Here is a 57,671-nt window from a genome sequence, read left to right on the forward strand (position 1 = left end):
TTCTGCGAGGACCCGCAGTGCGAGGACGGCCGGCTGATCCACACCGACACCGCGTGCCCGCGGTGCGCACTGGCGCCGCACCGGTTCGTGCCCGCCCAGGCGGACCGCAGGGCGACCTCGGAGCGGGCCAGGAGCACGGCCGCCGAGATCCGGCGCGAGCTGCTCGACCGCCGGACCGGCGCGCGGCGCGGAGCCGGCGGGCAGCGCCGGGGCGGCGGGGGATCCGGCAACATTGCACGGCCGTGAAGCGTCGATGAAACACGGCGCATTTCCATGGACACCTCAAGGACCTCGCCCTAGCGTCGGGCGGCGGCGCGACCCCCGTCCCGACCGAGGAGTCCGATGTCCCCGCTGTTCCCGTTGTCCAGAAGTGGGCCGGCCCGTGCGCTGGCCCTGACACTTGCCCTCTGCGCCACCGCGCTCATGGTCGCGGGCTCACCGGCCACGGCGGGTGAGATCCCCCGCGCACCCGGGCACCGCCTGGTGAGCGACTACACGGGCGCGCCCGCCACGGCTTCGCCCGTCCCCGGGCAGGCTCCGCCGCAGCACCCCTTCCTCGCCCCGAACGGCCGCAGCGGCATGCACGCCGACGCGGCGGGCAGCGGCACCCACCCGTACTCGGGGCCGCTCGGCCGCGATCCCCGGGTCAGCAGCGAACAGATCGCACCGCTGGGCGGCGAATGCGCCACCGCCACCTTCGACTCGGCGGGCCGGCTGATCACGGTGTGCGGGACGTTCACCGGGTTCCTGCTCAAACTGCTCGACCCGCGCACGCTCGACACCCTCGCCGAGTACACGCTGCCGCAGCGGTCCTCGACCGTCGAGGCCATCACCCGGCTCGACTTCTCGAAGATCTTCAAGGACACCTCAGGCGGCGCCTACTTCTACCTCGACAACCAGGACCGGGTGGTCCTCGCCGACTCCCGCCAGCACATCCAGCGCATCGCCCACGAACAGGCCCCCGACGGCAGTTGGCGCTTCGTCGTGGACGACGACTGGGACCTCACCGGACAGGTACCGCACGACTGTGTCAGCTGGACCAACCTCTACCCCGGCGGAACGTGCGATCCCGTCACCTCCGTCATGCCCGACTGGCAGGGCCGCATCTGGTGGGTGACCCGGCTCGGCAGGATCGGCACGGTCGACCCGCAGACCTCCGCGATCCGCTCCGTGCAGCTCCCGGGGGAGGAGATCCAGAACTCGTTCTCCGTAGCGGAGGACGGCGTCTCGATCGTCACGGACCACGCCCTCTACAGCTTCGCAGCCTCGGACGACGGCACGCCCAAGGTCCAGTGGCGGCAGACGTACGACCGGGGGACCGGCACCAAACCCGGTTCGGTGAACCAGGGTTCGGGTACCACCCCGGACCTGTTCGGTGACGGCGACGACTACGTGGCCATCACCGACAACGCCGACGACCGGATGAACGTCCTCGTCTACCGGCGCGGCCCCGGCGTGCCCGACGGCCAACGCCTCGTCTGCAAGGTCCCGGTCTTCGGCTCCGGAGCCTCCACCACCGACAACTCCATGATCAGCTGGGGCAACAGCCTCGTCGTCGAGAACAACTACGGCTACGAGAACCTCACCTCGCTGCTGCTCGGCCGCAGCGTCGTCGGCGGCGCCGCCCGCATCGACGTACGGCCCGACGGCAGCGGCTGCGACACCGTGTGGGAGAGCGCCGTCCGCTCGCCCTCCACCGTGCCCAAACTGTCCACCGCGAACGGCCTGCTCTACTTCTACGAGAAGCAGCCCAACAGCCTCGGCATCGACGCCTGGTACCTCACCGCGGTCGACTTCCGCACCGGACAGCGCCGTTGGACGAAGCTCACCGGCACGGGCCCCTCGTACGACAACAACTGGGCGCCCGTCACGATCGGTCCTGACGGCACGGCGTACGTCGGGGTGTTCAACGGCATCGTGGCGGTGCGGGACGCCGACTGATCCCCGGCCGGGGTGCCCGGTTCCTGATCAGCCGCCGACCAGCCGCGACCGGATCAGGAACCGCACCCCCTCCGGGGCCTCCAGCGAGAAGCCGCTGCCCCGGCCCTCCACCACATCCACGATCAGCCGGGTGTGCGCCCACACCTCGGACTGGCTCCTCGACATCCAGAACGGAATGCTCTCCGCCACCCCGTCGACCTCGAGAGAGGCGAGCAGTACGTCGGAGCCGCCGGTACGGAACTCACCGTCCAGGTAACACATCGGCGCGCTGCCGTCGCAGCAGCCGCCCGACTGGTGGAACATCAACGGTCCGTGCAGCCCGCGCAACCGTCGCAGCAGATCGGCGGCCGCGGGCGTGAGCTCCACCGGCGGCGCGTCCTCGGTGCTCATGGCCGCACCACCTCGCATCGATTCACGGATCGGCCTCCCTCCGGGCACCGCGCGGATCGCGGTACGCGCATGGCCCCCATGCAACCCGGCCGGACGTTGCATGGGGGTTGCGCGGACCGGCGAGCGGCCCTCAGCCTGCCGCCGCCCAGGCGTAGCGGTGTTCCGGGCGGCCGGTGTCCCCGTACTTCAGCGTGAGGCTGATCCGGTCCGCGCCCTCCAGGTACTTGAGGTAGCGCTGAGCGGTCGAGCGGCTCAGACCGGCCCGCGCGGCGACCTCGTGCGCGGACAACGGCTCACGGGCCGCGAGCAGGACCTGGCGGATGACATCGGCGGTCGGCGCCGAATGCCCCTTCGGCAGCCCGGCCGCGGCGACGGACTCCGGAGTACGCAGCGCCCCGAAGATCTGGTCGACCTGCTCCTGGCCGGCTTCCCCGCGGCGGCTCTCCACACCCTCCAGGGTGCGGCGCAGCGTCGCGTAGCTCTCCAGCTTGGAGCGCAGCCCGCCGAAACTGAACGGCTTGACCAGGTACTGCAGAGCGCCGTACCGCATCGCGGTCCGCACGGTCACCACATCCCGGGCCGCCGTCACCATGATCACGTCGGCCGGATGGCCGATCTGGTGCAGCTGACGCACCAGCGTGAGCCCCGTCCGGTCCGGCAGATAGTGATCGAGCAGGATCAAATCGACATGCTCGCGCTCCAGGACGGACAGCGCCTGCGCCGCCGTGTGGGCACGGGAGACGACCCGGAAGCCCGGCACCTTGGCCACGTACGCCGCGTTGATCTCCGCCACCCGGAAGTCGTCGTCCACCACCAGAACGTCGATCACTGCGCCCCTCCCACTTCGGCTCGCTGCCGGACGGCGAGCGCCTCCGGCAGGACGACGGTGAAGACGGCGCCGCCACCGGCCCTGGCCGTGACCCGGGCCGCGCCGCCGTAACGCTCTGCGAGACGGCGCACCAGCGCCAGTCCGAGCCCCCGCTCCCGGTGGGCCGGGGACTCCTTGGTGGACCAGCCCTCGGTGAAGATCTGCTCCCGCATCGCGACGGGCACCCCGGGGCCGTTGTCGCTGACCCGCAGGACCGCCGTCGTACCCTCGGCGAGCAGCTCCACCTCGACCAGCGTGGCGGCGTCCAGGGCGTTGTCGATGAGATTGCCCAGTACGGTCACCAGATCGCGCGGATCCACCACGACGTCGGGCAGCCGGGTGGCGGGGGAGACCAGCAAGGACGCGCCGCGCTCCGCGGCCACCGCGGACTTGCCCACCAGCAGCGCCGAGAGCAGCGGATCGTTCACGCGCTCCGCGACCTGCTCAGCCGAGGCCCGGCGCCCGTCAGAGACCTCCGTGACGAACTCCACCGCCGCCTCGTGCCTGCCCAGCTCCAGCAGACCCAGCAGGGTGTGCAGCCGGTTGGCGTGCTCGTGGTCCTGGGCACGGAGCGCGTCGAGCAGCCCGTGCGTGGAGTCCAGCTCGCGGCCCAGCAGTTCGAGCTCGGTGCGGTCGCGCAGCGTCACGACCGCACCGCCGTCGCCGGTCGGCATCCGGTTCGCGATCAGCACCCGCCCCCGGCAGACGGTGAGCAGATTCGCGCCGTCGACCCGGCCCGCCAGCACCTCCGCCGTGCGCCCCGGCGGCAGCACCTCGCCCAGCGCCCGGCCGACGGCGTCCGGAGTCAGCTCCAGCAGCCGCTGCGCCTCGTCGTTGAGCAGCCGGATGCGCCCGCGCGCGTCGAGCGCGAGCACCGCCTCCCGGATGCTGTGCAGCATCGCCTCCCGCTCGTCCAGCAGCGAGGAGATGTCCGCGAAGGCCAGACCGTGGGTGTTGCGCTGGATGCGCCGGGAGACGAAGAACGCCGCCAGCACTCCCGCGGCCAGTGCGGCCCCCGCGTACTGCAGGAGCACCGGAATGGTGGAGAGCAGCCCCTGCCGGACGCTCTTGTACGCGATGCCCACCGAGACGGCCCCGACGACGGTGCCGGTCCGGTCGCGCAACGGGACCTTCGCGCGCGCCGAGCGCCCCAGAGTGCCGATGTCGATCTGCATGATCTCGCGGCCGGCCAGCGCCGTGCTCGGATCGGTCGAGACGCGTTCGCTGATCCGGGCGGTCTCGGTGTGCGACCAGCGCACTCCCCGGGTGTCCATCACCACGATGTACAGCGCCCCGGTGGCCCGCCGGATCCGCTCCGCCTCGGCCTGTACGGGCCCGGACGGATCGGGCCGGGTGCTGAGCAGCTGGTCCACCAGACCGGGTTCCGCGGCGGTGGTCTGGGCGATGGAAAGGGCCCGGCGCATCGCCTGGTCGTCCAGCTCGTGGCTGAGCGGGGCGAGGAAGAGCCCGGTGACGAGCATGACCACCCCGGTCGTGATCGCCACCTGGGTGACCAGGACCTGGGCGAAGACACGGCGGGGCCAGTGAATCCGCATGTCCGTGTCCTCTGCTCTCCCGCGGCCGCTCTCCCGCGGTCCTCGAATCCGGTACTCCGATCGGCTCGGTGTAAACGCAAGGTAAACGGCGCCGACCTCGCTGCCTAGCCCTCGTCTCCGCTTCGTTGTACGGGAGTGAGCACAATGAGCAGAACCACGGGTAACAGGCAGAACCCGGAGTTGTGGGCGCAAGGCTCCCGCCGCTGCCGGACCGCCCCTAGCGTCCCGGCCCATGAACAGCGAAACGAGCCCCGCCATCGAGCTGCGGGGGGCGAGCAAAGCGTTCCGGACTCCGTCGGGGGCGGTCCACACCGCCGTACGGGATCTGGACCTGACGATCGGCAGGGGGGAGTTCGTCGCCGTCGTCGGTCCCACCGGCTGCGGCAAGTCGACCACCCTGACCCTGATCAGCGGCCTTGAGGAGCCCACGGAGGGAGAGGTACTGGTCTCCGGCGAACCGGTGCGCGGCATCGGTGACAAGGTCGGCTTCGTCTTCCAGCAGGACGCGGTCTTCCCCTGGCGGACCGTCCTGTCCAACGTCATGGCGGGGCCCCGCTTCCGGGGCGTACCGAAGGCGGAGGCCAGGGAACGCGCACGGGCCTGGCTCGACAGGGTCGGTCTGTCCTCCTTCGAGGACCGCTATCCGCACCAGCTCTCCGGGGGACAGCGCAAGCGGGTCGCACTCGCGGCGACGTTCGTCAACGACCCGGAGATCCTGCTGATGGACGAGCCGTTCTCGGCCCTCGACGTGCAGACCCGGGCCCTGATGTCCGACGAGCTGCTGGAGCTGTGGGGCGGCACCGGAGCCTCCGTCGTCTTCGTCACGCACGACCTGGAGGAGTCCATCGCGCTCGCCGACAAGGTGGTCGTGATGACCGCGGGACCGGCCACCGTCAAGGAGGTCTTCGAGATCGGGCTGCCGCGTCCGCGCAAGGTGGAACAGGTGCGGCTGGAGCCCCGGTTCCTGGAGATCTACCGCGAGATCTGGTCCTCGCTCGGCGAAGAGGTCCGCATCACCCGCGAGAGGGGTGCGGCCGATGCTGCCTGAGACCGTCACCAAGGACGCCGCCGTGAGCGCGACCGGCCGGACCGAGGCCAGGGCGCGGGCCGCACGCAACCGCAGGATGCTGGTGCTGGCCAGCCGGATCGCCGTGCTCGTCGCGGTCGTCGGGCTGTGGGAGTGGCTGGCCAGGACAGCCGTCATCGATCCGTTCAACTTCTCCATGCCGTCGAAGATCTGGGAACAGATCCGTACCTGGGTGACCGACGGAACCGCCCAGGGCTCCCTGTGGGAACAGATCTGGTACACCCTCTACGAGGCGCTGCTCGGCTGGGTCATCGGTGTGATCGCCGGAGTCCTGTTCGGTATCGCGCTCGGCCGGGTCCGCTTCGCCGCCGATGTCCTCGGCCCGTACATCAAGGTCCTCAACGCCCTGCCGCGCATCGTGCTCGCCCCGATCTTCCTGATCTGGTTCGGCCTCGGCCCCGCGTCGAAGGTCGCCTCCGCGGTGGTCCTGGTGTTCTTCCCGGTCTTCTTCAACGCCTTCCAGGGCGCCAGGGAGGTGGACCGCAACCTCGTCGCCAACTCCCGCATCCTCGGCGCGAGCAACCGGCAGGTCACCCTCCAGGTGGTCATTCCGTCGGCCACCTCGTGGATCTTCACCAGCCTCCACGTCAGCTTCGGCTTCGCACTGATCGGCGCCATCGTCGGTGAGTACATCGGCGCGACCAAGGGCCTCGGGCTGCTGGTCGCCGCCTCGCAGGGCACCTTCAACGCGGCGGGCGTCTACGCCGCCATGGCCATCCTCGCGGTCGTCGCCCTGCTCGCCGAGGGGCTGCTCACCTTCCTGGAGAAGAAGCTCTTCCGCTGGAAACCGGCCGACGCCGACACCGCGCGCTGACCCGCGCCTGCCTCCTTCCCCCGGGACCCCTCCTTCCCCTCCCGGGACCCCTCTTCACAAGGACGTGAACCAGATGCGTATGTCCCCCCGGATCCCGGCCCTCGCCGTCGCCGGAGCCCTCGCCGCGGCGAGCCTGACCGCCTGCGGAGGAGACTCCACCTCCGCGTCCGGCGACAAGAACGACAGCGTGAAGATCATGGTGGGCGGCCTGGACAAGGTCATCTACCTGCCCGCGATGCTCACCGAGCGGCTCGGCTACTTCAAGGACGAGGGCGTCGCCGTCCAGCTGCTGACCGAGCCCGCCGGCGTCCAGGCGGAGACCGCGCTGGTCTCCGGCGACGTGCAGGGAACCGTGGGCTTCTACGACCACACCCTCGACCTCCAGGTGAAGGGCAAGCACATCGAGTCGGTGGTCCAGTTCTCCCAGGCCCCGGGAGAGGTCGAGATGGTGTCCAACAAGGCGGCGGGCGACCTCGGCTCGGCGAAGGACTTCAAGGGCAAGAAGCTGGGCGTGACGGGCCTCGGCTCCTCGACCGACTTCCTGACGAAGTACCTCGCCGTGAAGAACGGCGTGCAGACCAGCGAGTTCACGCCCGTCGCGGTCGGAGCCGGCCAGACGTTCATCTCCGCGCTCCAGCAGGGCTCCATCCAGGGCGGCATGACCACCGACCCGACCGTGGCCACCATCCTCGACAAGAAGCTCGGCAGCATCCTCGTCGACATGCGGACCCCGGAAGGCTCCAGGAAGGCGCTCGGCGGCCTCTACCCGTCCTCCAGCCTCTACATGCAGACCGACTGGGTCAACGCCCACAAGCCGACCGTGCAGAAGCTGGCCAACGCCTTCGTGAAGACCCTGAAGTGGATGTCGACGCACAGCGCCGACGAGATCGCCGCGAAGATGCCGGCCGACTACGCACAGGGCGGCGGCGCGGCGCTGTACGCGCAGTCCATCAAGAACACCCTGCCGATGTTCACCACGGACGGGGTGATGCCCCCGGACGGACCGGCCACCGTCGAGCGGGTCCTGAAGGCCTTCAACCCCAACCTCAAGAACGCGGACGTGGACCTCGACAAGACGTACACCACGGAATTCGTGAAGAAGGCGCACTGAGCAGGACGGAACCCGCCCGCGCCCGTACGCCTTCGCGTGCGGGCGCGCGGTCAGGAATCGGCTCGGACGGCCCCGCGGTTGTCGGTTATTCGGCGGCGGTCCCGCCGGCCGGCCGGTCCGGCTCCAGGCACGCGGCCGGAACCGTGGCCGCGGAACCCCGCCGGACGGCGTTCACCACGGCCTCGTGCAGTGCCCGGCTCTCCTGCTCGGAGGAGCAGGGGACGGGACTGCCGGACATGGTGAACCAGTCGGCCGCATCGGTGTACTGCACCGTGATCTGTGCAGTGTCGTCGGCCCATGTGGTGTGGACGGTCAGATCGCCGGACAGCGGCCCGACCTCCTCGGTGAGCACGCCACCGTGCCCCGAATACACTCCGCGAGTCGTCCAGGACGCCCAGGTCATGCTTCCAGGCTCGCACCAAAACGGCCGGATCGCGACCCGCGGGAGGCAATATCCCGTGGCACGCCTGGGGAATCGGGCCCCGCCGCCCCACCGCTGCGTCGCCCGGGGCTCCGGTGACGCGAACGGTCGGGGCCGGGCCCGGAACGCGGGTGATCGGGTGACTACGACCCGTCACCCCACATGCCTGAGCCGCAGGGCGGTTAGGCATGCCGGCATGACATATGACCCCCGACCGAAGAACACCGGATTCCTGCGCGCCCACCGCCTCCGGGCGGCCGGCGCCGCCTGCGCCGTCCTCACCGCGGCCCTGCTCACCGGCTGCGGCCAGGACAGCGGCAGCACGTCGACGGGGACGGAGACCTCCGAAGCCGCCCGTGCCGTCCCGGAGCGCACGACCAGCCCCTCGCCCAGCCCGAGCGCCTCGCTGACCAAGGACCAGCAGAAGCGCAAGAAGCTGCTGGCCTCCACCAAGATCACCTTCGACAAGGCCGTCACCACGGCCGAAGGCGCCGTCAAGGGCGGCAAGGTGACCGAACTCGAGCTGAAGGGCCCCGGGAAGTCGGACGACGACACCGACGCGTCCGCCTCCGCCTCGGCGTCCGCCTCCGCGAGCGCGTCCATGAGCGCCTCCCCGACCGGTGCCAGCTCCTCACCGAGCGGCTCCAGCGCCTCACCGTCGGCCAGCCCCACCGCCACCGGCCCGGAATGGGTGGCGGCCGTCGTAGCCAAGGACGGCACCGAGCACACCGTGCGCATCGACGCGGTCACCGGCAAGGTGCTCCAGTCCGTCGAGGACCCGGACCAGGACACGCAGGAGAAGAGCCGGACGGCCGAGCGGATCGCCAAGGCCACCCAGACACCGCAGGAGGCGGCCAAGGCCGCGACGGACAAGGCCAAGGGCACCGTGACCTCCCTCGACCTGGACGAGAACGACAAGAACGTCCTCGTCTGGTCGGTCGACGTCGTGGCCAAGGACTACAAGGAGACGACGGTCGACATCGACGCGGCCAGCGGCTCCGTCACCGGCGAGCACGTCGACAACGACTGACCGGGCCCCGGCACGGCATCACACACGCGGCGCCCACGGTCCGCACGGACCGGGGCGCCGCGCACCTCATTCGGCCGGTACGGACTCCGGCCGCTCCCCGGCCGCCGCCGGCTCGAACTGCGTCCGGTACAGCTCCTCGTACCGTCCGCCCGCGGCCAGCAGCTCGCTGTGCGTACCCCGCTCGGCCACCCGGCCCTCCTCGATGACCAGGATCAGGTCGGCCGCCCGCACCGTCGAGAGCCGGTGGGCGATCACCACTGCGGTGCGCCCCTCCAGCGCCTCGGCGAGCGCCTCCTGCACCGCCGCCTCCGAGGTCGAGTCCAGGTGCGCGGTCGCCTCGTCGAGGATGACGACGCGCTGACGGGCCAGCAGCAGCCGGGCAATCGTCAGCCGCTGACGCTCACCGCCCGAGAGCCGGTAGCCGCGCTCGCCCACCACCGTGTCGAGACCGTCGGGCAACGAGGCCACCAGCCCGTCGAGGCGCGAACGGCGCAGGGCGTCCCAGATGTCGTCCTCGCTCGCACCGGGCCTGGCGAGCGTGAGGTTGGCGCGGACCGACTCGTGGAAGAGGTGCCCGTCCTGGGTGACCATGCCGAGCGTCTCGCGGATCGACGCGGCGGTCAGATCGCGTACGTCGACGCCGTTCAGCCGCACGGAGCCGGAATCGGCGTCGTACAGCCGGGGAAGCAGCTGCGCGATCGTCGACTTGCCCGCGCCGGAGGAACCGACCAGGGCGATCATCCGGCCGGGCTCGGCACGGAAGGAGACCTTGTGCAGCACCTCCGTACCGCCCCGGGCATCGAGGGTCGCGACCTCTTCGAGGGAGGCGAGGGAGACCTTGTCGGCGGACGGATAGCCGAAGGACACCCCGTCGAACTCCACCGACACCGGACCGTCCGGCACCTTGCGGGCATCCGGCTTCTCGGAGATCAGCGGCTTCAGGTCGAGGATCTCGAAGACCCGCTCGAAGCTCACCAGCGCGCTCATCACCTCGACCCGGGCACCGGCCAGCGCCGTCAGTGGGGCATAGAGGCGGGTGAGCAGCAGCGCGAGCGCCACGACCGCGCCCGGTTCCAGGCTCCCGCGCAGTGCGTAGTAGCCGCCGAGTCCGTAGACGAGCGCGAGAGCCAGCGCGGACACCAGGGTCAGCGCCGTGATGAACGTCGACTGCGCCATGGCCGTACGGATGCCGATGTCCCTGACCCTGCCGGCCCGCGCGGCGAACTCCGCGGACTCGTCGTCGGGGCGCCCGAAGAGCTTGACCAGGGTCGCGCCGGGCGCCGAGAAACGCTCGGTCATCTGGGTCCCCATGGCGGCGTTGTGACCTGCGGCCTCACGCTGCATCCGGGCCATCCTGGAGCCCATCCGCCGCGCGGGCACGACGAACACCGGCAACAGGACGAGCGCCAGCAAGGTGATCTGCCAGGAGATGGTGAGCATCACCGTGAGGGTCAGCAGCAGGGTCACCAGATTGGAGACCACGCCGGACAGGGTGTTGCTGAACGCCCGCTGCGCCCCGATGACGTCGTTGTTGAGCCGGCTCACCAGGGCTCCGGTGCGGGTCCGGGTGAAGAAGGCGACCGGCATCCGCTGCACATGGTCGAAGACCGCTGTGCGCAGGTCCAGGATCAGTCCCTCGCCCAGCGTGGCCGACAGCAGCCGGGTCAGCAGACCGAGCCCCGCCTCGGCCACGGCGATGACGGCGATCACCAGGGCCAGCCGCGTCACCGTGCCGTTCTCCTTGCCCTGCACGATCGCGTTGACCACCCGGCCGGCCAGCACCGGTGTGGCCACCGCCAGCAGGGCCGTGAACACGCTCAGCACCAGGAACCGGTACAGCTCGCGGCGGCGCGGCCGGGCAAAGGCGCCGATCCGGCGCACGGTCGCCCGGGAGAAGGGCCGGCGGTCCTGCTGAGCGTTCATCGCACTGTGCAGCGATGACCACGCCGTGACTTCCATACTCATACGTGCCTCCGGGAACGAGTCGATGCTCCCGTCGGCCGGACACGGCCAGGGACGCAGACAGAACGCTAAGATCTCAAGTCGACTTGAGGTCAACCGCTTTTCTCCGCGCCCGGCGCAGGATCTCATGCCCCGCCCGGATCTCGTGCCCCGTCCGGCGGACCGGCCGGCGAGCACAGCCGAAACCGGGTATCGACCGGAACGCCCACTCCTCGGTACCGCCCGCGGCCCCGACGGCGGACCACGTAGAATCGGCCCCTGTTTCCGGCCGAACGATGGCATACCCAACCGATTGAGGCAGTTCGACGTGAGTTTCACAGACAGTTCCGAGGCACCGATCTACGCCGGTCTCGTGGAGGAGCACGGGGACGTCCTGGCGGAGGTGCGCCGAGTGGCTGAGGAGACTCTGCGCGAGGCCGACCTGGCCGTCGACTTCAGCGATGTACGCAGGTCGGCGGCGTATCGCTGACAGCTGACCGCCCCCGTTCCCGCGGTGGCGCGCCCACTCCTCGTACCCCTGCCGACTCCCGCGTCCCGGCCCCCGGCGCGGCTCCGTGCCGTGCGCCTTCGGAGCCTCTCGCACTGCGGACCCGGCTCCGCCGTCGGAGCATGGTACGAACAGTCGGCGACGGACATCGGGAAGGGACGCCGGATGGGTGGTGAACGGCATGAACCGCCGCCGGACGAGTTCGAGGCCGAGCTGGACCAGATCGCCGAGCTGAACCGGCTGGAAACCCCGCCCCCGGCGCCGCAGGACGGCCGGGGGAGCCGGCAGGCCGGCGAAGGCGTTCCGCCCGGCGAGGCGGTCAGGCGCCGCGACGCGCTCCTGCTCTCGGCCGGTCACACGGTCGCCGAGTCCGACTCGCTCGACGAGGCGCTGAGGCTGGTGGCCGGGCTGTACGCGCCGGACTTCCCGATGGACGCCCAGTACGTGTTCGCCACCGGTGACGGCTCCCTCACCGCGTTGGCGCAGTACGGATTCCGGCCCGGCGGCGTGATCGACGAGGGCTTCCGGATGCCGCTCACGACCGGCTACCCGGCCGCAGAGGTCGCCAGAACCGGCCGGTCGGTGTTCCTGGCCTCCACACAGGAGTACCGCGCCGCGTTCCCGGCCACCTGGCACATGTCGGCCCGCAAGGGCCTCAACGCGTGGGCCTTCCTGCCGCTCGTGACCGCCGGGCGGGTCGTCGGAGTGTGGCTCGCCGCCTTCCGCTCACCCGTCGCCTTCACCAAGAGCGAGCGCGCCCTGCTGAGCGTGACGGGCCGGATGATCGCCCAGGTACACGAACGCGCCCGTGCGGGCAGGGCGGAACTCGCCCTCTCCCGCGGCCTGCGCCAGAGCATGCGCGCCGCGGGCCCGGCGCTGACCGGCCTGAGCGTCGCGACGCGCTACGTGCCGACCGGGGGAGGCCTCATGGTCGGCGGCGACTGGTACGACAGCATCGATCTGCCCAACGGCCGCCTCGCCCTGGTCATCGGAGACGTCCAGGGACACGACGTACACGCCGCCGGGCTGATGGCCCAGCTGCGCACCGCCGTACACGCGTACGCCGCGGAGGGGCACGGCCCGGACGCCGTACTGGCACGGGCCTCCCGCTTCCTCACCACCCTCGACGAGGACCGGTTCGCCACCTGCCTCTACATCGAGGCCGACCCGTCCACCGGCAATCTGCACATCGCCCGCGCCGGCCACCCGCACCCGGTCCTGCGGATGCCGGACGGCACCTGTCTGCTCAAGCACATCAGCGGCGGCCTGCCGCTCGGACTGATGCCCGGCGAGGAGGACTACCCCGTCGACATCCTGCGCCTGCACGACGACGAGGTCCTGATGCTGTGCACGGACGGCCTGATCGAGAACGGCGGCCACGACATGTACAGCGGCTGGGTACGGGTGCGCGACGCGTTCTCGCCCGGTCCCGTGGAGGACCTGGAAGGGATGGCCGACCGGCTGATGTCGGCCGTGCTCAGCCCCGAACCCGGGGCCCGGGAGGGCGTCGCCCGCGACGGCGACGACATCGCGCTCCTGCTCCTGCGCCGGGACTCCGTGAAACCGCGCGCGGAGGTGGACCAGCGCCGGCTGGTGCTGACCATCGGCCAGGACCAGGGCGAGGGGCTGGCCGAGGCGCGGGCCGAACTGAAGGCGCTGCTGCACGACTGGGCGCGGCCGGACCAGGTGGACACCGCGGTGCTCCTGGCGACGGAACTGCTCGGCAACGTACTCGTGCACACCGACCAGGACGGCTCGCTCACCGCTCACGTCACCGGTGAGACAGGCCGGCGCAGGCTGCTCGTCGAGGTCATGGACCGCGGCGACGAACTGCCCCACCAGCGAACCCCGGTCGAGCTCGCCTCCTCGGGGCGCGGCCTGCTGCTCCTCGACATCCTGGCCGACCAGTGGGGTGTGCGGCCCGAACCCGAGGGCAAGACCGCCTGGTTCGCCCTCACGGAGGCGTCCCCGGGCGAGGCCGGGCCAGGCGCCGCGGTCTGAGACCGGGCGCCCCTGCCCGTCACGTTGCTGAGGGAGCGATCAGCGGGGAATCCAGGCCCGCCACGTCTTCTCGTTCTCGTGGACCCACTTCTCCGCCGCGTCCTGGGGCGACATCTTCTGGTCGGCGATCATCATCGCCACCTTGTTCTGCTCCTCGGTGTCCCAGGAGAACTTCTTGAGGAAAGCGGCCGCCTTGCCGCCGCTGCTTGCGAAGCGGGCGTTGAGGTACTTCTTCAGCGGGGTCTGCGGGTAGGCGCAGGCGACCTTCTTCGCGTCGGCGTCGCAGCCCTCCTTGTACGCGGGCAGCTTCACCTCCGTCATCGGCACCTTCTCGAACAGCCACTGCGGCTTGTACCAGTAGGAGAGGAAGGGCTTCTTCTCCTTGGCGAACTGCTTGATCTGCGTGATCTGGGCAGCCTCGGAGCCGGAGAACACGACCTGGTAGTCCAGGCCGAGATTGTGCACGAGGGCCTTGTCGTTGGTGACGTACGACGGGGAGCCGTCCAGCAACTGGCCCTTCCCGCCGCTCTCCGCCGTACCGAGCTGCTTGGCGTACTTGTTGAGGTTGTGCCAGTCGGTGACGTCGGGATGCTGCTCGGCGAAGTACGTCGGTACGAACCAGCCGATGTGCCCGGTGACCCCGAGCTCCCCGCCGGCGCTGATCGTCTTCTTGTCCCCGACGTACCTGGCCTCCTGGTCCGGATGGCCCCAGTCCTCCAGGATCGCGTCCACTCGGCCCTGGCTGAGGGCGTCCCAGGCGGGCACCTCGTCGATCTGGACGGTGTCGACGCGGTAGCCCAGCTCGTGTTCGAGGAGGTACTGGGCGACGGCGACGTTCGCCTGGGCGCCGACCCACGACTGCACGGACAGGGTCACGGTCTTCGCGCCCTGCGCGTTGGCGAACGGCGAGGACTGCTGGGTCATGTCCGCCGCCCCGCAACCGGCCACGGCGACCAGCGCCGTGGCGGAGACGAGCGCGATGAGTGGAGTGCGCGGACGAGCCATGTCAGGCCCCCTTTCCGAAGTGGCGTGCCGTCGGCTGGGTGACGCGGTCGAGCATCAGGCCGAGCAGGACGATCGCGGCGCCGGCGACCAGCCCGGTCGCCAGGTCGCCCTGCGCGAGGCCGAACACGGCGGCGTATCCGAGCGCCCCGCCACCGACGAGACCGCCGATGACCACCACGGCGAGCACCAGGACGACGCCCTGGTTGACGGCGAGCAGGAGCGCCGGCCGGGCCAGCGGAAGCTGGACCTTCAGCAGCTGCTGGACCCCCGTCGCACCGAGGGAGCGCGAGGACTCCATGGTGACCGGGTCGACGCCGTTCAGGCCCTGCGTGGTGATGCGGACGACGGCGGGCAGCGCGTAGATGACGGCGGCGGCCACCGCCGGTGCGCGGCCGACACCGAACAGGGCCACGACGGGGATGAGGTAGACGAACTGCGGCATCGTCTGGAACACGTCCAGCACCGGACGCAGCAGCCGCTCCACCCGTTCGCTGCGGGAGGCGGCGATCCCGACGGCGAAACCGGCCACCAGGGTCACCGCGACACCGGCCAGCACCTGGGACAGCGTGTCGAGCGCCGGATCCCAGACGCCGAGTACTCCGATGGCGGCCATCGCGAGGACGGCGGTCACCGTGGTGCGCCAGGTGCCGATCAGCATGGCGAGCACGGCGATCAGCAGCAGCACCGCCCACCAGGGCAGCCACTGCAGCCCGTCCCGCACCGGGTCGAGGATCCAGGTGGTGAAGTGCGCGGCCCAGTCCGCCGTGCCGCCGACGACCGGGACGCCCGAGTACAGGTGGTCGGTCATCCAGCCGACGGCCCTGTTGACGGGCTCGGCCACCGCGACGGTCCGGCCGTCCGGCCAGGTCGTCCCGGAGACGAGGCGCGCCACCACGGCCACGATCACGGTGCCGGCCGCGGCGACGGCCCAGCCCAGCCGGGCCGATCCGGCCCGGGGCGCGTCGAGCCCGTTGCCCGCCGCGCTGGTGACCCGGTCGAGAACCACGGCCAGGAGCACGATCGGGACGCCGGCCGCGAGCGCGGCTCCGACGTCGACGGAGGCCAGCGCCTGGTAGACGCGGTCCCCGAGACCGCCGGCGCCGATGACCGAGGCGATGACCGCCATCGAGAGGGCCATCATGATGGTCTGGTTGAGGCCGAGCAGCAGCTCCCTGCGGGCCAGCGGCAGCCGGGCGGTCAGCAGCCGCTGCCGTCCGGTGGCGCCGAGCGAGGCCGCCGCCTCCATGACGCCCGCGTCGGCGCCGCGCAGCCCGAGAGCGGTCAGCCGGGCCATCGGCGGCGCCGCGTAGACGACCGTGGCCAGCACGGCGGCCGGCACACCGATGCCGAAGACGAGCACCACCGGCAGCAGATACGCGAAGGCCGGCATCACCTGCATGGTGTCGAGCACCGGCCGCAGCAGGCGGAAGACCCGGTCCGAAAGCCCCGCGGCCAGGCCGAGGAGCGCACCGAGCACCACCGAGACCAGGACGGCGACCACCATCAGCGCCAGGGTCTGCATGGTCGGCACCCACATGCCGAGCAGCCCGCAGAGCAGGAACGCGGCGACCCCGGACAGCGCGAGCCGGACACCGGCCACCCGCCAGGCGATCAGCCCGACCGCCGCGGTGACCCCGGCCCAGCCGGCCGCGAGCAGGACCAGGTAGACGGCGCGCACCGAGAGCACGACGCCGTTGCTGATGTGCCCGAAGAAGTAGAGGAACAGCGGGTGGGTATCGCGGTTGTCGATGATCCAGTCGCTGACGCTGCCGAGCGGACCGGTGAGGTCGACGGTGAGGTCCCCCGGCCAGGCACCCCGGCCGACCAGGACGCTGCCGAGCACCAGCAGCACGATCGCCGCGCCCAGCAGGAGAGGGGTGCGGTGCCGGGCGAAGGCGGTGGCGGTCCCGGAGGGGACGAGACCCGTGGGGCGTGCGGGGGTGGCGGTCGCGGTCATCGCTGCCACCTCCGGCTCGGTACGGCGGGCCTCGCGGCCGACCGCGGACACGGTGCGACGTGGCCCGGCGGGGCCATGGAAAGGGTCATCCGCATCACGCGGCCTCCTTCACGGCCGGAATCCCGGCCACGACGGCGAGCAGGCACGCGTGGTCGACCACGCCCAAGCAGCGCCCCCCGTCGACCACCCGGGCGGTCTCACCGGTACGGACGACCGCCTCGATCGCCTCGGAGACGGTGGTTCCCGGTGTCAGCGCGGGACCCGAGACACTCTCCGTGCCGTCGGCCGGACGCATCGCCGCGCGCACGGTCAGGACCTGTTCGCGCGGAACGTCGCGCACGAAGTCCCGTACGTAGTCGTCGGCCGGAGACCCCACGATCTCCTCCGGAGTGCCCAGCTGGACGATCCGGCCGTCCCGCATCAGCGCGATCCGGTCGCCGAGCTTCAGCGCCTCGTTCAGGTCATGGGTGATGAAGACCATCGTGCGGCCCTCCTCGCGGTGCAGGCGCACGACCTCCTCCTGCATGTCCCGCCGGATGAGCGGGTCCAGGGCGCTGAACGGCTCGTCGAACAGCAGCACTTCGGGGTCGACGGCGAGGGCCCGCGCCAGCCCGACGCGCTGTTGCTGACCGCCCGAGAGCTGCCCGGGACGGCGGTCCTCCAGTCCGTCGAGGCCGACCTTGGCGATGAACTCCGCCGCCCGTGACCGACGCTGGGCCCGTCCCATGCCCTGGATCTCCAGCCCGTACGCGACGTTGTCGACGACCGAGCGGTGCGGCAGCAGACCGAAGTGCTGGAAGACCATGGAGGCGCGGTGGCGGCGCAGTTCACGCAGCCGTCCCGCGTTCATCGACAGCACGTCCTCGCCGTCCATGGTGATCTCACCGGAGGTCGGCTCGACGAGCCGGGTGAGGCAGCGTACGAGGGTGGACTTGCCGGACCCGGACAGGCCCATCACGACGAACACCTCGCCCTTGCGGACATCGAAGGAGACGTCGCGCACGGCGGCGGTGCAGCCGGTCCGCTCGCGCAGTTCCGTGCCGTCGAGCTCGGCCAGCGCGGCGTCACCGGGTATCCGGTCGGCCTTCGGCCCGAAGACCTTCCAGAGGTTGTTCACGGAGAAGACGTGCGGCGGTGTGTTCATCGGGCATGACCCCCAGTAGTGGCGCCGAGCAGCTCCGCGCACTTCTCCCCGACCATCAGGACCCCGATCATCGGGTTGACGGTCGGCATCGTCGGGAACACCGACGCGTCGGCGATCCGGACGGCGTCCAGACCGCGGATCCGCAGATCGGGTGCGACCACGGCGAGCGCGTCGTCGGCAGCTCCCATCCGGCACGTTCCGGCCGGGTGGTACACGGTGTGCGCGACCCTGCGCGCGTACTCGCTCAGATCCTCGTCCGAGGTGACCTCGGGCCCCGGACAGACCTCCCGCTTCAGCCAGCCGGCCAGCGGCTGCCGCGCGGCGATCTCCCGGGCGATCCTGATCCCGTCGACGAGCGTCCGTCCGTCGTAGTCTTCCGCGTCGGTGAAGTAGCGGAAGTCCAGGGCGGGTTTGACCTCGGGGTCGGGGCTGGTCAGATACAGCCGGCCGCGGCTCCTGGGCTTCGGGATGTTCGGCGTCATGGACACCCCGTGCTCAGGACGCTCGTACCCGAGCCGCTCCGGATTGTCCGTGAACGGAATCTGGTAGAAGTGGAACATCAGATCAGGTCCCGGGCTTTCCGGGTCCCGGCGTACGAACAGCCCGGCGTCGCTGTCCATCGCGGAGTTCTCCGGAATCGGCCCGTGGGTCTCCCAGACGATGACCGACTCCGGGTGGTCGAGCAGGTTCTCACCCACACCCGGCAGATCGTGCACCACGGGTATGCCGAGCTTCTCCAGCTCCGCGCGGTGGCCTATCCCGGAGTGCATCAGCAGCCGGGGCGTGTCCACCGCGCCCGCGCACAGCACCACTTCACGCCGGGCGCGTACCAGCCGCTCCGTGCCGTCCGCGGCACGGACCCGCACTCCGGTCGCCCGGTCGCCGTCGAGCTCCAGCCGGAACGCCCAGGTCTCCAGGGCGATATGGAGGTTCGGCCGGTCGAGGAAGGGGTGCAGATACGCGACGGAGGCGGAGGAGCGCTTGTTGTTCTCGGGGTGGTAGGCGAGGTCGAAGAAGCCCACACCGTCCTGGAAGGCCGCCTTGTTGAAGCCCTCGACGCGCGGGACCCCGAGCGTCGACTGCGCCGTGTCGACGAAGTCGCGGGCGATGGCATTCCGGTCGGCCTCGTCCACGGGGACGATGTTGTTGCGCAGCCGTGCGAAGTACGGGTCCATCGACGAGGCGTCCCAGCCGTCCGCGCCCGCCTCGGCCCACTCGTCCCAGTCGGACGGCAGCGGCTTGAAGGCGATCAGGGTGTTGTGGGACGAGCACCCGCCGAGCACCCTGGCCCTGCTGTGCCGGATGTTCGAGTTGCCGCGGGGCTGCTCGGTCGTGGGGTAGTCGTAGTCCAGCTCGCCGCCCAGGAGGCCCATCCAGCGGCGCAGGGTCAGGACATCGTCCCGTCCCACGTCGCTGGGGCCGCCCTCTATGAGGGCGACGGTGACGTCGGGGTCCTCGGTGAGCCGGGACGCGATCACCGAACCCGCGGTGCCGCCGCCGACGATGACATAGTCGTAGGGGGTCATGTTCTCCATCGCCTCTGCTCCTGTCAGCCCGCGAACCAGCGCACCGGGCGCGGGGCGAGGTTCTGGTAGATGTGCTTGGACTCGCGGTACTCGGCGAGACCCGTCGGGCCGAGCTCCCGGCCGATGCCGGACTTGCCGAAGCCGCCCCACTCGGCCTGCGGCAGGTAGGGGTGGAAGTCGTTGATCCAGACGGTGCCGTGGCGCAGCCGGGCCGCGACCCGGCGGCCACGGCCCGGATCGGCGGTCCACACGCCGCCGGCCAGCCCGTACTCCGTGTCGTTGGCGAGCGTCACGGCCTCGTCCTCGGTACGGAACGTCTCGACGGTCAGGACCGGTCCGAAGACCTCCTCGCGCACCACGCGCATGGAGCGGTCGCAGTGGTCGAGGACGGTGGGCCGGTAGAAGTACCCGGGCCCCGCCGGACGTTCGCCGCCCGCCCGCAGCACCGCACCCTCGTGCAGCGCGGAGGCGACGAACTCCTCGGTCCTGGAAAGCTGTTGCGCCGAGACGAGCGGACCGCACTCGACACCGTCGTCGGTGCCGCGGCCGATCCGGATCAGCTCGGCGCGCCGGGCGAGTTCGGTGACGAACCGCTCGCGCACCGACTCCTCGACGATCAGCCGCGATCCGGCGGAGCACACCTGGCCGCTGTGGATGAAGGCGGCGTTGAGCGCCTGGTCCACGGCGGTGTCGAAGCCCTCCTCGGTGGCGCAGGCGTCCGCGAACACCACGTTGGGGTTCTTGCCGCCGAGTTCGAGCGCGACCTTCTTGACCGACTCAGCGGCGGCCCGCATCACCTTCGTCCCGCTGCTGAGCCCGCCCGTGAAGGAGACCAGATCGACCCCGGGGTGTTCGGCGAGCCGGGCGCCGACCGTGGCCCCGGGGCCCGTGACGATGTTGGCGACCCCGGCCGGCAGTCCGGCCTCCGTGAGCAGCGCGATCAGCGCGACCGTGGTGAGCGGCGTGATCTCGCTCGGCTTGATCACGAAGGTGTTGCCCGCGGCGAGAGCCGGAGCGATCTTCCAACTGGCCTGGAGCAGCGGATAGTTCCATGGGGTGATGAGCCCGCAGACGCCGACGGGTTCATGCACCACGACGCTGTGGATCTCCTCGGACCCGGCGTCGACGACACGTCCGCCGCTCTCGTTCATGACGAGGTCGGCGAAGTAACGGAAGGCGTCGCGCACGCAGTCCACGTCGACCCGGCCCTCTTCGAGCGTCTTCCCGGCGTCACGGCACTCCAGCGCGCCGATCCGCTCCCGGTCGCGCTCCAGCAGACCGGCCACCCGCCTGAGCAGCGCGGCGCGCTCCGCGACGGGCGTGTGCGGCCAGGGACCCGCGTCGAAAGCGGTCCGGGCCGCGGCGACGGCGGCGTCCGCGTCCGAGGCGTCCCCCTCGGAGACGACGGCGAACGCGGTCGCGTCCACGGGGTCGAGAACCTCGCGCGTGGCGCCGGACGCGGCGGCTCGCCACTCTCCCGCTACCTGGATCGTGTGTTGTGCCGACACGTCGTGTGCTGCCCTTTCGGTGGCCGTACGTCTGACGCCGGGCGAACCCCGGCGGTCTGGCCCTCTTCCCCGGAAGCCCGAAGCCATGCGCGCGGGCCCTCGCGAAGTGACCCGGCTCACGGGAACCGCACGTCAGGGCCGGGGCGCGGCCGGTTCCGCAGGCCACAGGCGTACGTGTGCCAGTTGAGTGAAACAGCTGAAAAAGATGGATATGAAACTATTTGGGTAATGTGGGCCCCGGCCGGGAACCGACCGTGAGGAGTGGGAACAGCCATGGTGGACGAGCAGTACGAGGAGCCGGACAACACCGCGGTGCGGGTCGCCCTCTGGCGGGCGATGCACGTACAGGTCGACGCCGAGCCACACGTGTTCGAGGACGAGATCGGCCTGCGGCTGGTGGCACCGGAAGAGGACTGGCGGAGCCGCCCCGACATGGACCCGGACGCCACCAGCGGATTCCGGGCCTCCACGGTGTGCCGCGCCCGTTTCGTCGAGGACCTGGTCGCGGAGGAGATCAGCCAGGGCATCGACCAGTACGTCATCCTGGGAGCAGGACTGGACACCTATGTTCAGCGCCGGCCCGGGACAGCCTCCCGGCTCCGGGTCTTCGAGATCGACCAGCCGGCCACCCAGGCCTGGAAACGCCGACGGCTGATCGAACTCGGCTACGGCATCCCAGAGCGGCTGCGACTGGTGCCGGTCGACTTCGAGGCGGGCGGCGACTGGTGGCAACAGCTGTCGGATGCCGGCTTCGACGCGAGCAGACCGGCGCTCGTCGTCTGCGCCGGCGTCACGGTGTACCTCACCAAGGAGGCCATCGCGGCGACCCTGCGCACACTCGGCGGTCTCGCCCCCGGCTCGACGCTCGCCATGACGTTCATGCTGCCCGCCGAACTCGTCGATGACGCGGACCGCGACCGGCTGGAGGAGACCAAGCCGAAGGCGCGCGCGTCCGGCACGCCCTTCATCAGCTTCCACACCCCGCGGGAGATGCTCGCCCTGGCCCGCGCCGCCGGATTCGAAAGCGCCCGGCACGTGTCGGGACCCCAGCTGGCCGCACGCTACTTCGCGAACCGGACCGACGGCCTCCGCCCGTCGAGCGGCGAGGACCTGCTGATCGCCACCGTCTGAAACCCGCCCGTTCCCTTGCCGGGCAGCGGCTGGAAAAGCAGATGCGTGTGGTCTCCGGTGCTGTCACGCTGCGCCGGTGAACCGAGACGAGATCTCCAGAATCGCCCATGCCCACCACCCCATCAAGTCCCCGCTCGACGACGAATCGGTACGTCAACTGCTGGACCACGGCATCACGCGCGGCGACGAGCGCGTACTCGACCTCGGCTGCGGCGGCGGGGAGTGGCTCCTGCGCGCACTGTCCGCCCGGCCGGAACTTCGGGCCGAGGGCGTCGACATCTCCGAGGGCGCGCTGGCGGATGCCCGTAAGCGCGCCACCGGGCTCGGGGTCGCGGACCGCCTGGCCCTCCATCAGCTGCCCGCCGCCGATTTCGTCTCGCCGCACCGGTTCGACCTGGTGCTGAGCTTCGGGGCCGCCCATGCCTTCGGCGGGCTGCTCCCCACCCTTGCCGCGGCCCGTGAACACCTGGCTCCGGGCGGCCGGGTGCTGGTCGGTGACGGCATCTGGGAGCGTGAACCGTCACCGGAGGACGTTGAGATGATGGGGGACTTCGCGGATCTGGCGACGACCGTGGACCGGGTCATGGCCGACGGCTGGACGCCCGTCCACGGCCACGTCAGTACCCGTCGCGAGCTGGACGACTACGAATGGGCCTGCTGGGGGACGCTGGCCGAATGGGCGCTCGACCACCCCGGACACCCGGACGCCGCGGAGGCACTCGCCCTGTCCGCCACCCGCCGCACCGAATGGCTGCGCGGCTACCGCGACACCTGGGGCTTCGTCAGCCTGGTCCTGCGCCGCACCGCCGACTGAGCGGTGGGCGGGGTGTGCCCTGCCCGGATGGGTTGTCCTGCCGTTGCTCACGCCCCCGGTGGTGGCCTGAGCGCGGCGTACGTGCCCGCTCCGGCCGCCAGCAGCAGCACGCAGCCCGTGAAGACGAGTCCGGCCTGGCGCAGCCCGAGCCAGGTGGCGATGGCGCCGACCCCGACGACCGGTACCGAGATGCCGGTGTACGCGACGACGAAGAAGGCCGAGATGGTGCCGCCGCGGTGCTCGGCCGGGGCCGCACCGCTGACCAGGGTGAGCGCCGCGCGAAAGGCGAGGCCCTGACCGGTGCCGCCGCACAGTGCTCCCAGGATCAGCAGCGGCAGGGACTCCGCGATGAGCGACGACGCCACCAGCACCAGACCGGCCATGAGGATGCCGCAGCCGGCCGGGAGCGCGCGGCGGGCGCCGAAACGCTGCGTCAGGGACTGCCCGAACGTCGAGGCCAGGAACACCGAGAAGACCACGGCCCCGGTGACGGCCGCGTTGTGCACCCCCAGCGTCTGCGAGGCGAAGCTCGGTGCGACCGCCGTGAACAGCCCGAGCAGCGCGAAGCCGGCGAAGGCCGCCACGGAGGCGGGCACGAACACGCTCCGCACCTCGGGCGGCACCGCCATGCCCTGGGGTGCGAGGCGCGGCCATCGCTGTGGCTCGGCCACGGTCTCCGGAAGGAACCAGGTGATCCCGAATGCCACGGCCACCAGCCCCAGATGGACCCAGAACGGCAGCGCCAGCGGCCAGGGCGTGTACTGCGCGAGGAGCCCGGACAGCAGCGGTCCGCAGCCCAGCCCTCCCATGTTCGCCGCCGTGGCGGCGAATCCGGCCCGCGCCTTCTGCGCGGGCCCGGCCAGTTCGATGACAGCCGCCGTCGCGGCGCCGCTCAGCAGCCCCGCCGCGAAACCGGACAGCAGCCGTCCCGCGAAGAGCAGCGGCAGACCGCGCTCCAGGAGGAAGCATCCTGCGCTCGCGGCCGACAGGGCCATCGCGCACAGGAGTACGGGTCTGCGGCCGACCTTGTCCGAGTAGTTGCCCGCCAGCAGCAGCACGGTGATGACCGCGACGGCGTAGACGGCGAAGACGACGGTCACCATCAGCTCGGAGAAGCCGATCTGCTGCTGGTAGAGCCCGTACAACGGCGTGGGCAGGGTGGTACCGGCCATCCCGATGGCGAACACCACCGCCGCAGCCAGGTAGCCGGGGTGCTGGCTACCACTTGTGTTCAGCGCATGCTCACGAACGATCACAAACGTCACCATATGATCGGCCGCCTTGCGGGGCGGCGTTCGGCGCGAGGGCGCGTGCCGGGACAGCCGCGCGTACCGGACAACGGCTGCCATACCCTCACCGGCCTTGTCTGTCCGCGTTTCAGGAAATCTTCTCCTGATCGAGTGATCGACCAATCCGCCGGGCGGTCGGCACCGAACCAGCTGCGTGATGATCCTCCGGACCACCCCGATTCGTACCGTGCCCGCTGCCCGAGCCATCGGCCGGGCCGGTGGCGTCCGGGCCGGACACACCACACGGCCTTTCCCGCCGGCGCGAGCGCTCAGTACCAGGCCGTCCTGACCGGCCGCTGCCGCCCGGCACCCGTCGCAGACGCAGCCGCCGGCTGCGACATCTGTCCCCCGACCCGTATTCCAGAACCCGTATTCCATCAAGGAGAACACCATGAACGCCCTTCGCTACCGTCGTGCAGCCGTCGCCGTCGCCGCAGCCGCCGTTCTTCCGCTGGCGCTGACCGCGTGCTCGGACGACAGCTCCGACAAGGCGTCGGACAGCAAGTCCAGTGCCGCTGCCGCCGCTCCGGACGCTTCGGAGCCGGCCGCCGCCGACTCCGCCTCGATGGACAAGCCGTTCGGCCCGGCCTGTGCGGGTGTCCCGAAGCAGGGCGCGGGCAGCTTCGACGGGATGTCGAAGGACCCGGTCGCCACGGCCGCCTCCAACAACCCCGACCTGTCCACCCTGGTGACGGCGGTCAAGAAGGCCGGCCTGGTCGACACGCTCAACAACGCCAAGAACATCACCGTGTTCGCACCCACCAACGAGGCCTTCGCCAAGATCCCGAAGGCCGACCTGGACAAGGTCCTCAGCGACAAGGCGACGCTCACCAAGATCCTGACCTACCACGTCGTGGGCCAGAAGCTCGCCCCGAAGCAGCTGGAGAACGGCAGCTTCGACACCCTGGAGAAGTCCAAGCTCACCACCTCCGGATCCGGTGAGTCCTACAAGGTCAACGACAGCGCCAAGGTGGTGTGCGGCAACGTGCCCACGGCCAACGCGACGGTCTACATCATCGACACGGTCCTGATGCCCAAGTAGTCGCGGGCGAAGCCCAGACAGAGCCGCCCCGCTGCGGACCCGCCGGAATCAGCCCCCCGGCCCGGGTCCGCGGTGGGGCTTTTCGCGACGTGGACCCTGCGGTGCCCCGGGGGCCGTCCGTACCCCGCTCAGTGGAGGGTGCGGCTCAACAGCCGGACGGCCGCTCCATGGCGAAGCCGCCGCCCCAGGCCGCTCATCCGCAGCCGCCACGGCGGTGGCCGGGGCGTGGCGCGGACGATGTCGAGCACCCGCCCCTTCAGGGCCGCGGGCGGGACCGTCGTCGACGCCATCCCCAGGCGGGCGGCGGTCGCCCGGAACTCCTCGCACTCGCGAAGGCACGTGGGGCATCCCGCACAGTGGGCCTCGACGGCTGTGCGCTCCCGCCCCTCCAGCGCATCCAGTGCGTACGCACCGGTCAGCATATGAACGTCGGACACCATTTCCTCCTGTACTTGACGGAACGGCTGAGCAGCTGTGTGTGGGGGAATGGAAAACGGCAACACCGAACTGCGGTACCGACTCTTCGTCACCCGAATTATCGATAACCGGAAACGCGTTGACGGGAAATCGGTGGTCCCTGTCCGAATTCTTCTCCGAAGTCGTCGCAGGTGCCGTTGGTCCGGCCGTTCCTGAGTGATCCGTAGCCGAGTCGGCTACGGATTGCCGTCTGGGCGAAATTGGTCAAGATCCCCCGAAAACTCAGCGCGTTGGGATGACTTACGAACTGCGGGACAGACCGTTCGGGTGAATGTTCGTACTGCTGCGGCGAGTGAATGGCTGTTGCTTATTGCGATGGGTTCGCAATAAGCGGGGTGGTTTCACTTATGGCCTACACGTGGCGGCGTGTTCTCCGTGAAATCGACGGAAGGCCGACGGGCCGCATTCATGCCTTCATCTGCGGTGATGCCGGAAGCAGGGCATGCCGCCGAAATAATTCCCGGGAAATACGTGAATCCGTGCCGGATAAATGTGGTTCGCTGTCGCCCCGACGACCGGCGTGGGCACAGCCCCCGCGATAGTCGCGCGGAATTCTTCCCGTGCACGGCGTCGTCGGCCCGTTCCGCCCATCCCATGGATCGCGCCGTACCCGCACCTGCGCCCCGGCCAGGTGGTGCGGTGGTGATCCGTTGTCGAGAGGACCAGTCTTGACGTCCCCCACTCAGAGGCCGCGCAGCCGGCGCGTCCTCGACCACTCCCTTCTCGTCCTCGGTGCCGGTGCGCTGGCCACAGGGCTCGGCATTCTCACGCTCGCACCCGGAATCAGCGCCGCCTCCAGCCACCGCGAGGCTCCGCTGATCGCCGGTGACCCGCGGGCGGACAACACCGATGTGTACGCGTTCACCAGCCCCGACCGCTCCGACACGGTGACGCTCGCCGCCAACTGGATCCCGTTCGAGGAGCCCAACGGGGGCCCGAACTTCTACCAGTTCGCGGACGACGCCCGGTACAACATCAAGATCGACAACACCGGCGACGGCAACGCCGACGTCACGTACACCTGGCGGTTCCGCACCCTGACCCGGGACGCGGGCGGTCAGTTCCTCTACAACACCGGCCCGGTCACCTCGCCCAACGACCCGGACCTCAACATCCGGCAGGTCTACGACCTCACGGTGACCACCTCCCGAGGCACCTCGACCGTGCTGCGCGGGGCCCCCGTGGCGCCGTCGAACGTGGGCAAGGCGTCCATGCCGAACTACGCCGCCCTGCGCGCGCAGGCGGTCCGCAACGCCACGGGTGGCCGCAAGGCGTTCGCCGGGCAGGCGGAGGACCCGTTCTTCGCCGATCTGCGCGTCTTCGACCTGCTCTACGGCGGGGACCTCAGCGAACGCGGGCAGGACACCCTCGCCGGGTACAACGTCAACTCGGTCGCCCTCCAGATCCCCAAGAAGGACCTGGCGCTGCGGGGCAACGCCACCCGTAACCCCGTCGTCGGGATCTGGTCGACCACCGAGCGCCGCGGCGTCCAGGTCACGGACTCCCGGACCGCGAGCGACGGGACCGGCTGGAAGCAGGTCTCCCGCCTCGGCAACCCGCTCGTCAACGAGGTCGTCGTACCGCTCAAGTACAAGGACGCCTTCAACACCCTCAACCCCAGCCAGGACCGGACCGTCCAGCCGGTCGTGGACAAGGTGCTCGACCCGATCCTGCCGAAGCTGATCCAGAAGGTGTACGGCGTACCCGCGCCGAAGGCCCCGCGCAATGACCTCGCGGAGATCTACCTCACCGGCATCTGCAAGGCCTGCGGGCCGATCAAGGCCGATCTGAACGCGCACCGGCTGAACAAGGACGCCCCGCTCAAGAAGATCGTCCCGGCCGAGGAACTGCGGCTGAACATGGCCGTTCCGCCGACCGCGAAGCCCAACAGGCTCGGCGTCCTCGCCGGCGACCTGGCCGGCTTCCCGAACGGACGCCGGCTCACCGACGACGTCATCGACATCTCCCTCCAGGCGGTCGAAGGAGCCGCCCAGACGGGCAAGCTCGTCCCCGCGCTCGCGGACGGCGACAAGGTCGATGCCAATGAGGTGCCCTTCGGCACGCGCTTCCCGTACCTGGCGCTCCCGCACACCAAGAGCGTCAACAGCGGCCCGACCGGTCGCACCGGGCAGTCGGCGATGACGCCGTCGAGCGCCGCCGCCATCGGCACCGCGGGCGTCGCCCTGCTGGGTGTCGGAGGACTGCGCCTGCGCCGGCGCCGCGCCACGAGCTGACCCGACGCCCCTGCTCAAGGGGCGAGACCGGGTCACAACGGTGTCCGGACCGGACCGGCCGGTCCGGACACCGCCGCCGCCCCCGCCCGTCCCACACCCCCGGGAGAACCAGTGCCAGCCCCGACCGACGAAGTCCCCGAGCCCGCCGCCAGGGGCGGCAGACGACGGCTGCGCAGCACCGCGGTCACCCTCGCCCTTGGGGGCATCCTGTTCACGGTCGGGGCACTGGGCCTGGCCCCCCAGCAGACGCCCACGCCCACGGCCGCGTCCGGCCCGGACGCACCCCACGCCAAGGACCCGACCGAGGCCCTGCGGACCCGGGTACGCAGACTGCCCGCCGACCCCGACGGCTGGTCCTCCCTCGGCATGGCCTACGTACAACAGGCCCGCAGCACCGCGGACGCGGCCACCTACGAGCGGGCCCGGACCGCCCTGCGCAAGTCCCTCGCCCTCCAGCCGGCCGGCAACTTCGCGGCGGAGACCGGGATGGGAGCCCTCGAATCCGCCCGCCACAGTTTCGCCGAAGCCCTGACCTGGGCCCAACGGGCCACCAACGACAACCCCTACAGCGCACCCGCCCAAGGAGTCCTGGCCGACGCGCTCACCCAGCTCGGCCGCTACGAGGACTCCTACGCGGCGGTGCAGCGGATGACCGATCTCAGGCCCGACAGCAGCGCCCTCGCGCGCGCCTCGTACACCTGGGAACTGCGGGGCGACACGGCGCGGGCGCGCGACCTGATGAACAAGTCCCTCCAGGCGGCCGGTACTCCGGCGGACAAGGCGTTCGCCCTGACCCACCTCGCCACCCTCGCCCTGGAGACCGGAGACCCGCGCTCCGCGCTCCGGCTGGCCGGCACCGGGCTCGCCGCACTGCCCGGCGACGCCGCCCTCCTGGAGGCGCGGGCACGCGCCCACACCGCGCTCGGCGACACCCGGCAGGCCGTCACCGACTTCACCGCGGCCGTCGCCGCCGCGCCCCTGCCGCAGTACCTCCTCGGGCTCGGCGACCTCCAGCGGTCGCTCGGACACCGTGCGGAGGCCGAGGAGCAGTACGACGTACTCAGGGCGCAGGAGACGCTGAGGAAGGCGAGCGGCGGGGTACCGGACGCGGACGCGGTGCTCTTCGAGGCCGACCACGGCAGCCCGCGGACCGCGGTCGCGATGGGGCGCGCCGCACTGCGGCAACGGCCCTTCATCGCGGTCCACGACGCGTACGGGTGGGCCCTGCACCGGGCCGGACGCGATGCCGAGGCAGTCGAACAGGCAGACCTCGCACTCGCGCTGGGCACCGTGAGCGCACCGTTCCGCTACCACCGGGCGCTCATCAACCAGGCGCTCGGCCGGACCGATGCGGCCCGCACGGACCTTCGCCTGGCCCTGGAGACCGATCCCCACTTCCATCCGGTGGACGCCCTCCGGGCCCGCACCGCGCTCAGCAGAATCGAAACCGTCCGATGAACCGAAGCCGTCCGTTGAAGCGAAACCGTCCGATGACGAACCGAAGCCGTCCGTCGAACCGAAAGCCCTCCCGACTCCTCGCCTCGCTGGCCCTCACGGGAACACTCACCGTGCTCCTGTCCGGCCTCGCCACCACGGCGCAGGCACACCCGCTGGGAAACTTCACGGTCAACCACCACACCGGGCTGACCTTCCGTCAGGACACCGTCGGCGCGCTGATCGTGGTGGACCGCGCGGAGATCGCCACCGCCCAGGTACGCCCGCGCGTCGACCGGGACCACGACGGCGCCGTCGACGCCGCCGAGGCACGGTCCTTCGCCGCCGGGGACTGCGCCCTGCTCACCCGGCAGCTGCGTCTGGACATCGCGGGTACACCGGTGCGCTGGAGGAACGTCAGCAGCACGTTCACGTTCCGGCCGGGCGAAGGAGGCCTGCGGACCAGCAGGCTCAGCTGCACCCTCGACGCCCGTGCGGACCTCGGCGGGCCGGCGGACATCGACGTGCGCACGGAGTACGACGAACGGCGCATCGGCTGGCAGGAGATGACCGCACGCGGGCAGGGCGTCACGCTCACCCGGTCGACGCTGCCCACCACCTCGCCCACCGACGAACTCCGCCACTACCCCAAGGACCCGCTGGCCACCCCCCTGGACCAGCGGTCGGCCCGGCTGCGCACCGAACCGGGCGAGGGCCGCTCCGCCGCCGTGGCACGAACGGTGCTGCCGGGAGCGGGACCGGTCACGGCAGCCCTGGACAAGGTGTCCGGAGTCTTCGACGCACTCGTGGGGCGGCGCGAACTGACCGTTCCCGCAGGACTTCTGGCCCTGCTGCTCTCCCTCGTGCTCGGCGCCTCGCACGCCGCGCTGCCCGGCCACGGAAAGACCATCATGGCCGCGTACCTGGCGGGCCGCCGCGGCTCTCCCCGGGATGCCGTCACCGTCGGGGTCACCGTCACCTTCACCCATACCGCGGGGGTGCTGGCGCTCGGCCTCGCGCTGCCGCTCGCGACATCGTTGGCGGGGGAGACCGTGCTGGCCGTACTCGGCCTCGTCAGCGGGCTGATGGTCACCGGGATCGGTCTCTGGCTCCTGCGCGCCGCACTGACGAAACGCCCGTCCCACGGCCATCACCACGGCCATCACCACGGCCACCACCACGGCCACAGCCACGATGCTGAACCGGCGTCCGGTCCGCCGGACCAGGAGCACCAGCACGACCACGACCACGACCACGACCACGACCATCATCACGAACCGGCCCCGGGGACAGACCTCCCGGCCGGGCCGCCCGCTCCGGCACGGTTCGTGCCGAGGCGGCGCCGGCCGCAACCGCTCACGGCCGAGCGGGACGGTACGGTCCTCGCCCCGGCCAGGGACCGCCCGCACAGCCACGCCCCCCGCCCGGAGCCGGCCGGCGACCCGCGCGGCGCCCGGACCTCACGCACCGGGCTGATCGGGATGGGGATCGCGGGAGGCCTCGTCCCCAGCCCCTCCGCCCTGGTCGTCCTGCTCGGTGCGGTCGCCCTCGGGCGGACCGCCTTCGGTGTGCTGCTCGTTCTCGGGTACGGCCTGGGCATGGCCGTGACGCTGACCCTCGCGGGCCTGTTGCTGGTGCGGCTGCGGGACGGGTTCGAGGCGCGCGCGGACAAGTACGCCCGTCTGCGCGCCCCGTTCGCCCGGCTCGCGGGGATCGGGCCGGCCGCGTCCGCCGTGCTCGTGCTGGCCGTCGGAGCACTCCTGACGCTGAGGGCGGCGGCGGGCCCCTGGTAGTCAGCCGAGCGTGATCCGCCGGAAGCGGGCGAGGGAGAGCGCCATGAACACGGCGACGACGGCCCCGGCGCAGAGCAGTGCGTACGGCAACGCGTGCACGACGGGCCACGCCCCGCTCTCCGGCATCCCCACCGGCGGCGGGTTGCCGAACAGCCCGCGCACAGCCGTCGCCGTGGCCGAGACCGGATTCCACTCGGCGACGCTGCGCAGGGGGCCGGGCATCGTGTGCGTCGAGACGAAGGCCGACGACACGAAGGTGACGGGGAAGAGCCAGATCAGGCCCGCGCTCTGGGCGACCTCCACGCTCCGCGCCAGCAGACCGATGGCCGCCCCGACCCAGGACATGGCGAACGCGAAGAGCAGCACGAGCAGATAGGCGAGGACCGCGTCGGCCACGGACCCGGTGATGCGCCAGCCCACCAGCAGACCGCACAGCGACGTCACGGCCAGGGTCACCGCGCTCATGACCAGATCCGACAGCGTGCGGCCGAGGAGCACGGCGAGCCGGGGCATCGGCAGGGCGCGGAAGCGGTCGACGATGCCCTTGTCCATGTCGTTGGCCAGCCCCAGGGCCGTGAACGCCGCGTTGAAGGTGACCGCCTGGGCGAAGATCCCTCCCATCAGGAAGGTGCGGTAACCGGCGCCGCCGAGGCTGCCCCCGAACACGTATGCCAGAAGCAGTACGAACATCACCGGCTGCACCAGGGCGGCGATCACCGAACCCGGTGTGCGGCGCAGGTTGAGCAGATTGCGCCAGGCGACGATGGTGGCGTCGCGGCCCAGCCGGCCGATCCCGGTCATCGCGCCGCCTCCCCGCCGCCGACCGCACCGACCGGCGGCGCGTTCTGCCCGCGCGCCGGATCGGGCTGCCCGGTCAGGGCCATGAACACGTCGTCCAGGGTCGGCGGGGCGAGCACCACGTCCCGGACCCGGATCTCGGCCAGCCGCAGCCGTCCGAGCGCGTCCTCCAGGGTGAGGGCGCCGTGCTCGGTGGTGACGGTGAGCCGCCCCGTCCGCTGGTCGAGCACCGGGAGGTGCGGGCCCAGGCCCGCCAGGATCTCCGCGGCCATCGGCCCGAGGTGCGGCTCGTGCACGGTCAGCGACAGCCGCTCGCCGCCGACCCGGCCCTTCAGCTCCGTGGCGGTGCCCCGTGCGACGACCCGGCCGTGCTCGATGACGACGATGGTGTCCGCCAGCTGATCGGCTTCCTCCAGGTACTGCGTGGTGAGCAGGACCGTGGTGCCGCCCGCGACGAGTTCCTGGATCGAACGCCAGGTGTCGGCGCGGCCCCGTGGGTCAAGTCCGGTGGTCGGCTCGTCCAGGACGACGACGACCGGACGGGCGACGAGAGCGCCCGCCAGATCGAGGCGGCGGCGCATGCCACCGGAGTAGGCGCCGCTCGGCCGGTCTGCGGCCTCTTCGAGGTGGAAGCTCTCCAGCAGCTGCCCTGCTCTGCGCCGGGCGGCATGCCGGCCCATTCCGTAGAGACGGGCGACGAGATACAGATTCTCACGCCCCGTCAGCTTCTCGTCGACCGCCGCGTACTGGCCCGAGAGGCCCAGGTTCTTCCGGACGCTCTCGGGGTCCTTGCGGACGTCGTGCCCCGCCACCCAGGCCTCTCCGCCGTCCGGCCGGAGCAGGGTGGAGAGGATCCGTACCGCCGTGGTCTTGCCCGCCCCGTTGGGCCCGAGCACACCCAGAACGGTGCCGGGCGCCGCTTCCAGGTCCACCCCGGCCAGAGCGTGTCTGTCGCCGTACCGCTTGGTGAGCCCCTCGGCACGTATCGCCGGCTGGTTCTGCCGCTCGGTCATTGTTGCCTCTCGTCGTGCGGTCGCGGTGATCGGGCGGGTCAGGCCATGGCGGCGCGGGCACTCCTGGGGGTCAGATCCGTCCAGTGCACCTCGACGTAGTCCAGGCACGCGGCGTGGTCGGCGGGTCCGTACACGGCCCGCCACCCTGCGGGAATCTCGGCGAAGGAGGGCCACAGAGCGTGCTGGTCCTCGTCGTTGACCAGGACACGGTGCTGGGTCTGCGGGTCGTCGAAGGGGTTGGTCATCGGGTCTCTCCCTGTGTGGTGTCGTGGCCGGCGCCGAGCGCGGCGGCCAGCGTGGTCCCGATCCGCGCGCGGGCGTCGGGCTGCATCATCTGGGCGTGCGCGCACGCCACGTCGTGGTTCTCGACCGGGCCGCTGATGTACGGAGCCCAGAGGCCGAGTCCGAAGGTGTCGGCGGGACGGCCCTCGGTGGCGGTGAAGAAGAGGGCCGGGCCCTCGAAGCGCCGGGGGGTGTACTTCCGCATCAGCCGGGCCTGGCCGGCGAAGTTGTCCACCATCGCGTCGATGACGGCGGGCTCCAGCGAACCGAGCGGGCTCCCGTTGCGACGGAACGCGTCGCGGACGGCGCTCGCCTCGACCGCGCCCTCCCGGCCCGGGCCCTCCTCGCCCACCCCCATGTTGGACAGCAGCGCCCGGAACACCGTGTCCCGGTCAGCGTTGTCGAGGTCGTCCAGCGGGGCGAGCGGGAAGGCGTCCAGAATGGCGAGCAGCGCCACCGGCTCCCCGGCCTCCTGGAGCTGGACCGCGACCTCCTGCACCACGTTGCCGCCGAAGGACCAGCCCATCAGGTGGTAGGGCCCGGCCGGCTGGACGGCGCGGAGCTCGCGCACGTAGACGGCGGCCATCTCCTCGATGCTCTCCGGGAACGGTTCGCCGCCGTCCAGATTCGGCGTCTGCAGCCCGTACACGGGCTGGCCGGGATCCAGATGGGGCAGCAGACCGGCGTAGGACCAGGCGAGTCCGCCCGCCGGGTGGACGCAGAACAGCGGGGGCCGGCTGCCCGTGGTCCGCAGCGGCAGGAGCGTCGCCAGCGGACTGTCCTGTGCGCCGTCGAGGAGCCGTTCCGCGAGCCGGGCCACCGTCGGTGCCTCGAACAGACTGCGGATGCTGAGTTCGACGCCCAGAGCGGTCCGGATGCGTCCGGTCAGCCGGGTCGCGAGCAGCGAGTGACCGCCCAGCGCGAAGAAGTCGTCGTCGATCAGGACGCGTTCGACGCCGAGCACCTCGGCGAACAGCGTGCACAGCACGTCCTCGCGAGGGTTGCGCGGGCTGCGTCCCGCGGTGTCCGTCACGCCGAGGGGCACCGGGCGGGTCAGGGCGTTCCGGTCCAGCTTCCCGCTCGGGGTGAGCGGCAGGCGGTCCAGGGACTGCCAGCCGGACGGGACCATGTAGCCGGGCAGGTGCCGGGCCGCGTACTCCCTGAGCGCCGCGAGGCGTTCGGGCTCCGCCGGGGCCCGCTCACCCTCCGGCGGGACGGACAGCACCACGTGGGCGTCGAGCCGGGCCCCCGCCGCGCCGTCCTCGTGGGCGACCACGGCGGCGGCCACGACATCGGGATGCGCCGTCAGTACCGTCGCCGCCTCGTCGGGTTCGACCCGGAAGCCGCGGACCTTGATCTGTCCGTCACTGCGGCCGGTGAAGAGCAGTGAGCCGTCCGGTGCGCGCACCGCGCGGTCGCCCGTGCGGTACATCCGGCTGGACGCGGGGCCGTAGGGGTCGGGGACGAAGCTGCGGGCGGTCTCGGCCGGCCTGTCGTGGTAGCCGTGCGCCAGGCTCTGTCCCGAGAGGTACAGGTCCCCGGTCACCCCCAGCGGTACCGGGCGCAGCCTCTCGTCGAGCAGCGCGACCCGGGTGCCGGACACGGGCCCGCCGAGCACCGGGCGGACCGTGTCGGAGATCCGGGCGACCAGGGTGTCTACGGTGGCCTCCGTGGGGCCGTAGAAGTTCCAGCTCTGCACCTCCGGAATGCCGTGCAGCGTCGTCCAGAGCGCGGCCGGGACCGCCTCGCCGCCGAGGATCAGGGCTGTTGGGCGATGGCCCGTTCCGGGGGCGAGCAGTCCCGCCTCCAGAAGATGGCCGACGTGGGTCGGGGTCGACTCCAGCACGTCGAGCCCCCGGGAGCGCACGACGTCCACCAGGGCCTCGGAGTCGCGCCGGATGCCGTCGTCCAGCAGGTGGAGTTCGTGGCCGTCGATCATCCACAGCACGGGGTCGAGGGACGCGTCGAAGGACAGCGCCGCGGTCAGCGCGACCCGTAGGCGTCGTCCGCCGCGGGCCCGGACGGCGGGTGCGAAGACCTGGTGGCGGTGGTGGTCCAGCAGCCGCGCGAGCGAGCCGTGTCCCACTCGTACTCCCTTGGGGCGGCCGGTGGAACCCGAGGTGTGGATCAGGTACGCGGCGTCGCCCGGGGCCGGACGGACCGTGGGCGGGGGAGTGGCGGTGGCCGGTTCCGGTTCCGCGGCGCCGCCGAGCACCAGGGGGCGCCACGGGCCGGTCGGCCGGTGCCCGGTCGCGTCGGCGACGACGACCAGCGCGGGCCGGGCGTCGTCCAGCACCGCTTCGATCCGGCCGTCCGGGAGGCTCGCGTCGAGCGGTGCGTAGAGCGCGCCCGCCTTCAGCACACCGAGCAGCGCCGCGACGGAGTCGAGGGACCGGGGCAGCAGCACCGCGACGCACGCACCGGGCCGGACGCCCTCGGCGCGCAGCAGGGCAGCGATGCGGTCGGAGCGGGCGTCGAGCCGTGCGAAGGTCGCCTCGCCGTCCGGGGCGACGACCGCGACGGCCTCGCCGTGTGCGGCGACGGTTTCGGCGAACCGGCACAGGACGGTCCCGGCCTCGGTCGCGCCGTTGCCGCCGTCGCCGAGGGCGAGCAGCCGGGACCACTCCGGCGCGGCCAGCACGGGCAGTTCGGCCAGTCGGGTGTGCGGCGCGTCGACGGCGTGCGCCGTCAGCGTGAGGAACCACTCGGTGATCCTGCGAGCGGTGGCGGTGTCGAAGAGGTCCCTGCCGAACTCCAGCGTGCCGTCCAGGTACGTGCCGTCGTCGGCGTCGCCGTCCTGTCGCTCGGTGAAGCTGAACGACAGGTCGAACTTGGCCGCCGCCGTGTCGACCTCGTGGACCCGGGTGCGCAGTCCGGGCAGCTCCGCGTGGGGCGGCAGGGTGTTGTTGAGGGTGAGCATCACCTGGAAGAGCGGATGGCGGCTGAGCGAGCGCGCCGGCCGCACCTCCTCCACCAGCCGCTCGAACGGAAGGTCCTGGTGGGCGTAGGCGGCGAGATCGGTCTCCCGCACCCGGGCCAGCAGCTCCTCGAAGTCCGGGCCGCCGCTCAGGTCGGCGCGCAGGGCCAGGGTGTTCACGAAGAACCCCACCAGCGGCTCCAGTGCCTCGTCGGTCCGGCCCGCCACGGGGGTACCGATGGTGATGTCGTCACCCGAGCCGGTCCGGTGCAGTACGGCGGCCAGCGCGGCGTGCAGCACCATGAAGGTGCTGGAGGCCGACTTCCTGGCCAGCCGCACGATGCCCGCGGTCGTCGCCGCGGGAACACGGAAGGCGACCGAACCGCCCCGGCCGCTCGGCGCGACCGGCCTGGGGCGGTCGGCGGGCAGCGGTGTCTCCTCCGGCGCGCCCGCCATCTCCGCCTTCCAGTAGGCCAGTTGGCTGGACATCAGCGAGTCGGGGGTATCGGTCTCCCCCAGCAGGTCGCGTTGCCACAGGGCATAGTCCGGGTACTGCACCGACAGCGGTGCCCTGCCTGGCGGCCGCCCGGCGGTCCGGGCCGTGTAGGCCTCGGCCAGGTCCCGCGCCAGTGGGCCCATCGACCATCCGTCGGCCGCGATGTGATGCACGACCAGGAGAAGCGTGTGGCGCTCCTCCGACGTGCGGAACAGCTCCGCGCGCAACGGGATCTCACGGGCCAGGTCGAACGGACGCCCCGCCGCCTCGCGCAGTGCCGTCCGGACATCGGCTTCCGGCACCGCTCGGACGGGCATGGCGGGCCGTGCGCCGTCGGGGGGAAGGACGGCCTGGAACGGCTCGCCGTCGCCCACGCCGATGAGGGTCCGCAGGCTCTCGTGCCGGGCCACCAGGTCCGTCACGGCCAGGCGCAGCGCCGAACGGTCCAGTACGCCGCCCAGCTCCACGGCGAAGGCGATGTGGTACGAGGCACCCTCCGGATCCAACTGGTTGAGGAACCACAGCCGTTGCTGGGCCGGAGACAGTGCGGGACGGGCGGGACGCACCGCCGGGCGCAGCGCGGGCCTTGCCCCGAACGCCCCGTCCAGGCGTTCGGCGAGGGCCGCCGGGGTGGTGGACTCGAAGAGCGCGCGCAGCGGGAGTTCCACCCCGAAGGCGGTCCGGACGCGGCCCACGAGGCGGGTGGCCAGCAGCGAGTGCCCGCCCAGTTCGAAGAAGTCCTCGTCCCTGCCGACGTGCTCGTGGCCGAGGCACTCGGCGAACAGCGCGCACAGGATCTCCTCCCGCGGCGAGCGCGGCGGCTCTGCCGTCGCCGCGTCCGCGTCCCGGCGGGACGGCGCGTCCCCGCCCGGCGGGAGCGCCCGGAAGTCGACCTTGCCGTGCGGTGTCAGGGGCATCGAGCCGAGGTGCGTCACAGTGGCCGGCACCATGTACGCGGGCAGCCGTTCCGCCACGAAGGAACGCAGCTCGCGCGCCGAGGGACGGCTGCCGTCCCTCGGGACGACCCAGCAGGCGAGCCGCCCGCCGCCGTCCGCCCCCGCGACCACGGCGACCGCGCACCGGTCCACGTCCGGATGGCCGCCGAGCACGCTCTCGACCTCGCCGGTCTCCACCCGGAAACCCCGGACCTTGACCTGGCCGTCGGCCCGCCCCACGAAGACCAGCAGCCCGTCCTGCCGCCGCACGAGGTCACCGGTGCGGTACATCCGGGCACCGGGAGCCCCGTACGGGTCGGGGACGAACCGGGACGCGGTGGCGGCCGGGAGGTTCTCGTAGCCGCGGGCCAGCCCTGCCCCCGACACGTAGAGCTCGCCGGTCGTGCCCGGGGCGGCCGGCCGCAGCCGTGCGTCCAGCACCCGGGCCCGGGTACCCGCGACCGAACGGCCCAGGTGCGGGCGGACGCCGGGGGAGACCCGCCCCATCACGCTGTCGACGGTGGTCTCGGTGGGTCCGTAGAGGTTCCACACGGTGACGTCGCGGAGCGCGGCGAGCTTCTCCCAGAGCTGTTCGCCCAGGGCCTCGCCGCCGAGCGCCACCACCTTCGGGCGGCGTCTGCCGGGGTCGAACAGGCCGTTCGCCGCGAGTTGTCCGAGGAAGGACGGGGTCGTCTCGATGACGTCGATCGCGCGGTCGTGGACCAGAGCGGCCAGGGCCTCGGGATCCCGTCGGGTGGTGTCGTCCACCAGGTGGAGTTCATGGCCGGCGATCATCCAGAGCAGTGGGTCCCAGGAGGCGTCGAAGGTCATGGCCGCCGTCAGCGCGACCCGTAGCGGACGGCCGTCGTTGAAGGCCTCCGCCGGTTCCATGAGCCGCTCGCGGTGGCTCGCGTACAGGTTGGCCAGGGCGCCGTGCTCCACCGTGACGCCCTTGGGCAGCCCGGTGGAGCCCGAGGTGTGCAGCACGTACGCGGCGTCCCCCGCGCGTGGCGGAGGCGGCAGCGGACCCCCGGCGGTGTCCCCGGGGTCCGGGCCGTCCAGCAGCAGCCGGGGCGTCGTCGCCGGAAGGGCGCTGTCCGTACCGGTCGTGGTGAGCAGGAGCCGGGGCGCGGCCGTGTCGAGGATGAGCCCGTTGCGGGCCGCCGGCTGGTCGGGGTCCAGCGGTACGTGGACGGCCCCGGCCCGCAGTACGGCCAGCAGCGCCACGATGTGCCCGGTGGTACGGGGCATGGCGACGGCCACCCGGTCGCCGTGGCCGGCCCCCGCCCGGCGGATGCGCCGCGCGAGATGCTCGGTGCGGGCCAGCAGTTCACCGAAGGTGAGCCGCCCGTCGGACGCGACCACGGCGGTGCGGCCGGGCTGCAGGGCGCCGCGCGCGGCGAGGACGTCCAGCACCGTCCGGTCCGGGATGCCGCTGTCCGAGGATCCCGGCAACGGGCGGGTGCCGACTAGCCGCGACGGTTCGTCGAGGGCCTGGGCGCGCTCGGCCGGGGTGAGGAAGCAGATGTCGTCGGCGGGCCCGTCCGGACCGGCCAGCAAGGCGGTGAGCAGCCGGGAGAAGTGCTCGGCGAACCGTTTCGCCGTGGACGGGTCGAAGAGGTCGTGGCTGAACTCCAGCTCCCCCTCGATCCCGGCGGGCGCCCCCGCGCCGTCGAAGCGCTCGGCCAGGTCCCAGGTGAGATCGAACTTGGCCCCCGTGCCGCGCACCGAGGACTCGTGGCTGACCGCGAGGCCCGGCAGCACCGGGCGGGGAACGGGGGTGTTGTTGAGGCTGAACATGACCTGGAAGAGCGGATGCCGGGAGGTGGAGCGCTCCGGGGCCAGCGCCTCCACGACACGCTCGAAGGGCAGATCCTGATGCGCGTAGGCCGCGAGGTCGGTGCGCTTCACCCGCGCCACGAGCTCCCGGAAGCTCGGCGCTCCGGAGGTGTCGGCCCGGAGCACCAGGGTGTTGACGAAGAACCCGATCAGTTCGGAGAGGTTCTCGTCGGTGCGGCCCGCCACCGGGGTCCCGATCGCGATGTCGTCGCCCGCACCCAGCCTGCTCATCAGGGCCGCGAGCGCGGCGTGCAGCACCATGAACCCGCTGGCCCCGCTGTCGGCGGCCAGATCCAGGAGCGCCCGGTGCGCGGCCGGGCCGACGACGACGGGGACGCGCCCGCCACGGCCGGATGACCTGGCCGGACGTGCCCGGTCCGCGGGGAATCCGGACTGCTCGGCCAGGCCCTCCAACGCCGCGGTCCAGTGGGCGAGCTGGCGTCCCGCCACGCTGTCCGGCTGCCCGGGGTCCCCGAGCAGGGACCGCTGCCACAGCGCGTAGTCGGCGTACTGCACCGGCAGCGGCTCCCACCGGGGCGCACCCCCGAAGGCGCGGGCGCTGTACGCAGCGGAGAGGTCCCGCAGCAGCGGGCCGACCGACCAGCCGTCCGCGGCGATGTGGTGGAGCACCAGCAGCAGCACGTGCTCATCGGGCCCGGCCGGGAACAGCTCCGCGCGCAGCGGCAGTTCGCGGTCCAGCGCGAACGGGGCGGGGTCCGGCCGTACGTCCTGCGCGTCGCAGGCCTCCCGCACCAGCAGGAGAGAACCGGCCTCGCCCGGTTCACGTACGCGCTGCCGGACCCCCTCGGAGTCCTCCGAGAAGACCGTGCGAAGGCTCTCGTGCCGCGCGACGACGTCATCGAGCGCCGCGCGGAGGGCGTCCCGGTCCAACGCGCCGGACAGCCGCAGCGCCAGCGGCATGTGATAGGCCGCACCGGCGCCGCCCATCGCCTCCGTCACCCACAGCCGCTGCTGCCCGAACGAGGCGGGCAGCCGCCGCGGGCGGGGAAGCACCGGGCCCACCGCGGGGCGTGCGGGCGGCGCGGTGTCCAGCAGCGCGACGAGCCCGGCCGGTGTGGGCGCCTCGAACAGGGCCCGGATCGGCAGCTCGACGCCGAACTCGGCCCGGATCAGGCCCACCAGACGGGTGGCCAGCAGCGAGTGTCCGCCGAGCAGGAAGAAGCCGTCGTCCCGGCCCACCTCGGCCAGGCCGAGGCACTCGGCGAACGCGGCGCACATCCGCTCCTCCTCGGCCGTGCGCGGCGCGCCGCCCCGGACGGCCACCGGGTGGGCCCGGGGCAGCCGGCCGGCGTCCAGCTTGCCGTTCGGGGTGAGCGGCAGCCGTTCCACCGTCGCGTAGGCGGACGGCACCATGTGGCCCGGAAGGACCCGGGCCAGGGCGTCCCGTACGGCTTCGAGACCGAGGGCGGCACTCGCGTCGGCGGGCACCAGATAGGCGGCGAGGCGCTCCTCGCCTCCCGGCACCGCGACCGGCGTCACCGCTGCCTCGCTCACCCCGGGCAGCTGCCGCAGGGCCGCCTCGATCTCGCCGGTCTCCACGCGGTGACCGCGGATCTTGATCTGGCCGTCACTGCGGCCGAGGAACTCCAGCATTCCGTCGTCGCCCCACCGCGCGAGGTCCCCGGTGCGGTACATCCGGGCGCCGGACGGCCCGAACGGGTCCGGCATGAAGCGTTCCGCGGTGAGTCCGGGCCGGCCGGAGTAGCCGCGGGCCACGCCCTCGCCGGAGAGGTACAGCTCACCGCTGCCGCCGCGCGGTACCGGGTGGAGCGAGGGGTCGAGCACATAGGCACGGGCGCCGGTGACCGGCCGTCCGATGACCGGGTTCCGGCCGGCTATCCGGGTCGTGACCGCGTCGACCGTGGCCTCTGTCGGCCCGTAGAAGTTGAAGACGAGGAGGTCGTCCCGCTCGGAGAGCTCCCTCCACAGGGCCTCGTCGACGGGTTCGCCGCCGAGAGCGATGACGCGGGGCCGGTGGGCGGGGGCGGTGAGCAGGCCGGCGGTGAGCATCTGCCGCAGATAGGTGGGCGTCGTCTCGATGGCGTCGATCCGTTCCCGCACGAGGTGGTTCACCAGCGCCTGGGGGTCGCGCCGGACGTCGTCGTCGATGATGTGCAGCTCGTGTCCCGCCGCCATCCACAGGACGGGGTCCCAGGACGCGTCGAAGGAGGTGGCCGCCGTCAGGGCGACCCGCAGACCTCGGCCGTAGGTCGCTTCCGCCAGGGAGTGGGACTCCTGCCGGTGGTGTTCGAGGAGATTGCTGAGCGAGCGGTGTTCGACGACGACGCCCTTGGGCCTTCCGGTGGAGCCCGAGGTGTAGATGACGTACGCGGCGTCCCTCGGCCCGGGGCCGACCGGGGTGCTCACATCGGGTTCCTGCCGGACGAGTTCCGGATCCACCAGCGGCAGCGCCCGTGCGGGATCGATGAGGTGCGCGGACCCGGAGCTCGCGACCAGCGCGGCCGGGGCCGAGTCCTCGATCATGAAGGCGAGCCGCTCCGCCGGATAAGAGGGGTCGAGCGGCAGGTACGCGGCTCCCGCGCGCATCACCGCCAGCATCGCCACGACGAGTTCGGTGGAACGGGGCAGGCCGACGGCGATCTTCGCGCCCGGCCGGGCCCCGGCGGCGGCCAGCACCGCGGCGAGGGCATCGACCCGGCCGTTCAGCTCCGCGAACGTCAGCCGGGTGTTCCCGGAGACGACCGCGGTCGCGTGCGGGGTGGCCAGGGCCTGCCGGTCGAGTTGCTCGGGCAGGGTGACCGGCACGCCGCCGGTGCTGTCGGGGGAGGCGCGGTGCGGTGCGGCGAGGCCCGGGACCAGCCGGCGTTCGGCCTCGCTGAGGAAGTTCAGCGACCCGATCGTGCGGGAGGGGTCGTCGGTGAACTGCTCGATCAGCCGGCACAGCCGGCGGTGGTGCCCGGCCAGCTCCTCGGGTGTGTAGCGGGCGGAGTTGCCGTGCAGGTCGATGTGGAGCCCGCCGTCCGCGTACGAGGCGTGCACGGCGACGGCGAGATCGTCCACCGGGCCGATGGACAGGTTGTGCAGGGTGGCCCGGTGCGGACCGAAGCTGAGACCGTCGTCGAACGCCAGGATGTTGACCGTGGGGCCGCTCAACGGCACATCCGTACCGGCGAGTCCGAGGTCCTGCCGGAGCTCCTCCGTCGCGTACCGCTGATGCCGCAGTACCTTGCGGGCCTCCGCAGAGGCCCGCTTCGCCACGTCGGACACCCGGTCCGACGGGGCGAGCGCCAGGCGCATCGGCAGGATGGAGCTGAGCATGCCCGGTGTGGCACGGGCCAGGGGGGTGCGCCGGGCGGTGACCGGCAGGCCCAGGACGGCCTCGCCGACTCCGCGGCTCCGGTGCGTGTAGACGGCCAGCGCGGTCATGAAGAACGTCGGCCAGCCCACCCCCGACTCCCTGGCCGCTGCCCGCAGCCGGTCCGCCCGGTCGGGCGACACCTCCGCGCGCATCCGCAGCGACCCGGAGCCGGACGCCGGCCCGTTGGCGTCCGGCCTGGCGGGAACGGGGGAGTCCGTCAGGTAGCGCGTCCAGAACTCGCGGTCAGCGGAGTGCTGCCCGGACGCCAGGTAGGCGTCTTCCTCGTCGATGAGCGGCGCGAGCGCGCCGCCGGCCGGCCGCGGCGGATCCCCCTCGGACGGCATGAGCGCGGCGGTGTACGCCTCGGCGATCCGGGCGAGGGCCAGGGCGGCGCCGTAGCCGTCGAGCGCGAGGTGGTGCACCTGCTGGTGGAAGAGATGCCGCGTGTCCGTGAGGCGGTAGAGGGTCAGACGCACCAGCGGGCCGGTGGCGATGTCCGCGGGCTGCCGCAGCGCCGTCTCCATCCGCCGCAACGCCTCACCGTGGGGGTCCTGGTAGCCGGAGAGGTCGACCAGCGGGACATCGAGCGGAGGCCGGTCCGTGGCGCCGTTGCGGTGGACCCGCTGGAAGGGAGCGCCGTCACGCTCCACGAAGGTCACCCGTAGCGCTTCGGTGCCGTCCGCCACACGGCCGACCGCGGTCCGCAGGACGGCTGGGTCCAGCGGCCCCCGGACATCGGCGTACTCGGCCACGTTGTACGCCGCGCTGTCCGCGCCGATGCGCTGCGCGAACCAGATGCCACGCTGGGCCGAGGTCAGCGGAAGGTCATCATGCGAAGTCGTGTTCTGCGGTGCGTGGGTCACGCGTTCTCACCTCTGTGGAAGGCCTGCGGTGCGGGGACGGCTCGCGGCGGAGCGCCGGGGCAGGGCGGAATGAAGGCGGGGCGGTCCCGTGCGGCGGCCGGTCCCCCGGCGATCGGCCGCCTCGAAACCGCGCCCTCGACCTGGGCTGACGCGCGTTCACGCATCGCTGCTGTGAACCACACCTCTGACGCACCAGCACGGCCCGACACACCTCCGGAAATGCCACCGTCGCCCCAATTGGGCTGTCACATCAGTCGTTCGAAGTCACAAAGGTGTTGGATTGGTGATGTGACGCGCGACACAGCGTGAGAGGGCAGGGGTTTGCGCTTCACGAGTGCGTATCAGTCGAACGAGTAATCAATTCGAGCCATCGGGCAAGCCGGGAGCCCGGCGGCCTCGAATGGTCCATGTCGAATGTCGAGTACTCATGAGATCTCTGGAGCGTTCATGAATATCCCCTCAGCAGTCCCGCGTTGGTGTGCGGCCCTGGCAGCCGCGGGAGTACTGGTGATCACCTCTGCGGCAGGAGCGGGAGCCGCGGGCGCGGCCGGGCGGACGGCGCCGGCCGACGGCTCCATACGGGCGGCGCAGCCCGCCTGGGCCACGTCCGCCTACCGCGGTGTACAGGGCGGCAACCTCTGCCTGCTGTCGCGTTGTTCGGTCGGCGGCTCCGCCGAGGACGGGAACGCGGGACCGAGCAATACGCAGGGCTTCAACCTGTGCCTGCTGGCCCTGTGCACCGTGCGTCCCTGACCCGGCAGCCCGGTGGCCCGGGAGGTCCACGGACCTCCCGGGCCACCGGGCTGCTCATGCCTCGACCGGCGTGATCCGGACGTAGGACTTCAGGCGCGTGTCACGGCCGGGCCGGCTGGAGCCCCGCGTACACCCCGCCGCTGTCCAGCAGTTCGCTGTGCGAGCCGATCTCCGCGATCCGGCCGCCCTCCATCGCCACGATGCGGTCCGCGTTCCGGATCGTCGAGAGGCGGTGGGCGACGACGAAGACGGTCCGGCCGTGCACCAGACGGGAGAGCGCCTCCTGGACGAGGGCCTCCGAGCGGTTGTCGAGTGCGGAGGTCGCCTCGTCGAGCACCAGCACCCGGGGGTCGCGGATCAGCGCCCTGGCGATCGCGAGCCGCTGCCGCTGCCCGCCCGAGAGCCGTGCGCCCCGCTGGCCGACGACCGTGTCCAGGCCGAGCGGCAGCTCCCGTACGAACTCCAGGGCGTTGGCGTCCGCCAGGGCGCGCGTCAGCGTGGCCTCGTCCGTGTCGCCCATCCCGTACGTCACGTTGTCGCGGATGCTGCCCTCGAACAGGATCGACTCCTGCGGCACCACCGAGAGGAAGCGCCGGTAGCTGCGCAGGTCGAGCCCTGCCATGTCGGCGCCGTCGAGCAGGATGCGGCCGGAGGTGGGCCGGATGAAGCCGATGAGCAGGTTGAGGACGGTCGACTTGCCCGCGCCCGAGGCGCCCACCAGCGCGATGGTCTCGCCCGGCCGCGCGGAGAGGGTGAATCCGTCGACCGCCGGGTCCGCTTCGTCGTAGGCGAATCCGACGTCCTCGAAGTCGATATGGCCGGTGACCCGCTCCACCTGCACCTTCCCCGCGTTCTGCTCCAGGTCCGGGGCCTGGAGCACCTCGCCGGCCGAACGCACCGACTCCAGGCCCTTGGTGAGCACGGGGGCCAGGCCGAGCAGCGTGGTCACGGAGCCGGTCAGCACGGTGAAGAAGGAGCTGAGCATCACCACGTCGCCCGCGGTGACCGCCATCCACCCGTGATACGCGACCAGGGCGGAGCCCGTCAGGCACAGCACCCCGAGCGTGTTGAGGATGACCCAGGCCAGCGAGCCGAACCGGCCGTTGACCGTGTCCAGGCGAAGCCCGGCCGCGAACACCTGGCGGAGCGAACCGTCGACCCGGCCCAGCGCGGTCCGCTCCAGGCCGTGGGCGCGGGTGATGGGGATGAGCGTGGTCATCTCGCCCACCCGGGAGGAGAGCTGCTCGACCTCGCGGCGGAAGGACTCGTTGTGGCTGCGCAGCCGCGCGCGCAGCTTCATCACCAGGAACCCGGCGGCCGGCACCACGACGAGGAAGACGGGCAGGAACGCCGGGACGCGCAATCCGATGACGACAAGGCCGCCGGCCAGGGTCACCACGGCGCCGAGACCCATGTCCGCGCTCTGCTGCATCATCTGTTCCACGGACTCCACGTCGCGGACCACCTTCGCCTGCAGGACGCTCGAACTGACCCGGGCGTGGTAGCCGATGGACAGCTGCTGCATCCGGCGGCACAGCGCGGAGCGCAGGGTGATGCCCATCCGGCGGATGCTTCCGCCGAGGAGCCGTACGTACCACTGGTGGAGCGGGTAGTTGATGACGAGGATGAACAGCAGGATGCCGGTGGACTCCCAGAGTCCGGACTCGGGGCCGTGCTGGACGACTATGTCGAGGACGGTCGCGGTGATCAGCGGAAGCAGCCAGATCGGGCTGTGCTTCACGACGAAGACGAGCACCGCGATTGCCAGCCGGCCTCGGTCGGGGTGGAGCAGATGACCGAGGGTGCGTACCGGGTTCTCACCGCGGTAGCGGTGGTCCAGGTGGTCGAAGGGGGCCAGGGATTCGGCGGAGACGGGCGCAAGCGCTTTCGGCATGGAGTCCATCCCACCGTGCTCGCGCCGTGCGCGGCAACTCCGTTCCACGGACAGGACAGGGCAGGGCAACGGACAGGACAGGGGCCGCCGCGCACCCGGCCGGTCCGCCGGGTACGCGGCCCCGCCCGGCCCTACGGGACGCGGAGTTCGCGCGGTGACGGTTCCGGCTCGGGGGCAGGGGCGGGGGCGTCGCGGCCGGCCCGCCCCAACGAGGCGATCGCGCTGGTGATCAGGCCCGCCAGCAGCCCCCAGAACGCGGAGCCGATGCCCAGCAGCGTCACTCCGGAGGCCGTGGCGAGGAAGGTCACGACAGCCGCCTCCCTGGACGACTTGTCGGCCAGGGCCGTGGACAGGGAGGACTCGATGGTGGCGAGCAGGCCGATCCCGGCGATCGCCAGGACCAGTGCGTGCGGCATCGCGGTCAGCAGCGAGGCGACGGTCGCGCCGAGCAGGCCCACGCAGAGGTAGAAGACGCCCGCCCAGACCGCCGCCAGGTAGCGCCTGTCGCGGTCCGGATGGGCCTCCTCGCCGGTGCAGATGGCGGCCGTGATGGCGGCGAGGTTGAGGCCGAACGCGCCGAACGGTGCCAGTACGGCGTTGGCCGCCCCGGTCCACGTCATCAGCGGGGACACCGGTACGTCGTAGCCGGCGCCCCGGATCACCGCCACCCCGGGCAGGTTCTGGGACGCCATCGTGACCACGAACAGCGGGGCGCCGACGCTGATGAGCACCTTCCAGTCGAACTCCGGGGTGACGAACACCGGGGTGGCCAGGGCGAACCGGACCTTGTCCGGCTGCCAGCCGCCGGTGAACAGGGTGGCCACCACCCCGGCTCCGAGCGCCAGCAGCACCGCGTACCGGGGGAGCAGTCGCCGCCCCAGCAGGTAGAGCACGAACATCGGGAAGGCGACCGCGAAGCTGCCGTGCATCGTGCTGAACAGGCCGGTGCCGAACCGCAGCAGGACCCCCGCCAGCAGTGCGGCCGCCAGTGGCACCGGGATGCGGCCCATGACGCGGCTGAACCAGCCGGTCACCCCGCTGAGGAGGATGAGCAGCCCGGAGAAGACGAACGCGCCGATCGCCTGGGCCATGGAGACACCGCTCAGGCCGGTCGCGAGGAGCGCCGCACCGGGTGTCGACCACGCGGTGACGACGGGGGCCCGGTAGCGCAGCGACAGCCCGATGCAGGTACAGGCCAGGCCGACGCCGAGCGCGAGCATCCAGGAGGAGATCTCGCGCGAGTCCGCCCCGGCCGCCTTCGCCGCGGTGAAGACCAGGGCCGCTGAGCTGGTGACCCCGACCATGACGGCGATCAGTCCGGCGGCCACGGCCGACGGTGGTGCGGCCGAGCGAATGCGGGCGATCACGAACATGAGTGAGCCACTTCCCCTGTGCGGTGCGGGACGCCGTTGACCTGCGGCGGGACCGGCGTGCCGCGAGCGTGTTCCGTATACGGAACGTTCTGTTTATGGAACACTAGAGAGGCGGGCCGACGCCCGTCAACCGGGAACGGAGGTGGGTGGACGCCGATGGGGCTGAACGAGGACGTGGGGCGCAGGCTGCGAGCGCTGCGGCACCAACAGGACCTGTCCCTCTCGGAGTTGTCCCGGCGCTCGCGGGTCGGAAAGGGCACGCTCTCCGAGCTGGAGAGCGGTCGGCGCAACCCCACCCTGGAGACCCTGTACGCACTCGCCACCGCGCTCGGCCGGCCGCTCAGCGCGCTGCTCAGCGATCCGGCGCCGAAGGGCCGCCCCGGTCCGGGACCAGGCGGCGGTGCGGTGTTCGGCGCCGGCCCCGACGGCAGCCTCCCCGGGGTCTCGGGCAGCGCCGTCACCGCGGTTCTGCTGGAGCGGCACGAGGACGCGGCGGCGGTCACCGATGTCTTCCGGGTCATCATCCGGGCGGGCGCCACCCAGGAGTCGGAGGCGCACGTCCCGGGCACGGGGGAGAGCCTGATGGTGCTGGCGGGCACCGCGGTCGTCGGCCCGCCGCACGACACCCGGACGGTCGGCCCCGGTGCGTCCGCGCAGTGGCGGGCCGACGTGCCCCACATCTACCGCGCACCGGAGGCCGACGTGCACGGCATCCTCTTCGTGCGCTACCCGACGGCGGCCCCCGCCGGGTGAAGCCGGATGCCGCGGCCCTGCCAGCGCCTGCGCAGCCAGCGGTCGTGACTGGCCAGCACGACGGCGCCCGGCCCCGTTCCCAGCGCCTCCTCCAACTCGTCGCAGAGCCGCGGGGACAGGTGGTTGGTGGGCTCGTCGAGCAGCAGGAGCTGCGGAGGCCGGGCCGTCAGCAGGGCCAGCGCGAGCCTGCGGCGCTGGCCGGCCGACAGCTGCCCCACCTGCTTGTCCAGATCGCCCTCGTGCATCAGGCCGAGCGAGATGAGCGGCACCTCCTCTGCCCGGTCCATGCCCAGGGCACGTTCGTACGTGTCACGGACGGTACGGTCCGGCCGGGCGAACCGGGTGTCCTGCGCGAGCAGCCCGACCGTCAGCCCCGGCCGCCTGCTCACTTTGCCCTCCGGGCCGAGCCGCCCCGCGAGCACGGCGAGCAGCGTCGACTTCCCCGCGCCGTTGCCGCCCGTGACCAGCAGCCGTTCGGTCGCCGCCACATCGAGCCGGTCGACCGCCAGGCGGCCCGGCACCCGCACCCCGCGCAGCGATACGAGGGTGCCTTCGGCCGACGCGCCGGCGAGCCCCGAGTGCCGGAACCGCAACGGCTGCGGAGGCTCTCCGGTCCGGTGGCGCTCCAGCTCCGCCAGCCGGCGCGAGGCGTTGCGGACCCGGCGCGCGATCTGGCTCTGCACCCGGCCCGCGCGCAGGCCGTACCCCATCTTCTCGCTGTCGCGCGGGCCCCGGTCCGGCGCGACCTGCCGCGCCGTCACATCCGCAGAGCGGCGCAACGCCTCGATCTCCTCCTGCTCCTCGGCGTGACGCCGTTCCCAGCGCGCCCGCTCCGCCCGCTTCACGGACAGGTAGGTGCTGTAGCCGCCGCCGTACCGCACGGGACCGTCGACGGCCGGATCCAGGTCGATCAGATCCGTGCAGACCGCGTCGAGGAAGGCCCGGTCGTGACTGGCGATCACGACGGGCCCCGGCATCCCGCGCAGCTGCTCCTCCACGAAGGCGGCGGCCTCGTCGTCGAGGTGGTTGGTCGGCTCGTCCAGCAGGAGGGCCGAAGGGCGCCGCACCAGCAGCGCCGCCAGCGACAGCCGGCCGCGCTCGCCACCGGAGAGCGATTTGAGGGTGCGTTCGTACGGCAGAGCCGCGAGCCCGAGCCCGGTGAGCAGGACGGCGGCGCGCCGGTCGGCGTCCCAACTCTGCCGCTCCTGCGCCAGTTCCAGCCGCCGGCCGTACGTCGCCAGCAGTTCGGGGTACCCGGGGGAGTCCTGCGGGGTACGGGCCAGCTCCTTGGTGAGCCGGTCGATGGCCGCGAGGTCCTCCCGGGCCTCGCGCAGGGCGTCGTCCAGCACGTCGGCGATCGTCGACGTGGCGTCGAAAGCCATCTCCTGGTGCAGGAAGCCGACATCGGCGGGCCGGGTGACGCTGCCGCCGTCGGGCTCGTCCACACCGGCGAGCAGGCGCAGCAGAGTCGACTTGCCGACACCGTTCTCCCCGATCAGGCCGATGCGGTGGCCGGGCGCGGCGGTGAGTGACACCCCGTCGAGTACGCGCTTGGAGCCGAGGGTGCGCACGATGTCGTGTGCGAGCAGTGCGGGTGAGGTCATGGTGGTCCCATCCAACGTGATCGGTTCGCGGCCCGCCGGGCGGTCGGCCTCGGGCGCGGGCCAGGACGGCACGTCAGCGGTTCACATCTGCGGAGCCCCGGTCTCCAGCAGCTCGCCGTCCGCCAGCCGCAGCCACCGGTCCACCCCGATCCTGGTGAGGAAGGGCTCGTCGTGGCTGACGACCACGAACGCTCCCCGGTACGAGCTGAGCGCGCCCTCCAACTGCTCGGCGCTGGTCAGGTCGAGGTTGTTGGTCGGCTCGTCCAGGAGCAGCAGTTGCGGCGCCGGTTCGCCGCACAGGACGCAGGCCAGGGTGGCCCGCAGCCGCTCGCCACCGGACAGCGACCTGACGGCGAGGTGGGCGCAGTCACCCCGGAAGAGGAAGCGCGCGAGCAGGTTCATCCGTTCCGCCTCCGGCCGGTGCGGGGCGGACACGGCGAAGTTCTCCGCCACCGTACGGTCGAGGTCGAGCAGGTCGAGCCGCTGCGACAGGTAGGCGATCCGCCCTTCGGACCGCCTGATCTCGCCGCCCTCCGGCTGGAGTTCGCCGTTGATCAGACGCAACAGGGTGCTCTTCCCCGCACCGTTGGGACCGGTGAGCGCGATGCGCTCCGGGCCGCGGATCGTCAGATCGACGCCTTGGCCTGCGAACTGTTCCCGCCCGCCGAGGCGTACCCTCACCCGCTCGGCGAGCAGGACGGTGCGTCCGGCGGGGACGACGGTGTCCGGCAGTTCGAGGGTGAGGCGCTGCTCGTCGCGTACCGCGCGACCGGCCTCGTCCAGCCGCGCCCTGGCCTCACCGACCCGGGCGGAATGGGTCTGACCGGCCCGGCCCGCGGACTCCTGGGCGCCCCGCTTCATGTTCCCCGCGAAGATGCGCGGAAGACCGGCGTTCTTGAGATTGCGGGCCGCGTTGCTCGCCCGGCGCTCGGCGCGCTCGCGGGCCTGCTGCATCTCCCGCTTCTCCCGCCTCAGTTCCTGCTCGGCGTTGCGCACGTTCTTCTCGGCCACCTCCCGCTCGCCCCGCACGGCTTCCTCGTAGGCAGTGAAGTCACCTCCGTAGAGGCGTAGTTCGTCGCTCCCGAGTTCAGCGATGCGGTCCATACGGCCGAGCAGCGCACGGTCGTGGCTGACGAGCAGCAGGGTGCCGCCCCAGGCGTCGAGCGCGTCGTGGAGCGAGTGCCGGGCGTCGAGGTCCAGATTGTTGGTCGGCTCGTCGAGCAGCAGTACGTCGGGCCGCTTCAGCAACTGGGCCGCCAGGCCGAGGGAGACGACCTGCCCGCCGCTGAGCGTGCCGATGTTCCGGTCGAGAGCGAGGCCGGCCAGGCCGAGCCGGTCCAGTTGCGCCCGGGTGCGCTCCTCGATGTCCCAGTCGTCACCGATGACGGCGAAGTGGTCCTCGCCCACATCGCCGGATTCGACGGCGTCGAGGGCCCGGATCACGGCGTCGACCCCCAGGACCTCGGCCACCGTCAGGTCACCGGTCAGCGGCAGGCTCTGCGGCAGGTAACCGAGGGTCCCGCCCACCGAGACGGAGCCCGCGGTGGGGCGGAGTTCACCGGCGATCAGCTTGAGCAGGGTGCTCTTGCCGGACCCGTTGGGAGCGACGAGACCCGTACGGCCGCCCCCCATCGCGAAGGACAGGTCGTGGAAGACAGGGGTGTCGTCGGGCCAGGAGAAGGAGAGACCCGAGCAGATGATGGAAGCGTCGGACATGCGGGAGACCTCGCGTGTGATTCCGGGACGGCACGGAGTGCGGCCCCGGGAGCAATGGACAGAGGGAACAACGACATGGCCACTTCGGCTGCGCTCCTGGGCGCCCGCCGGTGGCCGTCAGCTCCGGGTATCACCCGGAGATGTCGTCGTCACCCGCCATGTCTGATCTCCTCCGTACACGCTGAACAGCGTGATCACCCTAGCAGGCAGCCCGCCACCGGGCCTTGCTTCCGGGGCGGGCTCACCGGATGTGGCACCGGACGCGTCACCCGGGCCCGGAAGAGGAACCGATGACGACCGTGCGCGCCCACGCGGGCGGCGAGTCCGGCACGTAGTCGGGATCGTCCTCGCGCCACGACCTGCGGGTGTGCTGCCGGGGGAACAGCCCCACCACCGTCCGGCAGGCCGGCCGCGCGGCGGGCCACGGCGTCTGCCCGTCCGTGAGAGCCACCACCACGTCCGGACGGGGCCGCGCCCGCAGCGCCCTGGCGAAACCCGAGCGCAGGTCCGTACCCCCGCCGCCCACCAGGGGAATGCCCTCCGCGCGGCACAGCGGGTGCGCGATCCCGGCCGCCGCGTCGCACGACAGGACGCTGACCAGGTCCCGGCGGCCGCCGACGCTGCGGGAGATGGCGGCGACCTCGAGGAGAGCGCTGCCCAGTTCGGCGTCACTGACCGAACCGGAGGTGTCGATGATCACGGTGACCCGCGGTGGCCGGCGACGCAGGCTCGGAAGTACGGCGCCGGGCACCCCGGCCGAGCGCCGGGACGGGCGGCCGTAGGTGTAGTCCTGACCCGTACCGGGGCCGGAGGCCGCCGAGCGGATGGCCGCCCCCAGCAACTCCCGCCACGCCTGGGGCGGGTGGAACGCCTCCTCCGCCCACCGCTGCCACCCCTGCGGAGCGTCCCCGGGCCGGCCGGTGATGCCCTGGGCCACCCGGAAGCGGACCGCGTCCTGCTCCTGGGCGCTGAGGCCGTGCGCGCCGTCCGGCCCCAGGTCCCACTCCCGCTCCAGCCCGTCGGCCCCGCTGCCGCAGTCCAGCCAGGCCATGCTCTCGGTGTGCCGCCCGAGGCGGAACTGCCGCAGGTAGTCCTCCATCAGCTCCCCCGCGGGAAGCCCGAGGGTCTGCGGGCGGACCGCGCCTTCCGGCCGGGCCAGCCCCTCGCCGAACACGTCGTCGTTGATCTCGCAGTCCGCGGCGATGTTCATCCGCAGCCGTTCCCCGGGGCCGGTCAGCCCGCGCTCGCGCGCGACCCGGTCGCCCCGCCCGTGGTGGTCGCGCAGCAGGTGCGAGATCTCGTGCACCCACACCCCGGCCAGCTCCTCCACCGGGGTCGCCGCCACGAACGCCGGGGAGACGTAGCACCGCCAGTGCCGGTCGACGGCCATCGTCGGCACCCGCCGCGATTCGACGGTGTGCAGCGCGAACAGCGCCGTCGCCAGGTAGGGGCGGACCCGGGCGGCGTGCAACCGGGCGGCGAAGAGCTTGTCGAGGTCCAGCGGGACCGGCGCGGCGGGCGTTCCGGGAGTCCCCGGCGTCCGGGGCGTCATCGGCGGGCCTGCTCGGCGGACGCCGTCCGGGCCGCCGCCCGATCCGCCCGGCGGGACAGCGAGACGACCCCGGCCAGCTTTTCGATGGAGGCGGGGACGTCCCAGTCGTCCTGGCGCAGCGAGGCGAGTGTGGTCGCGGGGACGACCACCAGATCCGGGGCCCCGGTCTCCAGCGCCCGGACCAGGAGCTCCCACGCCGCGTCCCAGCGGGGCCTCGTAGGGCGGTTGCGGACCGCGGCCACCACCCCGTCGAGCACGGCCTGCCGCAGGTCCCCCCGCTCGGGCAGCGCGGCCCGCGCCGGGTCGGCGAGCAGGGTCTCGGGATCGGGGAGGTCCATCCGGTCCAGGCTCGCGAGCAGCTCCAGCCCCGGACCGTCCCCCACCGTGCCCCGCACCAGTGCGGAGAGCACGTCCCGGGAGGAGCCGGCCGCGGTGGCGAAGGCGATCAGCGACAGCGTCATGTCCCAGGTACGGGGCGAGGGCCAGGGACCGCCCCGGCGGGCCTCGTTGCTGGGCAGCCGGTGCACGAGCGCGGGGCGGGCGGACAGCAGCCCGCACACCGCGCGGCGGGCGAAGTCCACCGCCTGCGGCAGTCCGCCCGGGGAGAGCCGCGGCAGCGTCGCACGGGGCCAGGTCCCGCCGAGGCCGCGCACCACGACCTCGTGGTCGTGGGCCCACTGGAGGTGGACGAACCGGTTGGCCAGGGGCGGGCTCAGCTCCCAGCCGTCGGCGGCCGAGGACCGCGGATTGGCGGCCGCCACGATCCGTACCTCCGGGGGCAGTTGCAGGGACCCGATCCGCCGTTCGAGCACGAGGCGGAGCAGCGCGGCCTGGACGGCGGGGGCGGCGGTGGAGAGTTCGTCCAGGAACAGCAGCCCGCGGCCGGCCCGTACGAGCCGTACGGCCCAGTCCGGCGGGGCCATCGGAACTCCCTGTTCCGCGGGGTCGTCCCCGACGATGGGCAGCCCGGAGAAGTCGGACGGCTCGTGCACGCTGGCGATGACGGTGGTCAGCGGCAGGTCCAGGGAGGCGGCGAGCTGGGTGAGGGCGGCGGTCTTGCCGATTCCCGGCTCGCCCCAGAGGATCACCGGCAGGTCGGCGGCCACGGCCAGGGTCAGCGCCTCCAGCTGGGCGTCGGGGCGCGGTTCGGTGCCGGTGTCGCGCAGCAGGGCGAGCAGTTCAGCGGCGACGTCGAGCTGGCGGTGGGCGTCGACCGGTTCGGCCGAGGTGCCGGGAGTCGCGAACGGTGCGTGTACGGGCATGTCTGATCACCTGTCGGTTGTCGGTTCGTGGTGGGGCGCGCGGTTATGAGGCGCGCGCGGGCAGGGTGAACGCATGGAGGGCGCGGTCGGGGGCGTGCGGCAGGGCAGGCCCCGGGGTCAGCGGGAGGTTGCCTGGCGCGGGCGTGGGGTGTGGTCAGGGGAAGGGAAACGGGGACGGGATCGCGGACGGTCCGTAGGGACCAGGTCGGGCGCGGAACCGGGCCCGCCCCCGATCAGGCCGGCCCTGAACAGTCCGTGGGTCACCCGCCGCCGCGCGGCCGCCTCCAGCTCGTCCCGCAGAGCGCCGTTGCGCAGCACCGCGCCGGGGCCCAGCAGGCCCTCGACGACGGCCAGTGCTCCGGTGATGTCGCCGTGGACGAGCCGTTCCCGGACACCGCTGAGGCAGTGCGGACGGCGGTGCGCCTCGTCGATGGCCCGCAGACAGGGGAGCGGGGTACCGGTCAGGGCGACCAGCAGCTCCTCGCGGCGGATCTCGGCCGGATCGTGGTCGAGCGGCGCCAGCACCCCGTTGACCAGGCCGATCCGGTGCCGGGAGCCCCGGCACTCGACGAGGCGCGGTCCGTCCGCCGGGTCCGGATCACGGCGGTCGCCGACCCGTGCGTGGTCCGGTGCCAGGGCGGCGGCGACCAGCGGGTGCAGCCGTCCGGCCTCGACCGCACCGGCACGGAGCAGTTCCAGGTCGGGTGGCACCCAGGCCGCCGCGTCGGGCAGGACCGGCAGCGCGGCGGCTGCCCCGTCGAAGGGCGACGTCGAGATCCGCAGGGCGGTCGGCCCGTCCCCGTCCACCACCGGGTCCAGGAGCAGCCGGTGCCGGGCCCCGCACCGCACGGTGACGGGACCGGCGGGCAGCCCCTCGGCACGGAGCAGAATCCCTGCCTCGTCCGCCCACCGGTCCACGGCGAAGCGGTGCAGCCGCGGCTTCGGCCCCGGCAGCCGGCGATCCGGTCCGGGACGTCCGTCGGCGGGCGGGTGATCGGCCCCGGAACGGCTCCGCAGCTCGCCGGCCCGGCGCGCGTCCCACAGGTGGCGGTGCAGATCGAGCCGGAACCGCCGGTTGGGGTGGGGGTGCGGGTGCCGGCGCGCACCCGCATCGGAGAGGGAACCGTCCCACAGCGCGAGGCTGATCCGCTGACCGCCGTCCGCCCAGGCCGGCGGGGTCCGGATCACGAGCTGCAGCGGGCACGGACCGTCCCGGCCTCCGGCGTCGTACCGGGCCAGGGCCATGGTCAGCCCCGGGCGCAGCAGCCCGTCAGGAGCGATCCTCGGCAGATGCCAGCGCAACAGGTCGGGCGCCAGATGCCGCAGATCGGCCCGGATCCGGGCAGCGACCTCACCGCCGTGGGCACGCGCCACGGAACGCAGATTCAGGTCGACGTCGATGCCTGCGGCGGCACATGCCCCTGCCCAGTCACCGACGGAACGGCGGGTGGTGGCAGTCTCGATCATGGAGGGCGGGACGGCGAACTCGCGCACGCGCAGCCAGTAGGAAATACGGGAATCCCGATTCGCGGTCTCAGTGAGCATCAGCACTCACCTTGCGCGGACGGGTCCCCCAATCTGTGAACAGAGTGAGTCATCATCCCGGTGATCGTATCGCCTGTGACAACGAACCGCCACGGATTTCTCTTGAACTTCCGGTCGGCGGGGCTCAGTCGGGAAGCGAGAGCCCCATGGTGACGCGCATCGCCGTGGACAGCAGCCCGGCCCGGACCCGGGTGGTCCGGTACATCCGGTCCGACCGGAAGGAGATGCCGAGCGAACCGATCTGGTCACCGCTGTACACGGGCACGGCTATGCAGGTCGTACCGGGCGCGTACTCCTCCCGGTCCATGACGACCGGCGCCCCCGGTGCGGAGTCGAGCTGCCGCAGCAGCTCCTCCCTGCGCGTGATGGTGCGGGGCGTGAGGTCGGTCAGCGGGTGCCGGGAGAAGTACTCGGCGCGCGCCGCCCCGTCCAGTTCCCGCAGCACGCTCTTCCCGAGAGCCGTGGCGTGTCCGGCGTCCTGGAACCCGACCCACAGGTCCACGCGGGGCGTCCGGGCGCTGTCGACGATCTCCATGACCCGGATCTCGCCCTCCTCGTACAGCGTCAGGTAGACCGCGGCCGAGAGCTCGTCCCGCAGGGTCTTCAGGACGGGCCGGATGCGGCCGGGCAGCCCGCGCCCGACGCCCGCGGCGCCCGGCGACGCGCGGTCGGGGGAGAGGGCGAACGCCCCGTCGGCCCGCTCGGTCAGGTAGCCGTCCCTCGCGAGCACCCTCAGCAGCCGCTCGACCGTGGCCACCGGCAGGCCCGCCTCCCGGGCCAGCTGCTCCACGGGGACCTCCGAGGAGTGCGACCCCGCCGCCTCCATGACTCGCAGGGCGCGCTCGACGTACGCGATGAGCTCGGGGCCGGCCTCGTCACCCATGCCCATAAGCATGGACCCGGTGCCGGAACGCGGCAATACGTCCTGCGCACGGCCCTGACCTGGGGCGCGTCCGAGCGACGAAGGGCTGCCGAGCGGTCCGGGACGGTCGGCCGGACCGGTCAGGAATGGAGAAGCGCGGTCACCGGGCCGCAGCTAGCGTGATGGCCAGACACCGAGCGCCCGGACACCGGGCGCAGACCGCGACCGCAGGGCCCGTACCCCGGCGTCGGCCCGGCGCGACCGTCCACACGGGGCCGATGTGCCCCACGAACCACAGGAGCGACCATGACCGGCTCTGCCACTCAGGGAATCAAGACCGTCCTGCACCCCGTGTCCGATCTGGCGGCCGCCAAGGCGGTGTATACGGCCCTGCTCGGCGTGGCGCCGACGGCGGACGCGCCCTACTACGTCGGTTACGAGGCCGGGGGCCAGCACATCGGGCTGGTGCCGGACGGGGGAGGCCAGGGCGCGGCCTCGCCCGTGACCTATTGGGAGGTGCCCGACATCGAGGCGAAGCTGGCCGAGGTGACGGCCGCGGGCGCCACCGTGAAGGAGTCCGCGCACGATGTCGGCGGCGGACGCCTGGTGGCGACCTTCACGGACCCCGACGGCAACGTGCTCGGACTGCTCCAGGACAGCTGAGCCACGAGCGCCGTGGCCGGCGGCCCCGGCCCGGGAGAATCCGGGCGGTGGAGCGTTGCCACGGCCGCGCCGGCCACGTACAACCATGCGTACCGCCCTCGGCCGGCCGGATCGGGCCGGATGGGTGCCGCGACCACGTCATCATGGCCCGGCCTGCCGGCCGACAGACAGATGGAGAACCGATAAGCA

The 57,671-nt window shown here is 72.1% G+C and carries 42 protein-coding genes (2 of these 42 cut by a window edge); 18 read left to right on the plus strand and 24 right to left on the minus strand.

The genetic code is table 11. The features are described from left to right. Positions 1-246, plus strand: partial view of a hypothetical protein gene (locus OG892_RS37465; RefSeq protein ID WP_328864338.1) — the end only. The gene continues 537 nt to the left of window position 1, outside the view; only the last 246 of its 783 coding nucleotides appear in the window; its start codon lies beyond the left edge, outside the window; the stop codon is at positions 244-246. Between the two features lie 96 nt (positions 247-342). Beyond that, positions 343-1,941, plus strand: a complete 1,599-nt coding sequence (locus tag OG892_RS37470) for a hypothetical protein (protein WP_371631403.1) — start codon at positions 343-345, stop codon at positions 1,939-1,941. 27 nt (positions 1,942-1,968) lie between these two features. Here the strand turns inward: OG892_RS37470 and OG892_RS37475 are convergent, their stop codons facing one another. The 3 genes from OG892_RS37475 to OG892_RS37485 form a co-directional block, all read right to left on the minus strand. Then, entirely contained in the window at positions 1,969-2,331 is a 363-nt protein-coding gene (locus tag OG892_RS37475; RefSeq protein ID WP_327340446.1) for a DUF779 domain-containing protein, read from the minus strand. A 130-nt stretch (positions 2,332-2,461) separates the two neighbouring features. Then, positions 2,462-3,160 (minus strand): response regulator, encoded by a 699-nt coding sequence (locus tag OG892_RS37480; protein WP_073734001.1) that lies wholly within the window; start codon positions 3,158-3,160, stop codon positions 2,462-2,464. After that, positions 3,157-4,755: a sensor histidine kinase gene (locus tag OG892_RS37485; protein WP_328864336.1), complete on the minus strand. Its 1,599-nt coding sequence runs from the start codon at positions 4,753-4,755 to the stop codon at positions 3,157-3,159. Before OG892_RS37485 ends, OG892_RS37480 begins: the two co-directional genes overlap by 4 nt. Before the next feature lie 232 nt (positions 4,756-4,987). Here OG892_RS37485 and OG892_RS37490 point away from each other — a divergent pair, with 232 nt between their 5' ends. The 3 genes from OG892_RS37490 (at position 4,988) to OG892_RS37500 (ending at position 7,767) form a co-directional block, all read left to right on the plus strand. Beyond that, positions 4,988-5,803: an ABC transporter ATP-binding protein gene (locus OG892_RS37490; RefSeq protein ID WP_371631404.1), complete on the plus strand. Its 816-nt coding sequence runs from the start codon at positions 4,988-4,990 to the stop codon at positions 5,801-5,803. Beyond that, on the plus strand, positions 5,793-6,656 hold the full coding sequence (locus OG892_RS37495; protein ID WP_073734692.1) for an ABC transporter permease: 864 nt from the start codon (positions 5,793-5,795) through the stop codon (positions 6,654-6,656). Before OG892_RS37490 ends, OG892_RS37495 begins: the two co-directional genes overlap by 11 nt. Before the next feature lie 73 nt (positions 6,657-6,729). Beyond that, on the plus strand, positions 6,730-7,767 hold the full coding sequence (locus OG892_RS37500) for an ABC transporter substrate-binding protein (protein ID WP_073733998.1): 1,038 nt from the start codon (positions 6,730-6,732) through the stop codon (positions 7,765-7,767). Positions 7,768-7,852: 85 nt separating this feature from the next. Here OG892_RS37500 and OG892_RS37505 read toward each other — a convergent pair whose 3' ends face one another. Beyond that, the gene (locus tag OG892_RS37505) at positions 7,853-8,170 is read right to left on the minus strand and encodes a hypothetical protein (protein WP_328864335.1); all 318 of its coding nucleotides are present in this window, start codon (positions 8,168-8,170) and stop codon (positions 7,853-7,855) included. A gap of 214 nt (positions 8,171-8,384) precedes the next feature. On the opposite strand from OG892_RS37505, the gene OG892_RS37510 reads away from it, so the two are divergent. Then, entirely contained in the window at positions 8,385-9,218 is an 834-nt protein-coding gene (locus tag OG892_RS37510; RefSeq protein WP_073733996.1) for a PepSY domain-containing protein, read from the plus strand. A gap of 66 nt (positions 9,219-9,284) precedes the next feature. Here OG892_RS37510 and OG892_RS37515 read toward each other — a convergent pair whose 3' ends face one another. Continuing rightward, positions 9,285-11,183, minus strand: a complete 1,899-nt coding sequence (locus tag OG892_RS37515; protein WP_328864333.1) for an ABC transporter ATP-binding protein — start codon at positions 11,181-11,183, stop codon at positions 9,285-9,287. A 304-nt stretch (positions 11,184-11,487) separates the two neighbouring features. Between OG892_RS37515 and OG892_RS37520 the strand changes: the two genes are divergently transcribed. Together OG892_RS37520 and OG892_RS37525 are read left to right on the plus strand one after the other, a co-directional pair. Next, complete coding sequence (locus tag OG892_RS37520; RefSeq protein WP_199884365.1) at positions 11,488-11,649, plus strand: hypothetical protein; 162 nt, start codon at positions 11,488-11,490, stop codon at positions 11,647-11,649. Positions 11,650-11,832: 183 nt separating this feature from the next. After that, positions 11,833-13,668, plus strand: a complete 1,836-nt coding sequence (locus OG892_RS37525; RefSeq protein ID WP_371631405.1) for a SpoIIE family protein phosphatase — start codon at positions 11,833-11,835, stop codon at positions 13,666-13,668. A gap of 39 nt (positions 13,669-13,707) precedes the next feature. Here OG892_RS37525 and OG892_RS37530 read toward each other — a convergent pair whose 3' ends face one another. From OG892_RS37530 to OG892_RS37550, 5 genes are all read right to left on the minus strand, one after another. Beyond that, positions 13,708-14,673 (minus strand): ABC transporter substrate-binding protein, encoded by a 966-nt coding sequence (locus tag OG892_RS37530; protein WP_371631406.1) that lies wholly within the window; start codon positions 14,671-14,673, stop codon positions 13,708-13,710. 1 nt (position 14,674) lies between these two features. Continuing rightward, on the minus strand, positions 14,675-16,630 hold the full coding sequence (locus tag OG892_RS37535; RefSeq protein ID WP_371631407.1) for an ABC transporter permease: 1,956 nt from the start codon (positions 16,628-16,630) through the stop codon (positions 14,675-14,677). Between the two features lie 94 nt (positions 16,631-16,724). Then, a complete protein-coding gene (locus tag OG892_RS37540; RefSeq protein ID WP_328864330.1) occupies positions 16,725-17,774 on the minus strand; it encodes a glycine betaine/L-proline ABC transporter ATP-binding protein in 1,050 nt (349 codons plus the stop codon). After that, on the minus strand, positions 17,771-19,309 hold the full coding sequence (locus OG892_RS37545) for a GMC oxidoreductase (RefSeq protein ID WP_328864329.1): 1,539 nt from the start codon (positions 19,307-19,309) through the stop codon (positions 17,771-17,773). Before OG892_RS37545 ends, OG892_RS37540 begins: the two co-directional genes overlap by 4 nt. 14 nt (positions 19,310-19,323) lie before the next feature. After that, complete coding sequence (locus OG892_RS37550) at positions 19,324-20,808, minus strand: aldehyde dehydrogenase family protein (RefSeq protein ID WP_371631408.1); 1,485 nt, start codon at positions 20,806-20,808, stop codon at positions 19,324-19,326. 273 nt (positions 20,809-21,081) lie between these two features. Here OG892_RS37550 and OG892_RS37555 point away from each other — a divergent pair, with 273 nt between their 5' ends. Together OG892_RS37555 and OG892_RS37560 are read left to right on the plus strand one after the other, a co-directional pair. Beyond that, on the plus strand, positions 21,082-21,939 hold the full coding sequence (locus tag OG892_RS37555; RefSeq protein ID WP_371631409.1) for a class I SAM-dependent methyltransferase: 858 nt from the start codon (positions 21,082-21,084) through the stop codon (positions 21,937-21,939). A 76-nt stretch (positions 21,940-22,015) separates the two neighbouring features. Then, positions 22,016-22,753 carry a class I SAM-dependent methyltransferase gene (locus OG892_RS37560; protein ID WP_328864326.1) on the plus strand — a complete coding sequence of 246 codons (738 nt, stop codon included), beginning with the start codon at positions 22,016-22,018 and terminating at the stop codon, positions 22,751-22,753. Positions 22,754-22,800: 47 nt separating this feature from the next. On the opposite strand, the gene OG892_RS37565 is transcribed toward OG892_RS37560, so the two are convergent. Further along, positions 22,801-24,009 (minus strand): MFS transporter, encoded by a 1,209-nt coding sequence (locus tag OG892_RS37565; protein ID WP_371631410.1) that lies wholly within the window; start codon positions 24,007-24,009, stop codon positions 22,801-22,803. Positions 24,010-24,433: 424 nt separating this feature from the next. On the opposite strand from OG892_RS37565, the gene OG892_RS37570 reads away from it, so the two are divergent. Beyond that, complete coding sequence (locus OG892_RS37570; RefSeq protein ID WP_073733987.1) at positions 24,434-25,084, plus strand: fasciclin domain-containing protein; 651 nt, start codon at positions 24,434-24,436, stop codon at positions 25,082-25,084. 128 nt (positions 25,085-25,212) lie between these two features. Here OG892_RS37570 and OG892_RS37575 read toward each other — a convergent pair whose 3' ends face one another. Next, positions 25,213-25,521 (minus strand): zf-HC2 domain-containing protein, encoded by a 309-nt coding sequence (locus OG892_RS37575; protein ID WP_143195052.1) that lies wholly within the window; start codon positions 25,519-25,521, stop codon positions 25,213-25,215. Positions 25,522-26,229: 708 nt separating this feature from the next. On the opposite strand from OG892_RS37575, the gene OG892_RS37580 reads away from it, so the two are divergent. The 3 genes from OG892_RS37580 (at position 26,230) to OG892_RS37590 (ending at position 31,022) form a co-directional block, all read left to right on the plus strand. Next, on the plus strand, positions 26,230-27,795 hold the full coding sequence (locus OG892_RS37580) for a DUF4331 domain-containing protein (protein ID WP_371631411.1): 1,566 nt from the start codon (positions 26,230-26,232) through the stop codon (positions 27,793-27,795). A gap of 111 nt (positions 27,796-27,906) precedes the next feature. Then, on the plus strand, positions 27,907-29,253 hold the full coding sequence (locus OG892_RS37585; RefSeq protein ID WP_371631412.1) for a tetratricopeptide repeat protein: 1,347 nt from the start codon (positions 27,907-27,909) through the stop codon (positions 29,251-29,253). A 32-nt stretch (positions 29,254-29,285) separates the two neighbouring features. Then, a complete protein-coding gene (locus OG892_RS37590) occupies positions 29,286-31,022 on the plus strand; it encodes a nickel transporter (protein WP_371631413.1) in 1,737 nt (578 codons plus the stop codon). Here the strand turns inward: OG892_RS37590 and OG892_RS37595 are convergent, their stop codons facing one another. Genes OG892_RS37595 through OG892_RS37610 form a run of 4 tightly spaced genes read right to left on the minus strand, consistent with a single transcriptional unit; the run spans position 31,023 to position 43,505 of the window. Beyond that, positions 31,023-31,823 (minus strand): ABC transporter permease, encoded by an 801-nt coding sequence (locus tag OG892_RS37595; RefSeq protein WP_328694783.1) that lies wholly within the window; start codon positions 31,821-31,823, stop codon positions 31,023-31,025. Continuing rightward, positions 31,820-32,833, minus strand: a complete 1,014-nt coding sequence (locus tag OG892_RS37600; protein ID WP_371631414.1) for an ATP-binding cassette domain-containing protein — start codon at positions 32,831-32,833, stop codon at positions 31,820-31,822. Before OG892_RS37600 ends, OG892_RS37595 begins: the two co-directional genes overlap by 4 nt. Positions 32,834-32,871: 38 nt before the next feature. Beyond that, entirely contained in the window at positions 32,872-33,078 is a 207-nt protein-coding gene (locus tag OG892_RS37605) for an MbtH family protein (RefSeq protein ID WP_073733981.1), read from the minus strand. Then, complete coding sequence (locus OG892_RS37610; protein WP_371631415.1) at positions 33,075-43,505, minus strand: amino acid adenylation domain-containing protein; 10,431 nt, start codon at positions 43,503-43,505, stop codon at positions 33,075-33,077. The genes OG892_RS37605 and OG892_RS37610 overlap by 4 nt, the downstream gene beginning before the upstream one ends. Before the next feature lie 447 nt (positions 43,506-43,952). Between OG892_RS37610 and OG892_RS37615 the strand changes: the two genes are divergently transcribed. Next, positions 43,953-44,258 carry a hypothetical protein gene (locus tag OG892_RS37615; RefSeq protein ID WP_073733979.1) on the plus strand — a complete coding sequence of 102 codons (306 nt, stop codon included), beginning with the start codon at positions 43,953-43,955 and terminating at the stop codon, positions 44,256-44,258. A 100-nt stretch (positions 44,259-44,358) separates the two neighbouring features. Here OG892_RS37615 and OG892_RS37620 read toward each other — a convergent pair whose 3' ends face one another. Together OG892_RS37620 and OG892_RS37625 are read right to left on the minus strand one after the other, a co-directional pair. Next, positions 44,359-46,152, minus strand: coding sequence for an ABC transporter ATP-binding protein (locus OG892_RS37620; RefSeq protein ID WP_363223284.1), 1,794 nt, complete (start codon positions 46,150-46,152; stop codon positions 44,359-44,361). A gap of 131 nt (positions 46,153-46,283) precedes the next feature. Continuing rightward, entirely contained in the window at positions 46,284-47,525 is a 1,242-nt protein-coding gene (locus OG892_RS37625; RefSeq protein WP_328864318.1) for a benzoate/H(+) symporter BenE family transporter, read from the minus strand. Between the two features lie 156 nt (positions 47,526-47,681). Here OG892_RS37625 and OG892_RS37630 point away from each other — a divergent pair, with 156 nt between their 5' ends. Continuing rightward, positions 47,682-48,278: a helix-turn-helix domain-containing protein gene (locus OG892_RS37630; protein ID WP_371631416.1), complete on the plus strand. Its 597-nt coding sequence runs from the start codon at positions 47,682-47,684 to the stop codon at positions 48,276-48,278. Here the strand turns inward: OG892_RS37630 and OG892_RS37635 are convergent. The 6 genes from OG892_RS37635 to OG892_RS37660 form a co-directional block, all read right to left on the minus strand. Further along, on the minus strand, positions 48,251-49,882 hold the full coding sequence (locus OG892_RS37635) for an ABC-F family ATP-binding cassette domain-containing protein (RefSeq protein WP_371631417.1): 1,632 nt from the start codon (positions 49,880-49,882) through the stop codon (positions 48,251-48,253). The two genes, OG892_RS37630 and OG892_RS37635, sit on opposite strands and share 28 nt — an antisense overlap. A gap of 81 nt (positions 49,883-49,963) precedes the next feature. Then, on the minus strand, positions 49,964-51,598 hold the full coding sequence (locus tag OG892_RS37640) for an ABC-F family ATP-binding cassette domain-containing protein (protein ID WP_371631418.1): 1,635 nt from the start codon (positions 51,596-51,598) through the stop codon (positions 49,964-49,966). Positions 51,599-51,863: 265 nt separating this feature from the next. Further along, positions 51,864-53,150 carry a VWA-like domain-containing protein gene (locus OG892_RS37645; RefSeq protein ID WP_371631419.1) on the minus strand — a complete coding sequence of 429 codons (1,287 nt, stop codon included), beginning with the start codon at positions 53,148-53,150 and terminating at the stop codon, positions 51,864-51,866. Then, a complete protein-coding gene (locus OG892_RS37650; protein WP_371631420.1) occupies positions 53,147-54,412 on the minus strand; it encodes an AAA family ATPase in 1,266 nt (421 codons plus the stop codon). The genes OG892_RS37645 and OG892_RS37650 overlap by 4 nt, the downstream gene beginning before the upstream one ends. Before the next feature lie 117 nt (positions 54,413-54,529). After that, complete coding sequence (locus tag OG892_RS37655; RefSeq protein ID WP_371631421.1) at positions 54,530-55,957, minus strand: hypothetical protein; 1,428 nt, start codon at positions 55,955-55,957, stop codon at positions 54,530-54,532. A gap of 124 nt (positions 55,958-56,081) precedes the next feature. Beyond that, positions 56,082-56,840 (minus strand): IclR family transcriptional regulator C-terminal domain-containing protein, encoded by a 759-nt coding sequence (locus OG892_RS37660; protein WP_328864311.1) that lies wholly within the window; start codon positions 56,838-56,840, stop codon positions 56,082-56,084. A gap of 285 nt (positions 56,841-57,125) precedes the next feature. On the opposite strand from OG892_RS37660, the gene OG892_RS37665 reads away from it, so the two are divergent. Together OG892_RS37665 and OG892_RS37670 are read left to right on the plus strand one after the other, a co-directional pair. Continuing rightward, positions 57,126-57,482, plus strand: a complete 357-nt coding sequence (locus tag OG892_RS37665; RefSeq protein WP_073733971.1) for a VOC family protein — start codon at positions 57,126-57,128, stop codon at positions 57,480-57,482. Between the two features lie 188 nt (positions 57,483-57,670). Further along, on the plus strand, position 57,671 holds a 1-nt sliver of the coding sequence (locus OG892_RS37670; protein WP_371631422.1) for an ATP-binding cassette domain-containing protein. It continues 2,384 nt past the right edge of the window; just 1 of its 2,385 coding nucleotides falls inside the window; only part of the start codon is in view: it crosses the right edge, with 1 base visible at position 57,671; its stop codon lies beyond the right edge, outside the window.

The sequence above is a fragment of the Streptomyces sp. NBC_00341 genome, from assembly GCF_041435055.1.
Classification (GTDB): Bacteria; Actinomycetota; Actinomycetes; order Streptomycetales; family Streptomycetaceae; genus Streptomyces.

Excerpts from the sequence above, each read along its gene's own strand:
- OG892_RS37470 (WP_371631403.1), top strand. The coding sequence starts at position 343 with ATGTCCCCGCTGTTCCCGTTGTCCAGAAGTGGGCCGGCCCGTGCGCTG.
- OG892_RS37475 (WP_327340446.1), bottom strand. The coding sequence starts at position 2,331 with ATGAGCACCGAGGACGCGCCGCCGGTGGAGCTCACGCCCGCGGCCGCC.
- OG892_RS37485 (WP_328864336.1), bottom strand. The coding sequence starts at position 4,755 with ATGCGGATTCACTGGCCCCGCCGTGTCTTCGCCCAGGTCCTGGTCACC.
- OG892_RS37490 (WP_371631404.1), top strand. The coding sequence starts at position 4,988 with ATGAACAGCGAAACGAGCCCCGCCATCGAGCTGCGGGGGGCGAGCAAA.
- OG892_RS37495 (WP_073734692.1), top strand. The coding sequence starts at position 5,793 with ATGCTGCCTGAGACCGTCACCAAGGACGCCGCCGTGAGCGCGACCGGC.
- OG892_RS37500 (WP_073733998.1), top strand. The coding sequence starts at position 6,730 with ATGCGTATGTCCCCCCGGATCCCGGCCCTCGCCGTCGCCGGAGCCCTC.
- OG892_RS37505 (WP_328864335.1), bottom strand. The coding sequence starts at position 8,170 with ATGACCTGGGCGTCCTGGACGACTCGCGGAGTGTATTCGGGGCACGGT.
- OG892_RS37510 (WP_073733996.1), top strand. The coding sequence starts at position 8,385 with ATGACATATGACCCCCGACCGAAGAACACCGGATTCCTGCGCGCCCAC.
- OG892_RS37515 (WP_328864333.1), bottom strand. The coding sequence starts at position 11,183 with ATGAGTATGGAAGTCACGGCGTGGTCATCGCTGCACAGTGCGATGAAC.
- OG892_RS37525 (WP_371631405.1), top strand. The coding sequence starts at position 11,833 with ATGGGTGGTGAACGGCATGAACCGCCGCCGGACGAGTTCGAGGCCGAG.
- OG892_RS37530 (WP_371631406.1), bottom strand. The coding sequence starts at position 14,673 with ATGGCTCGTCCGCGCACTCCACTCATCGCGCTCGTCTCCGCCACGGCG.
- OG892_RS37535 (WP_371631407.1), bottom strand. The coding sequence starts at position 16,630 with ATGACCGCGACCGCCACCCCCGCACGCCCCACGGGTCTCGTCCCCTCC.
- OG892_RS37540 (WP_328864330.1), bottom strand. The coding sequence starts at position 17,774 with ATGAACACACCGCCGCACGTCTTCTCCGTGAACAACCTCTGGAAGGTC.
- OG892_RS37545 (WP_328864329.1), bottom strand. The coding sequence starts at position 19,309 with ATGGAGAACATGACCCCCTACGACTATGTCATCGTCGGCGGCGGCACC.
- OG892_RS37555 (WP_371631409.1), top strand. The coding sequence starts at position 21,082 with ATGGTGGACGAGCAGTACGAGGAGCCGGACAACACCGCGGTGCGGGTC.
- OG892_RS37570 (WP_073733987.1), top strand. The coding sequence starts at position 24,434 with ATGAACGCCCTTCGCTACCGTCGTGCAGCCGTCGCCGTCGCCGCAGCC.
- OG892_RS37590 (WP_371631413.1), top strand. The coding sequence starts at position 29,286 with ATGACGAACCGAAGCCGTCCGTCGAACCGAAAGCCCTCCCGACTCCTC.
- OG892_RS37595 (WP_328694783.1), bottom strand. The coding sequence starts at position 31,823 with ATGACCGGGATCGGCCGGCTGGGCCGCGACGCCACCATCGTCGCCTGG.
- OG892_RS37600 (WP_371631414.1), bottom strand. The coding sequence starts at position 32,833 with ATGACCGAGCGGCAGAACCAGCCGGCGATACGTGCCGAGGGGCTCACC.
- OG892_RS37605 (WP_073733981.1), bottom strand. The coding sequence starts at position 33,078 with ATGACCAACCCCTTCGACGACCCGCAGACCCAGCACCGTGTCCTGGTC.
- OG892_RS37615 (WP_073733979.1), top strand. The coding sequence starts at position 43,953 with ATGAATATCCCCTCAGCAGTCCCGCGTTGGTGTGCGGCCCTGGCAGCC.
- OG892_RS37620 (WP_363223284.1), bottom strand. The coding sequence starts at position 46,152 with ATGCCGAAAGCGCTTGCGCCCGTCTCCGCCGAATCCCTGGCCCCCTTC.
- OG892_RS37625 (WP_328864318.1), bottom strand. The coding sequence starts at position 47,525 with ATGTTCGTGATCGCCCGCATTCGCTCGGCCGCACCACCGTCGGCCGTG.
- OG892_RS37630 (WP_371631416.1), top strand. The coding sequence starts at position 47,682 with ATGGGGCTGAACGAGGACGTGGGGCGCAGGCTGCGAGCGCTGCGGCAC.
- OG892_RS37635 (WP_371631417.1), bottom strand. The coding sequence starts at position 49,882 with ATGACCTCACCCGCACTGCTCGCACACGACATCGTGCGCACCCTCGGC.
- OG892_RS37640 (WP_371631418.1), bottom strand. The coding sequence starts at position 51,598 with ATGTCCGACGCTTCCATCATCTGCTCGGGTCTCTCCTTCTCCTGGCCC.
- OG892_RS37645 (WP_371631419.1), bottom strand. The coding sequence starts at position 53,150 with ATGACGCCCCGGACGCCGGGGACTCCCGGAACGCCCGCCGCGCCGGTC.
- OG892_RS37650 (WP_371631420.1), bottom strand. The coding sequence starts at position 54,412 with ATGCCCGTACACGCACCGTTCGCGACTCCCGGCACCTCGGCCGAACCG.
- OG892_RS37655 (WP_371631421.1), bottom strand. The coding sequence starts at position 55,957 with ATGCTCACTGAGACCGCGAATCGGGATTCCCGTATTTCCTACTGGCTG.
- OG892_RS37660 (WP_328864311.1), bottom strand. The coding sequence starts at position 56,840 with ATGGGTGACGAGGCCGGCCCCGAGCTCATCGCGTACGTCGAGCGCGCC.
- OG892_RS37665 (WP_073733971.1), top strand. The coding sequence starts at position 57,126 with ATGACCGGCTCTGCCACTCAGGGAATCAAGACCGTCCTGCACCCCGTG.